We start from the raw sequence: 57671 nt of genomic DNA on the forward strand, positions 1-57671 counted from the left end.
CACCGCGTCACCCCGGCCGATCCCATGTCTGGACAGCGCCTCGGCCGACGTTGCGGCTCGCTGCACGAGTTCGCGATAGGACACCTCCACGTCCCCGGCCCGGACGGCGAGATGATCGCCCCGCTCGGTGGCACGCTGAACGAGCAGGGACGGAATCGTCATCGCCGCCGGCAGCGGCAGAGCATCGGATTCGGGCGTCACGGGTGTCACCTTCTTTCGGCGAACGAGCGATGGCGGCCGGTCACGGTACGACGACCGCGCGGCCGGCGACCTTCCCTTCACGCATCATCTGCAGCGCAAACGCGATGTCGTCGAGCGGAAACTCCTGAACCGCCATGCCGATCTCGCCGTCGACGTGGCGCCGAATGAGGTCGGGTGCGAGTTCTGCCTGTCGCGCACTCTTGCGAATCATGTTGACCGGCAGCAACTGTACATCTTTGAGCAGCCAGTTCGGCAAATCGATCGTGAGTTCGGTCCCCAGCGTGTAGCCGATCAGTGCGGCCCGCCCGCCGGGTAGGACGCGCTCGAGCAGGTACGGCAGCGAGTCGCCGCCGAGGGTGTCGACGAGCACGTCCGCCACTGGATCGGGCCCCAGCGTGTCGGCCAGTTCAGATCCACGGCCGACGACCGGTCGGACGCCGTCGGGGACGAGTGGTACCTGGTCGGCTCGCGGCACCACACCGATCACGTCGGCGCCGGCGAGGAGCGCGAACTGTGCAGCCATGGACCCGACCGCGCCGGCGGCGCCGGACACGACGACCCGCTCACCGGCGGCGACGCGGGCGATGTCGTGGACCGCGACGAAACCGGTTGTGCTCGGGAGAAAGAACGTGGCCGCGATCGCCGGTTCGAGGGCCGAATCGAACGGTGTGAAGACCTTGTCGGCGGCCACGAGGTATTCGGCCCAGCATCCGGGCTTGAAGAGGCCGACTCCGCCACCCCGGACCAGCACCCGAGTACCGGCGTCGAAAGTATCCGATTCGATCACGGTGCCGGCCCCGTCGGTGCCTCCGACGTGTGGCAGGGCCGGCTTGATGTCGAAGTTCCCGCTGCCGACGGTGAGGTCGAGGTGCCCCAGCGCCGCCGCGTCGATCCGGACGAGGGTCTGTCCGGGTTTCCGGGTCGGCACCTCGACGTCGTCGATGATCGGGTCGTGTCCGAATGTGTGAAAGCGGGCTGCACGCATGTTCTGTCCTTCGGGAGTGCTGTCGAGTGGAAAAGCCTGATCGAAGTGACCGGCTCAGGTGAGGACCGAGTCGGCTCGCAGCCGCGCAACGGTCTCCGCGGAGTAACCGGTGACCTCGCGGAGCACGGCATCGGTGTCCGCGCCCAGCACCGGCGCCGGTTGCCGGATCGTGACGGCTTTCCCGACCCGGATCGGAGCGCCCTGGTGGAGAAAGGCTCCCGCACGGGGATGGACTGCGGGCACGTAGTAACCGCGGGCACGCAGATGCGGATCGGCTTCGACGAGGTCCCGCCCGTTCTGCACGGACCCGGCGGGGACGCCCGCCTGCTGGAGTTGCTCAGCGACGAGATCGGCAGGCCGCGGCGACGTCCATGCCGTGATCGCTGCCGCGATGTCGGCTTCGTGCGCCCGTCGCGCCCCGGGCGTGCGGAAACGCTCGTCCGTGGCCCATCGCGGGCGGCCGATCACCGCGCACAATCTGGTCCAGTCCGCGTCGTCACGAACGGTGACCGCGCACCAGCGGTCGGGTCCGAGGCAGCGGAAGACACCGTGCGGTGACATGTCGGGATGAGCATTGCCGAGCGGAACGGGAAGCTGTCCGGCGCCCGTCGCCTGCACGACACTGGTGCCCATGTGTGACGCCATCGCCTCCAGTTGGGAGAGATCGACGTGCTGACCGCGGCCCGTGCGGCCTCGGTGCTCGAGGGCGGCGAGAACCGCTGCGGCGCCGTGTAATCCTGCAACGATGTCGCCATGACCGTAGATCACTCCGACGACGTCATCGGCACTCCACCCGGTGAGAGCGGTCAGTCCGGTGGCCGCGGAGACGATGTCCGCGTAGGTGACCCAATCGCGTCGCGGTCCGGTGTGGCCGGTCCCCGACATGGAGACGTACACGATGTCCGGACGTAAGGACCGCAGTCGTTCGTACCCGAAGCCCATCTTCTCCATCACCGAGGAACTGAAGTTCTCGACCACCACGTCGGACTGCGCCACGAGGTCGGCGAGCACGGCCAGTCCTGCCTCGGAACGAGTGTCCAGGGTGATGCTGCGCTTGTTCCTGTTGACGTCGTTGAAGTACCCGCTGGCGTTCGGGTCGTCGTGTGGTCCGCGGGACAGGTGCATGAACGGCGCGAACCGTGTCGGGTCGGGTCGGCCCGACGACTCGACTTTGATGACGTCGGCGCCGTGGTCCGCCAGGATCTGAGTGCAGTAGGGACCGGCGAGAACCCAGGTGAGGTCCAGGACCCGGACGCCCGACAGGGGCAGCAGGTCAGGCCCGGATGCGGTCACGGTCGGTTCGAGGACTTCGGGTTCCGGCTCGTAGAGGAGGAACTGGTGCGCACCGATCGGCGGGACCGGCAGGGCCCGGGTCCTCCCTCCTTCCGGGAAGGGGAAGGAGAAGCCCAGATCTCGTACGGTGGACCCGGGCTCGTCGACGTCGACGAAGAAGTCGCGGGCCTGGAGTTGGGGGTTGGACAACAGTTCGTCCGGTCGGACGACGGCGGACCACGGCAGCTTGCGTTGTTGCGCCGCCCGCGCGAAGTCCTCCTTCGGCCACTTGTCGAGGAAACCCTGCAGCACGGCGAAGATGTGGTCCTGGTGCTCTTTCCGCTCGACGGGGTCAGCCCATTTCGGGTCGTCCAGATCCTCCTGGGCACCCTCCTCGACCAGCCAGGAGACCAGCGCGTCCCACATTCGGGGACTTCCGCCGAGCCCGCCACCGACATAGCCGTCGGCGGCCCGGAACAGGCCGTGCGGTACCAACGGGTGCACCCGGCCGGGTCGGTCCGGGACGCGATCCTCGTGGAGATAGGCCAGGGCGCCGGCCTCGAGGCCTGCCGCCACACATTCCTGTGCGGAGACGTCGATCAGGGGGACCGGGCCCTGACGCCGCGACCGGAGTCCGAGCAACACCGCGATCGCGGCGTTCACCCCTGCCAGCTGTTCGGCTTGGCCCTGAGGTAGCGACAGCGGGGGCCCATCAGGTTCACCCACTTGAGCGAGCATTCCGCCGAGGGCCGCGAGCGTCAGGTCGGTGGCGCACCACTGGCGGCGCGGACCGTCGACGCCGAAGGATGTGACTCGTACGTGAACGACCGATCCCGGTGCCGGCTCGATCGGCTCGTCGCCGACGGCGCTGCCATCGAGGTAAACGTCCGCCCCGGCCACCAGGTGCGCCAGTTCCGCACGGCCCACGGCTGTCTCGACGTCGATCGTGACGGATTTCTTTCCGGCGTGCCAGTGCGTGAATGCGTGGCCGTCCAGTTCCCGTCGGGTCGGATCGCCCTCCGGCGGTTCGATCAGAACGACCTCGTATCCCAGTCCGACCAGGATGCGGCCGGCGAATCGGCTCAGCGGGCTGGACAACTCCACCACGCGAATTGCGCTTTCCACCAGAAGGACTCCGTTTCATTGTTCCCAGCGGGCGTCCGCCCGTTCACTGGAACCGAACCTACGTCGCGTTCTCGTACCAGTGAATCGATCTGTTCTGCTGACCGAACCGGACGGACGCGCCGTCGCCGAGGGTCATGCCGGGGGTTGGTTCACGTGGGCTGTGACCCACCCACGGAGCAGAACGCGCGAGGTATCGACTTCTCCTGTGATCTTGCCCTGGCCTCGGAAGAAGGTGACCAGTTGATTCGCCCGTGCCACGTCGTCGTCGGTGAAGTCGCGCACTCCGAAATCGATCTGGGAGACGGTCCGACGGGCCTCGGCCGGATCCATCTGGATCGAGTCGGAGATCGCCTTGGCAGCCCGGTCCGGGTCGGCATCGGTAATTGCAGCAGCCTCGGCGATCACGTCGAAGACCCGGGCCGCGACGTCCTCGTTCGCCGACAACCACGAATCGGACGCCAGGATCCACTGTGAATACTTGGCGCCGAAGTCACCGGTCGTCGCGACGACACGACCGCCTGTCCCCACGGCCTGCTCGACCCACGGATCGAACGACAGGAATCCGTCGATGTCACCGCGAGCGAGCAGCGCCGGTTGCTCGGGTGGACTGGTGTTCACGAGCTTGACCGATGCCGGATCTCGCCCGAGGCTCCGCAGATACAAGTCGGTGAAGTAGAGCCCGATACCGGGGAACACACCCATCGTCTCGATGTCCTTCGGCTCCACACCCTCGCGCAGGACCACCTGGAAGTAGCGGTCGGAATCCTCGAACACCCCGAGCGCGCGCAGCGACGGATTCGCGGCCATGACGGTGAGCGCCGTGGAGTCGGCGTTTCCGGACAATTCCGAAGTCCCTGCCACCACGTTCTGCGCGCCGGCCGCTCCGCCTTCGGTCTGCATCACCTGAACGTCCAGTCCGGCGTCGTCGAACATGCCCTCGGCGTCGGCCAGGAAAATCGGCGCGTACGACGGGTCGACGCCCACGGAGATGCGGATCAGCCCGCTCCCCTGCGCTGCTTCGGTCGCGGGCCGGGTACAGGACGTCGAGGCGACGGTGAGGGCCGCCAGTGCCGCGACGGCGAGAAACGCTCGCCGTCCGATCGAGTGTGTCATGAGCATCCTTCGGGTGAGGTGACGAGCAGGGTCAGCGACCAGTGAAATGCGGCGGTCGCTTGTCGAGGAAGGCTTGTAGACCCTCGGCGGCGTCGGCCGTGCGAATGAGGTCGAGAACACCCGCAAACTCCGCGTCCAGTGCCTGATCGAGTGGGAGTGTCCGCCCCGCTTCGACCACCCGCTTGAGGAGGCCGATTGCGGCCGTCGGTCTCGCCGCCCACTCGGCGGCGAGACGGTCTATCCGCGCGTCGAATTCGTCGTCGGGTACCACCTCGTCCACCAAGCCGATCTGCCGGGCCTCGTCGGCAGACAGGCGCCGACCCTCCATCATGAGGAGCTTCGCTCGATGCGCGCCGAGCAAGCGGGGCAAGCGCTGACTGCCGCCGGCCCCGGGAAACAGTCCGAGGCCGATTTCCGGGAACCCGATCGACGCCGACGCCGCCATCACCCGCACGTCACAGGCCAGTGACAACTCCGCTCCGCCGCCGAGTGCGTGCCCGTTGAGGGCTGCCAGCACGGGTTTCGGAGCGGTCTCGAGGACCTGCTGCACCTCGATCCAGGGCCGCATCGCGTGCTGCGTCTCCTCCGACAGTTCGCGCATCACTCGGATGTCGGCGCCGGCCACGAAGAAGCGTCCCGTTCCGCGCAGCACGATGCACCGCACGTCGGTGTTCGCCGCCAGCGGCTTCAGGGTGTCGAGCAATTCCGCTATCAGCGCAGGATCGAAAGCGTTGGCAGGCGGTCGCTCGATGCGCACGACCGCCACGGCGTCGGCCACAGCGGCATGGACCGACGCGGCGAGCGGAGGGAAGGAAGGCGTCATCTGTACTCCATGGGTCGGTCGACTGGAACTGAGAATTCGAGTATCGGTACCCGCGCGCCCCGGCACACCTCCAACGGTCCGGTAGGCGAACCCGCGACACGAAACCGGGCCGGGGACGCGAAGCATTTCGCCGAATCGCATGGACTCTACGTCTCGACGCCTGAGAAACCGGGATGTGTCGCCGGGGCGCTGGCGTCCGGTAGTCAACGCCGACTAGTTCTTTCGCAGATCTCCCGCATTCATTCAGTCAGCCTTTCGGGTCCGTCTACCGGGACGGCCTTGTTGCGCCGTATGCCTCCACCTGCAGATACTTGGCTGCCAGCGGCGAGGGCTCCAAGCCTTCCTGTACCTGCGAAGTCTCGGGGTGAGCCTGCCGCCGTGAAAAAGATCGGTACCAGCATTCCCGAGCAATCCGCCCTACTCGCCCGTGGCGACATCGGCGCCTTCATTTCGTTCGACCAGGCAATCATCTGACAATCCAAGGAGATTTGGGTGAGCGTTAGAACGCGACTGTTCGCGAAAACAACTATCGTGCTGGCATTGACGGCGGCCCTGACAGGTTGCGGCACACATGCGGGGCCCGAGCATGCAGCTTCACGCTCACAAGCAGAATCGGACAGTCATTCGTTGGTCGTCACAACGAAAACTGGTGACGTGGAGGGGATATCAGCTGGACAGGTGGACCAGTTCCTCGGCATGCCTTATGCGGCCCCACCCGTCGGCACCCTGCGGTGGGAGCCACCCGCACCGACGCCGACGTGGGACGGCATCCGTTCAGCAGCGGAATTCGGCCCGAGGTGCTATCAACCGGTGAGCAGTGGCAGCAACGATGTGTCTTATGGCGAAGATTGTCTGTATCTGAACGTATATACACCGTCCGAACGAACTGGAGGGCCCCTCCCCGTCCTGTTCTGGATTCACGGAGGTGGCTTCGTGAGTGGTTCGGGAAGCCAGTCAGATGGGTCACAAATCGCGGAAAAGTTCAACACAGTCGTTGTCACCATCAACTACCGACTCGGCGCCTTCGGCTTCCTCCAGCTACCTGGGGCCGATGACGGCACCGCAGGCAACTTCGGACTCCTGGATCAGCAAGCAGCCCTGCACTGGGTTCAAGAGAACATCGCAGGTTTTGGCGGCGACCCCAGTCAAGTCACAATTGTGGGCCAATCTGCCGGAGGACACTCGGTATGCGCCCAACTCGCGTCGCCGACAGCGAGCGGTCTGTTCCAGGGCGCGATCATCCAAAGCGGCGGATGCCCCAGCCACTCAACTGAAGAAGCCCAGGCCGACGCCGCCTCGTTCGCCGTTTCGACAGGCTGCTCCGAACCCGGCGACATGGCCCAGTGTCTACGATCCAGATCTGGTGACGAACTTCTCGCAGCGAGCACGAATTTCGGGGGAATCCTCACAGGCCCTCTGCCCATCGTTGGGGGCCCCGAACTTCCGATTGCACCAGACGCGGCGATCAAGTCTGGTTCGTTCAACAACGTCCCCATCATGATCGGAGAGACACGTGATGAAACCCGAGGCTGGGCAATCCCTTTCGCAGACGTGACCGAGGACCGATACAAGCAGGAACTGCAAGAAGAATTCGGACCACTTGCACACGCTGTCGCCGACCAGTACCCATACTCGTCATTCCCGAGTCCGTACGGTGCGGCCTACGCACTCAGTACGATATGGAATGACAGCAGTGTGTTCTACGGGCTCGGAGGATGCCAATACCTGACGCTGGCGAACGAAATGGCTGTCCACCAGCCACGAGTCTTCTTCTACAGGTTCGACGACGAGCACGCGCCCACACGCGAAACCAAACTCCCCGATTTCAACGTAGGAGCAGCGCATTCCACCCAGCTGCCGTACCTGTGGGGCGGGGAATTGGCGACGCGGTTCACTCCAGAACAGCAGCAATTGTCGCAAACGATGATGGCCTATTGGGCAGGATTCGCCGCGCACGGCAGTCCCACTGCTCCCACTCAGCCCGAATGGTCAGCGATCGGTGAGGGCAAAATCATGGTTCTGGATTCAGGCCCCAACACACGCACCGTCAGCACGGAGCAGTACGCAGCGGACCACCGGTGTGGATTCTGGAACGAGCAGAACTACAACTGGCTCCCCACCACTCCCACCGCCTGAGGTTCGTAACAACACTCTGGTTACCGTCACGCCGAGGCCCGCAGCGTTCTCACACGTACCGGGTCTTGCCAAGGAAGGACGCAGGCCAGCACCGGGAGCGTCGTCGTGGGTCACCGGCGGGTGGATCCACCTCATAGAGGCCGCTACAACCGTGCGCGGCCGGGGCGGAAACCCACATCATCCGTAGTGGACTCAGATGCAGGGTTTCCGGTTGTCAATACACCATCCGAATGATGAGTTGCGGACACCGACACGGGACACCGACATACAGTCCGACCGGACGTGTACCGATCACTTCCCTCCTCCGACGGAAGCGCGTCCTGCAGTCGATGTCGTTCCGTCACGGGACATGCGCCGCGTGCCCAACCGGTTCGCCCACGTGCGTCGCAGCGTCAGGTGATGGTGTAGCCGAGCTGATAGGCCGCGCTGTCGATCGGCCCGGACAACCCGGGATGCGACAACGGCAGCGACAACGCCGGCAGCGCAGGAAACGCGTCGGCGGCGCGTTCGGTGATCGCGATGCAGACACCGCCGGCGAACCGGCCGCGGTAGGCGATCCCATCGAGATCGTCATGGGCCCGGTGAATGGTGCGGGCCCAGTGCTGGGTTCGGCCGTGCGCGGCGGAGTCGAGGGCGTGGTTGCCGCCGACCCGGGTCACCCACGCCCCCTCCCCGATGCCGGACACATCGAGCAGTCTCAGCGGGCGGGTGAATCGCAGCCCGGTCAGATACGGGTCGCCGCGGTGCCGGTCGATCACCCGGGCGCTCTGAAACGCCTCGGCCAACCCGCCGCGAGGACTGACGGCGCCGTACCAGATGCCGTAACCGGGACTCTGCGCCCGCGGGAGCGGGTGGTGGTCGAACCGCAGGATCGGACCGAACGTACGCATCCCATTCCAGGGCAGCACATGGGTGCCGGTGGTGCGATGCACCCGCCACACCACCTCTGCCGGTTCCCAGTCGAACACTTCCTCGCCGCGCACGCCCGCATCACGAAGGTCGGCGATGGACGGCGGTGCGGGCAGCATGGACCCCATCTATGCCGATTCCCATTCGGCGGCGGTGATCACGCCTTGGGCCTGTTCGATGTCGGCGGCGGTTCCGGCGCTGCCGGTCAACCACGCCACGATCGACACCGGCCGGCCCTCCACGGTCAGGGACGGTTGCGGGCGGGTCAGCAATGCCTGCACGGTCAGCGGGTGCAGGTCTTTCGCCAGCAACGGCATCACCTGGTCGAGGTGCGGCACCGCGCCGGTGTCGGTGAACTGGGCGGGCGGCAGCAACCGGTTGCGGCCCGACTGGAACGCCCACAGGGTGCCGTCGCCGAGGCGTTGCCGGATCCGGGCCGCTGTCACCCCGAGACGGTCCGCGGCCTCCGCGATCGACAGGGAGCTGCGGGCCAGTTCCTGCATGCGAATGTCGCGGTCCACCCGTGCCGCCGTCGCCGCGGCCGGGTCGTCGACGAACCCGGCCCGATCGAGCAGGGCCGCGTCGTGGTCGGACAGCGACGGTGCCGCCGGGTTCCGGCCGGACAGGCTGTGCAGTATCTGGGCGAAGAACTGGCGTCCGACGTCGGTACCGGTCACCTCCCGCAGCGCATCCTCGAAACCGAGATCGCCGCGCAGGTAGCGGGCTTCAGTGCTGGCATCGGCGGGCTCGTTCATCACACCCACCCTCACTTTTATTAATTAACGGGCACAAATTCATGATAGCGGGAACTGGTTGGGGTCGCTACCGCGCCCCGCGGCGGAGCCCTCGGGTACGAAGTCGACCCGATGTCACCAAAACAATGCCAATCAGTCGGTTTTTCCTGCACGATGCACCCAGCACCACCCACCCGACGAACAGGACCACCACATGCGCACGACCGCCCGCACCACACTCCTCGCCGCCGCGGCCATCCCCCTCGCCATCGCAACCGCCGCACCGGCATCAGCGGCCGAAGCGACCGACGTCACCTACGCCTTCAGCGTCACCGGATCGACCGTGACCAACACAATCACCAACAACACCGGCGCCACCATCGGCTGCACCACCTCCCTTGCCGCCGCACCCGGCGGCGTACTCCCACCGCTCGACGACATCATGCGCAGCGGGCAGGCCCTATACCAGCAGGACGACATACCACCCGGCACCACAACCCAATCGGTCACCGACGTCCCCGACGGCTCCTACGTCGCCCTCGCCTCCTGCGGACGCGAAGGAACCGACCCCGCCATGTGGGTCTCCAACTACCCCGGCATCGAGCAATACCTGGTCCAGTTCCCGATGACCGCCTACACCGTGCAACAAGCCTCGACCGTCGTCACCGTGCCCAGCGTCGACCCCGCACCACCCGCCGCCGCACTCGTCCCCGACCTCAGCGAACTAGGCACCCTCTTCGGCAGTTGAGCTCACCTGCCCGAGCCGGCGGACTCGGCGGCGCCCACCCAACTGTGGGAGCCGCCGCCCCGCACCGCCAGCAGATGCGACATCGATCCTCCTGCTCGGACCATGCGTCACCGTGCGCAGCGGAACCCGCGAGCATTCCGATCACCAGCACCGTGTGGACCGTCGGGCCGACCAACTCGGCCCCAAAGGCTTGGAGCCCTACGGCGGCCGCGAGAAGCCCTAGCGACGTCCGGCTCCAGGCCAGAAACGTCCGCTCGTTCGCGAGGGTGAAACGTGGATCCGGATCTGTACCCACGCGGAAGGCTCGGGGTCGCCATCTGCCCGCACGAACCTAACTCGAGAACAGACACGGCGTCAGCAGGCCGGTGAGCGCACGCCAAAGAGGCTGATCCGTGCACGCCCGGGCATCGTCCGGACCGGCACCATGATTGCGGCGTGAAGTCGAGTCAACAGTCTGCGTGTGTCTCGAGTTCCGGCAGCCGATCCGCACCCCAACTGCGGTGGATGTGCCCCACCACGCGATCGAGCTCGCCTCGGGTGACCCCAGCTACTTCGCCTGGCTCCAGTGGATCGAAGTGGAATATGTACAGCCGGGAGGCAAACTGCTCGAACGGTAGCGAAGATTCGCCGAATCTTTCGCCTTGACCTGCGGTGCTCACGACGACGCCGTCACCCCAGTCCTGTCCGCTGTCGTTGTTGGGGTTGTAGAAGTAAACGCGCATCACCTCTTGCGGGTCCAAATTGACCCGCAGCACGGTGATCGCATGCCAGCCGATGAATCGGGCGGCGCTGTCGGTGACAGCGATACCGGCCGGTTGGGGGTGAATGAGCGGTTGGTTGCCGTTGTAGAAGGGGTGATAGCTGGCATAAAAATGACGAAGGAACTCGTCGAGTTCGGTCAGTTTGCCGGTTGGCACGTCCACGTTGATACGGAACCCGCGGCCCGACCACCAGCCGTGGAACTCCGGGTTGACCCAGCGGTGCGGGTCGCCTTCGCGGTCGGCGCACCGCCTCCCCATCTCCGCGTAGATGCGGTCGAGGTGCGGCACGACGAGCAGCGATACCGGGTCGAGGTCGACTGGCAGCACGGTCGCAACACCGGACGCACTGTCGCGAGACGAAATCGGTTGCCCTTCGAAATGCATGACGATCTCGTCGTCCCGTGCCGCCCACACCAGGGTTTGGAGCAGGTAGTCCGGATCGTTGTACGCCCACATAGACAGCGCCCTCGCCGACTGGCACGTCGGGTTGTCGCCTTGTCCCACTCCCAGCGGCAAGCCCAGGATCGACAGCATTCCGGACAACAGCCAAGCCCGAGCGTCCAGCGTCGGCCCGAAGGTCCGGGTCAGGCGTTGCCGCGAATACTCCGACAGTGGTTGCGCCAGTTGGCGCCACATGGCGGGGGCGACGGCCGGTTGATAGAGAATGCCCCGTTCCAGCATCAACGCGAGACCGTAGATGCATTGGGCGGTCTCGATATGGACCGCATTGTCGATGAGGCTGCGCACCAGGTCGTGGTAGCAGAGCAGGCAGTCGCGGCCGGTGCTGGACAGCCCCAGGGCTTCCCCGATCAGGTACTCCCCTTTTTCGAGCAGGTACCGCAGCAGTACGGCGTGGTACGGCGAGACCAGTCCGGTGTCGTGCATTGCGCGCGCGAATCCGGCCGCTTCGTACTGGAGGCCGCTGCTGTCCATTGCTTCCAGGCGACTGCGGTAGACATCGACGCCCGGGTCTTCCCGGCAGGCATCCGTTGTGCCGAAAAGACTGCTGATCAGACGATCGGCGCCGACCCCGCTGGCACCCGGTTCGATGTCCGGACTGTTCCTGTATACGGCGATCTGTGTGATCATCTGCTTGACCTGATCGACCTGTATTGGCCGCTGCCGCAGGATCCTCCAGATCTCCTCCACGAGGTGTTCGAGGATGTTGTCGTACCCGACGCCCTGTCCCAGATGACGGAACAGTGCCCGGGTCGCCTGCGCCAGGCGTCCCTGTTGTTCACGCTCCGCTTCGCTGGGGGGCGTCAACAACAGCGACATGTTGACGGCCAGGACTTGCGAAAGATGGTGCCTGGCTTGCTCGGCGGAGATCAACGGGTGCGCATACTCGCCCTTGGCGACGGCCAGCAGGCGCAATTCGTTGACGGCCTCCAGTACCACCGTGTCCGCATTGGCGCTGCTCAATGCTCCGGTGCTCAGCGCCGGGATGAGAATCTGTGGTTCGGCCCAGTCGGTGCCGACGAACAGGCCCGCTTCGTCCAGGTCCGCCGCGCGGGCCTGCACCGCTGCGGCGCCCCCCGGCTGCAATAGAACCAGACGCAGGGCGTCCAGCACCGGGCGTAGCTTGACGTGTTTACCGAAATCGCGGGTCACTGCCAACGATCGGGTGGCATCGTCGAGCCCGGCCAGACGTTTCTCCAACGTCGTGCTGTCGGTATTCGTATCGCTGCTGGTCGATTTCAACCGGGGATCCTCACGTATGAACGGACCTGCTCGACTCAAACGTAGAAGTCGAGTTCTTCCTGTTTCTTCAGTAGATCACGCATCTCGTAGGGATCGTCACCGAAGAAGTGGAGGAGTCCCCAATGCGTGCCGAATGCAGTTCGCTTGGTGACCGTCTCTTCCAATGGCGCTGTGAGCTCGTGGGATTCGAAATAGATGTGGTCCTCGGTCTCCTCTGGCATACACAGTTGGCTGACGACGCGTCGTCGTGGATAGACACCGAAACAGCCGGCATGCCCCTTGGCGTCCACCACTTCCTTCGGGAAGAAGTCCTCGATTTCTTCTTCCGTCGTCTTGGGATCGAATGCCAGCACCAGGCCCTGATATGCGTTGAACCCGTAGGCACGTTCCAGCAACTCGAACACCTTGAAGCCCGGCGGACGGTACGCGACCTCTCCGAAGTACATCTCTCCGTCGCTGGTGACGAAGTACTCGGGATGAACGAACCCGAATTCGATGTCGAAGGTCTTGATCAGTTTCTCGATCTGACGAGTGATCTCCGGACGGTACTTCTCCAACTCCGGTGTGGCCGGGACGAACACGGAGTATCCGAGGGTCACGTACTCCGAGATGTTGAGGAAGCGGATCTTTCCGTTGTGAATCCATGCCTCGACTGCGAACTCCCACCCGTCCAGATGAGACTCCATCAAGACCGGGAACTCCTCGTCCGGGATGGTGTCGACCTCATCCGGGGTGCGGATCACCCGGTGCCCGAGACTGCCGGCCTTGTCGAAGGCTTTGAGATGGATCGGATCGTTCGGGTCGCCGTCCAACTTGAGCAATGTCTGGTTGACTCGCTTGAGGAATCGGATGACGTCGTCGCGTTCGTGGGCTTCCTCGAAGATTCCCACGCGGATGCCGCCGAGTTGGGCGCGACGTTTCATCAAGGCCTTGTCGCGCAGCAGCAGAGACTGGCCGAAGAGTCGTGGATTGTCGAGAAGAACGGAGTTGATCGCGCCCGCCCACTCGACGGTCTCCTCGAACAGTGGGATCGCGACGTCGACACCTTTCGCCTTCAGCGTCTCGGCGATCTCCATGGAACGATCGTTCAATCGCTCGAAATTCCACGGCACATACGGAATTCCGTGTTCCTTGCAATAATCTTCGGCCCAATCGGGCGCGACGACGAGATATCGCCTGTCGAAACGGTCAACAGCTTCGATAGCATTCAAACTCCAACCCAGAAGGGCGACATACCCTTTCTCCGGGTTTCTGGTTTTCGATTCGGGCTTCGATACCGACAACTCTCTGCTCCTCTCGAAAGGCATTCGGAACGCATGAGCGGGCAGACGAAATTCGGGCGTGGCCGCAGCGTCGTTGACAGCGCGGTAACGCTCGATTGCGTCGATCTTCACCGCATCCATGCAGTGAAGGCTACCTGCAGGCGGTTTTCGGCCCGTTCCCACACCGGTTCAGTGCCGTCTCACACCGGCCTGACCAGCCGAGACGTCGTTTGGGTTGTTTCAGATCGATGCACGGGGTGTGCTCGGTGAGAGGGGTATCGATGCGGCGGTGTCGGTGTGTGTGGTCACTGCATGGCAGCAGGCGGTGACTACGTTGTGGTGTAAGGCACCACCTGGTTGCCGCCGATGCGTCCGTTTTCCAACGGCCGAGGACGTTTCCGCTCTCGTCGAAGACGAACACCAGGGTCCGACCACGGAAGGTTTCGACCGCGCGGTCGCCGAGCGACACGGTTCCTACTGCATTCGAGGGCAGTGTTTCGATGTTCGCATCCGTGTACTGCGGTGCGGTCCTGCAGGAGGCAGCGGCCATCATCACCGCCACCAACGCCGCGACGTGGGGCACAGAATTTTCTCTGCGTGTTTCGACGACCCATGCCGCGACCTGTGCGTGTGAAGTGAATCCCAACTTCGTAAGTAGGTGTTCGACATGCCCCTGAGCGGTGCGAGGGGAAGTTTCCAAGCGAGCAGCGATCTCCTTATTCGTCAGGCCCTCGGCAATCAGATCAGCAACCTCCAGCTCACGCTTTGTCAGGTGTGCGGCGGGACCGCAAGGGATCGACTCCGGAGGATGAAGTTGCTCACCCAATGCGTAGGCGACCGCGGCGTCGAAACCTAACGCCGCGCCGTCACGATGCGCAGATGCATAAGCCTCCGTACTCGAGGCACGCTGCGTCGCGCCTTCACAGGCTTTCTGGTACTCACTCAAATTGGGCAGTACGACAATCGCGCTTCCCACAGACCAGCTGAGCTTCTCCGATGCCAGATCCATGCCAGCGCTTGCAGACACAGGCTTGCGTTGAACCGGTCGTTCACTTTGAGGTCGATTTGCAGCGCCTGTTCGACTAGCTGGACGCCTCGTTCACGATCGCCGCGTCGCCACACGTCGACCGACACTCCGGGACGATGGGGGTCGACTGGAAGTATCCCTTCGGGGCGAATTCGAGCGTTGTCTCCAGCTCCATCGAAGGATGAGCCATCGCGCCCGTGACACGGGCGATGTCCGACCAGCGCAGCCACCGCGTATGCCCGCTGTCGTCGACCGACTGCACCGGGTGCAGCACGCGGCCATAAGCTTCGAACCGGGCGGGCACGAGTGAGACCACCGTGGTCTTCCGCATCACCTCGACTCCGTCGCGAACCCAGTACCCAGCTGGCATGTCGTTCCGAATCCTGCCATTCGCTTGCCATACAGCCAGTCTCCGCGGGCGGCCGAATCACCACACGTGTTTGCAGGAACCCGCACCGGGACGAAGTGACGTCCCAGAGCATGCTGGCGGCAGTCCGCCTTCGTTCCGTAAGCGGATCCGTTAGCGGTGAAGCGCTGTGCGCGGTTTGCGGCTGTGAGCAGGCGGCGCCGCGGCCCGCATGGCATCCTCGAGGAATGGCACGAACGTGGTGGTCGGTGACGGTGGAGCTGCTCGGCGGGCGCGGCGAGGAATTGTGGCCATGGCCCGGCCGCGTCTTCGCGGTCGGACCGTCGCATACCTTCCTGGATCTCGCGAATGCGATCAACGACGCCTTCGCCCGGTGGGACCGCTCGCACCTGTCGATGTTCACCCTTGCCGATGGACGAATGGTCACCGACACGGAGACTGGGGCCGAGATGGTGGAGTCGCTCGGCGGGCCCATCACCGAGGCGGTGAACATCGAGTCGGCCAAAGTCGCCCGGCTCCTGAAGCCCGGGGCGGAGTTCCAGTTCACCTTCGACCTGGGTGATGACTGGACCCACCGCTGTCTGATCAGCGGCGACAAGGTCGACCCCCTGGAAGTGCTGGGGATCACGCCAGGGAAGCCTCTGCCGTACTGGGGGTGGGGCGCCATCCCGGATCAGTACGGGCGCCGGTGGTCCGACGACGACGGGCAGAGCCGAGCACCGCGCAGACCGAGCCATCCGCACCCGATGCTGCTGCACGCGTGGCCCGCACAGGACCAGGTGCCCGCACTCGATGTGTCCGAGCTGCGCGCCGCTATCGCGGCAGCAGATGCCGCCCGGTTCCTCGCCGCGGTGCGGGGACATGACGTCGACGACGCGCTGCAACAGGTAGGGGCCGGAATACCGATGGCACTGAAGCAGCGACGGGAGCAGGCCGAGCCGGTGGCGGTGTCGGTCATCAACCGGCTGACCTGGCGCGCCGGCGCGGGTGACGGGGTGCTGGCCGAGGACCTGCTCGCGTGTCTGCGCGGCGAGCCGCTGGCCGGGCGGGTGGTGCCAGTCGACCTCGAGATGCTCGGTGCCGAATTGGAGGGGGATCTGGGCATGTCCACCGGTGGCTACCTCGACCTGCGCACCGGACAGGTGTACGACGCCAGCAGCACTGATCCGATGATGGTCGGCGAGGACGCCGCCGTCGACGTGGAGACCGAGCCCGACCGTTGGCTCCGGTTCGACCGCACCGGCTCGCGGGATGGCTGGCGGGACATGGCGGCCTTCGCCGAGCGGCAACACGATTCGGCGCTACGGGAGCGGCTGGAGCGGGCGATCGAGGGCAAGGGCGCGTTCGGCCTATTCCGCGACCTCGTCCACCAGGAGAGCCTCACCGACCAGTGGTACACCTTCGCCACCGACCGTCAACTGGGTCGTGCCCGCGAGTTCCTCGCCGACAACGGCATCCGCGTGGGCTGACGGGCACCACACAGGAACTGCTTGACCACCGGCTCCTCACTGGTGAGCAGCACCTCCCGCGGACCGAACATCACCAGATGACGACGGAACAGCATGCCGATGTTGTCCGGCACCGTCCGCGCGAGGTTGATGTTGTGCGAGACGATCAGGATCGTCTCGTCGATCTCGGCGGCGGTCCGCAAGATCGGGCGAGAACTCGTAGGATCTCGGGCAGGGGCGAGTTCGCTCCAGATTCTCGTGCGCTGGCGCGCAGGTATACAACGCGGACGACGTCCTGGTGATCCCGGCTGGACTGGCTCGGCTGGTCGATGCTGCATCTATAGCTGTCCTCACTCCAGGGCGGAGACGAAAGTCAGCGTCGCGCGGTGATGGTGTCGGCGGCGTCGTGCAGCGCCCGGGAGACGGCATGCATGCTCGGGGTGTACTGCCGACGCGCAAGCGAAGCGATGTAAATCGATCGTGTCGGAACCCGGTCGGTGGGAAGAAACCGCACAGCGCGGACGTCCGGGCGATGGTGTGCGACGGCCAGACGCGGAACCATGGCGATGCCCACCCCCGCGGCGACCATCGCTTCGATCTCTTGGTAGTCATGGGCCTCGTAGACGACGTTCGGGGTGAACCCTGCCGTCTCGCAGCTACGGTAGAGCACTTCGGCGGCGGGGTGGTCTGCGTTGCGGATGATCCACTTCGCCGATCGCAGCGATGCCACCGCGACATTGTCGATGTATGGCCCGTCGAGAGGGACGAGCAGGACCGTTTCGTCCTCCATCAGCGGTATGAGGGCCAGGGATTTCTCGGTCTCCTCGGTCCAGTCGTAACTCCAGAGCAACGCCATTTCGACCTCGCTCGAATGGAGCATTTCCAGCAGTCGCGGGCGGACCGCGGATTGGACCCGCACGTCGATGCCGGGCCAGTGGGCGTGATAGTCCTTCAGCGCGTCCGAGAGTAGTGAGGCGCTGACGGTCGGGAAGGAGCCGAGTCGGACGGTGCCGCGCTCGAGCCCCAGCAGAGCTTCCAAGTCACCACGGGCAGCGCGCATTTCCTGACGGAACAGCCGCGCACGCGTGACGAGAATTTCACCGGCCTCCGTCAACCGGACGCCGCGAGGCAGGCGGGTCAGTACCGGCTGCCGGATCTCCTGTTCCAACCTGGCGATGCGTTGCGACGCGGCGGATGGCGTGACGTTGGCGCGTTCGGCGCCGCCGGTGAGGGATCCGGCCTCGGCGATGTCGAGGAGCAGGAACAGTGTCACCACATCGAACGAGTTGCGCATCGATACCTCTCACAAGCCTTTAATCCTGCTAAACCCCGCCGTAGAAATACGACATTGTCATAAACATAACCCGCTCATAGTGTGATCTGGGTAATGATCAAGCGAAGGATGTGACATGCAGACGATCGCAACTCCCTCACCACCCGGGATCACGGCACCGAATCGCCCTGTCGATCCCGTCGGTCGCCCAGTGCGCTCACTGCGGCTCCCGTCGGCCGGCATCGATGAGGTACTGCAACCCGGTGCGGGGTGGGCGGCCGACGCCGTCGACAGTCACCTCGAGCGGCGTCGTGCACCGCGTACAGCGCCTGCGGGAGTGACAACTCCCGATCTACATCGCGTGACTCCGCCCCATATTCACGTCTGTCCGTCGCGACCGGCCGCCGACCAGGCGCCGTTCGATCCGCCCCGCAGCGAACCGAAAGAACGCCCATGACTTCCATCGAGATACTGCCACTGATCGCGTTGGTGGCAATGTTCGTGATAGCCACCTTCTTCCCCATCAACATCGGCATATTGGGGTTCATCGGCGCTTTCGTCGTGGGGGCGTTCCTCCTCGGCTACGACGACAAGGAAATCCTCGCCGAGTTCCCCAGTTCGATCGTGCTGACGATCATCGGCGTCACCTACTTCTTCGGTATGGCGAAGAAGAACGGGACCATCGACCTCCTGGTCAACGCCTGCATACGCGGCGTTCGCGGACGAGTGACGATCGTCCCGTGGGTGTTCTTCTTCTGCGCCTCCGTGCTCACGGCCCTGGGCACGTTCAGCCCGGCGGCCGTCGCATTGATCTCCCCGGCGGCGATGTCGTTCGCCGCCCGGACCCGGATGAGTCCGCTGGTAATGGGCATCATGACCATCAACGGCGCGCACGCCGGAGCGTTCTCCCCAATCTCGGTCTCCGGTGTCCTCGTCCGCGACATCGTCGAGTCGAGCGGCCTGACGATCGCCCCCTGGACCCTGTTCTTCGCCAGCTACGGCATCAATTTGCTGCTCTCGGTCCTCACAGTGGTCGGCTACGCCGTCCTTGCCCGGGTACGGAACCTCGAGTTCTCCGCCACCGGCTCGAGCGCCGGCATCGACTCCGACGGTGGTGGGAGCGCGCTGAGCACCCCCACCGCGGGACCCGGGGGAACGCCGGCCGGCGAATCGTCCGGTGGGGGCGGCACTCAGGTCCTCATCCGGACGCCGCGCACCGAGGTCGTCACCGACCACGACGTGCAGCCGGTCACCGGGGTCCAGAAGCTCACCCTCGTCCTGATTGCCGCGGTGTTGGTGCTGGTCCTGGTGCTGCATATGCCGATCAGCTTCGTCGCCATCGCTGCCGGTGCGATCCTCGCCTTCACCGACCTGTCCAAGCAGAGTGAGGCTATCGCCGGTATCAGCTGGTCCACCGTGCTGCTCGTCGCCGGCATGGTCACCTACATCTCGCTCATGGAAGAGATCGGCACGATCGACCACCTCGCCGAGATGGCGATCACCATCGGCGCACCGCTGCTGGTCGCCGTCGTCCTCTGCTACGTCATCGGCGTCACCTCGGCGTTCGCATCGTCGACGGCGCTACTCACCGCCGTCATCCCGCTCGCGCTTCCTCTGCTGCAGACCGGGGCGCTGCCGGTCGTCGGAGTCGTGGCAGCACTCGCCATCTCCGCCACCGTGGTCGACGTCTCCCCGTTCTCGACCAACGGCGCACTCGTCCTCGCCAACGCCCAGAACATCGAGCGGCCCCGGTTCTACCGGCAACTGCTCCTCAACGCGGGCATCGTGGTCGCGATCGCGCCGGCCCTGTGCTGGCTGGTGCTGGTGGCCGTCCCGACACTGGTCTGACGCGCAGACCGCACCCGCGAGGGTTTAACTGAAGTTAACCCTCATCGACTTATTCGCCATTGTTCTCCACCCTGATGTAGGTCAGGGTGGGCAGTGGGACACCGCTGGGAAGCACGCTCCCCATCCGATCAGAGCCTCCAGCGGTGCCTCACAAACTCTTCGAACCCGAAAGGTGGGCCGGACCGTGTTCACACTTCATGGAACCTGGATGCGGGGAGGAACCAGCAAGTGCTGGCTGTTCAACGCATTCGACGTCGATCCGCTCATTGCTCAGGCCGGCGGCCTCGATGCCATCTTGACGTCGGCATTCGGCTCGGGTGATCCGCGTCAGCTCGACGGTGTCGGCGGCGGCAGCTCGACCACCTCGAAGGCGGCGATCGTGTGCCGCTCCAGCGCGCCCGAAATCGACGTCGACTACCTGTTCGCTCAGGTCGCGATTGGTGACCGCCAGGTCGAATGGGGCAGCAACTGCGGAAACTGCGCCACGGCGATCGGGCTGTACGCGCTGCAGTCCGGGTTCGTTCCGGTGGACTCCGCGACGACGACCGTGCGGATGCGGAACCAGAACACCGGCGCGATCCTGGACGCCCAGATTGCCACTCCGGGCGGGATGATCCCCACCGAAGGCGACGCGGCCGTGCCCGGTACCAGCGCGTTGGGTGTCCCGGTGGGGCTCACCTTCACCGGTCTCGCCGCCGGTGCGGCCACCCTGCTGCCCACCGGCGCCGCCGCCGATCAGATCTCGATTGCCGACCACACGTACCGCGCCACGATGGTCGTCGCCGGAGCCCCGGCTGCGTTGTTCAACGCCGCCGATCTCGGCCTCACCGGTGCGGAGGACAACCAGACGATCGCCGAACACCTGCCGCTGCTGCTGTCGCTACGTCGGGAGTCCTCGTTGCGGATGGGGTTGAGCAAGCCGGGAGATCCTATCTCCCATGCGATTCCGAAAGTCGGTGTCGTGGGTCCGCCGGCGGACTACCGCACCAGCGCCGGCGTCGACATCCGCGCCGAGGACTACGACATCTCGGTCCGGATGCTGTCGATGCTCGCCCCGCACCCGGCGATTGGGCTCACCTCCGCGGTCGCTGTCGCCGCGGCCTCCACCGTGACCGGAGGTGTCGTCACCGACAACACACAGGTCCGGTGGCCGGGATCGCTTCGGGTGGGAACACCCGCCGGGGTACTCGATGTCGACCTCTCCGTTTCCCTCGACGGGGTACTCGAATCGGTCACCCTGCACCGGGCGGCCCGCCGCATCGCATCGGCGGAACTGTTCGTCACCGCCCCGGCGCCGGCCCCGGCACTGGTCGGCTCCGCGCGATGAGGATCCGAACACCGGAGAACGTGGCGATCGCACGTCGGGAAATCGATGCTCGGATCGCCCGATCCTGGCTCCTGGTCAACGGCACCCGCACCGACCTGTTCGACCAGGCTTACCGCTCCTGCGCGGACCAAATCGTCCTAGACGTCGAGGACGCCGTCGACCCCCAACTCAAGTCCGACGCACGGGAAGAGGTCGCCGCCTGGCTCGAGAACACCTCGGCCTGGGTGCGGATCAACGACCGCTCCTCGGCCTACTGGAGCGATGACGTCGATCGCCTCACCGGGCTTCCCGGACTGGCGGGCGTGATGCTCGCGAAAACCGAAGCCGCCGAACATATCACCGAAACTTTCGACCGACTCGGCAGATCCACCCCGGTACTCGCGTTGGTCGAATCCGCCCTCGGAATCGACCAGGCCGGTGATATCGCCCCCGCCCGCGGCGTCTTCCGGCTCGCCTTCGGCAGCGGCGACTATCGCCGCGACACCGGCACCAGCGCCGACGACCTCGCCATGGCCTACCCCCGCTCCCGGCTGGTGGTCGCCAGCCGAATCGGCAACCTGCCCGGACCGATCGACGGCCCCACCGTCAGCAACAGTCACACCGTGCTGCGCGAGCAGTCCGCCGTGTCCGTGTCCCTCGGGTTGACCGGGAAGCTGTGTCTGGACACCGAACAACTGCCGGCAATTAACGAAACCGTCAACCCCACCCCCTCGGACGTGACCTGGGCGCGGGAGTTTCTCGCTGATTTCGAAGCCCGCGGCCGGATTGTTCGCGACGGCAGCGACCTGCCCCGGCTCGGTCGCGCCGAGAAGATCACCCACCTTGCCGACTGTTTCGGAATCGGCCGAAGCTGACCGGTCCTATCCGGTTTCGAAGCCCTCCTGCAGCTGGTGGGCGGCGGCAGCGCACACCGCGATTCCTTCCTGCGCGGCCGGGCTCAGCCGCCGCTCGGTCAGATGCGCGACCAGGATCCGCCGTTGCGGCGGACGGGTAGCGAGGGGAATCGACCGGACGTCGGGCCGAAGGTTGAGCACGGCCAGTCGCGGAGCAATAGCCACGCCGAGGTCGACGGCGACCATCGCCTGCACCTCACCGTAGTCGTGCGCGAAGACACTCGTGCGTGGCGTGAAACCACCTTGCTGACAAAGTTTTTCGAGGGTTTGCGCGACCGGATGATCGTCGGCGCGGACCACCCACGACTCGTCGCGCAATTCGGCGATCCGGATCGAGTCGCGGTCGGCCAGTCGGTGCCGTTCCGACACCAGCAGCACGGTCGGATCGTTCATCACGTGGTGGTACGTCAACGTGGGGTCATCCACCCGGTTCCACTCGTAGTCCCACAGCAGCGACAGTTCGGTCTCCCGGCGGCGAAGCGCATCGACCAAATACGCAAACCGGCCACTGAGCACCTTCAGCTCGACCCCCGGGTGCCGGGTCTTGAACTCCTTGACCACGAGTGGCAGCAGTGACGACCCAGCCGTGGGGAACGTGCCGAGCGCCAGCACACCCGCGCGCAGTCCTTTGATCTCGGCGAGTTCGGCATCGGCGGCCTCGAGTTCGATCAGGATGCGTTCGGTGTGCTTGACCACCGATCGCCCCGCCTCGGTCAGCACGATGCCGCGCGCGTGCCGCTCGAGGAGTGGTTGCCCGGCCTCCTTCTCCAGCTTGGCGATTTGTTGGGAGACAGCCGAAGTGGTGTACCCAAGCGCCGCCGCTGCCGCGGTGATCGAGCCGTGCTCGGCGACCTCGCGCAGCGTGAACATCCTGGTCGTGTCCAGCACCCGACCCACCTCCTGACTTTAGAAGAAGTTAATGCCTGTCGACATACCCGCTATTGTAGTTGAACCGTGTGGGTGCCAGTCTGAAGTGGCGGAAGCGGCGCCCTGACAATTTTTCGGCCGCGCCGGGACACCTGGCACCCGCCTATCGGGCGGCACTCGTCCGCGGCGAGCGCCGCACCCATATCGCCTCCCCCCACCACGCGAGGACAGCCTATGACTGCACACCCGAGCGACATCCACTCGCCCGACGACCAGGCCGACGAGAGCACGGGCGCCGGCTCTACTCCGGCGCGCGGTCCCTTGCACGGCATCCGCGTCCTCGACATCAGTACCGTCTATGCGGCACCGATCACTGCGATGATGCTCGGTGACTACGGCGCCGACGTCATCAAGATCGAGCACCCCACCGGCGATCCCGCCCGCACACACGGAGCACGCAAGAATGGCCACGGACTGTGGTGGAAGGTCATCTCCCGGAACAAGACATGCATCACCCTCAACCTCGGCACGGCCGAGGGCCAGCAGATGCTCCGCGATCTCGTCGTCGATGCCGACGTGCTGGTGGAGAACTTCCGACCCGGCGTACTCGAGAAGTGGGGCCTCGGCCCGGACCGGCTCCGTGACCTCAACCCAGGACTGGTCATGCTGCGGGTCACCGGCTTCGGTCAGTCCGGACCCTACGCCGAACGGCGAGCATTCGGCACCCTCGCCGAGGCAATGAGCGGATTTGCCCACCAAACCGGAAGCGAGGACGGTCCGCCAACGCTGCCGCCGTTCGGTCTCGCCGACGGTGTCGCCGGACTTGCCGGCGCCTTCGGCGTGGTAACCGCGCTGCTGCACCGCAACAGTCCGGCCGGCGACGGCAAGGGTCAGGTCATCGACCTATCTCTGCTCGAACCGCTGCTGGGGATCCTCGGTCCCGGACCCACCGCGTACGACCAACTCGGCACCATCGCCGGCCGCAACGGCAACCGCTCCCCCAACAACGCCCCACGCAACACCTACCTCACCAAGGACGGGCAGTGGGTCGCCATCTCCGCGAGCGCCACCTCCGTCGCCGCGCGCGTCATGCGCCTGGTCGGCCGACCCGACATCGTCGAACAACCCTGGTTCGACTCCGCCGGCGAACGCAGCCGCAACGGTGACCTGCTCGACGAAGCGGTCGCGAAATGGATCGCCGACAGACAGCTGCACGAAGTCACGGCCGAATTCGAACGCGTCGGCGCCGCACTGGCACCGATCTACGACGTCGCGCAACTGATGAACGACCCGCACGTCCTCGACCGCCACTGCATCACCACCGTCGACGACGAGGACCTCGGCCCGATCAAGATGCAAAACCTCATGCTCCGCATGCTCGGAACACCCGGTGCGATCAACTTCGCCGGCCGCCGACTCGGCCAGGACAACGAGCAGTTCTACCAGGACACTCTCGGCATCGACCCGGACCGACTGACCGCACTCACCGAGAAGGGGGTCCTCTGATGGACCGCAGCTACCTGTTCGCGCCCGGCCACAACCGAAAACTGCTCGGCAAGGTATTCGACGCCGGCGCGGACGCCGTCATCCTCGACCTCGAAGACGCAGTGCCGCCCGCCGAGAAGGCCACAGCCCGAGACAATGTCGCATCCGCCGTCACCACCCACACCGCATGGGTGCGGATCAACGCGCCGGGGACCGAATTGGCGGACGCTGATCTAGGCGCCGTCGCCACATCCGCGCACGGCATCCGCATCCCCAAGGTCGAAACACTCGACGACATCCGCTGGGTCACGGACCGGGCCCCCGGAAAGCCCTTGATCTGCGCTATCGAGACCGCGAAAGGCGTCGCCAACGCCTTCGCGATCGCCGAGCACCCCGCAGTCACGCACATCGCCCTCGGCGGTATCGACCTGCAGAAAGACCTCGGCACCGGGGAAGGGGACGCACCCATGCAGTACGTGCGCTCCCACCTCGTCGTCGCCGCCCGCGCGGCGGGCATCGCACCACCGATCGACAGCGTCTACCCGCACATCCACGACACCGACGGACTCGTCCGCCAGGCCACCCACAGCCGTGACCTCGGTCTGTTCGGCAAGTCCGCCATCCACCCCGCTCAGCTTCCGGCCATCCACACCACCTTCAGTCCGCGACAGAACGACATCGACTGGGCTCGAAAGGTCGTCGAGGCATTCGAGCACGCTGGCGGCGCTGCGGTGCGACTACCCAGTGGCGAGTTCGTCGACCTCCCCGTCGCGGACCGGGCACGGAAGATCCTTGCTTCCGCCCACGCCTGACGAACCGGGCGGCACCCCAGCCTGCGTGCCGCCGGACTTCACGGCAGGACAAATTGTGTGCTGAGGTGAGCCCGGCGGCCGAGTCGGATCACCAGCCCCGCCGCGATGCATCGTGCACACCGACTCCCTGTACCGAACCTCGATCCCGGAGCATCGGTGACGCCGAACACCGCGACATGGACAGCTTCGTCGATTTGGCTTGGGTGGGCACTGTTCCTACAGATTGTGCAGCGCCCTCAGGCCGTCGGTGAATTACGGGCAGCCGACCTTCATCGACGGATCGGCTTCGAGTAGCCAGGCGCGTACAGCTTTCATCCGGACCTCGCGCAGATAGCCCATCGGAGTGGTGCCGTAGTACTTCCCCGTAGCCGATGCGACATCCTCGACAGTGAGCAGTTCGTCAGCGTGGTGTTCGAGTATTTCGACCGCGCGGCGAATAGTTCGAGGCGCCGCCGGCACTGGCCGCTGCAACGCCTCTGTGTAGTTATTGGGTTGGGCCACAATAAGTTGACTGAGAAGTAGTCGTTCGAATTCTTTCATCCCGGAATCGCGCGATCAGCCAGCGGATCCTCGTCCGTCGCGAAGAACGAGGAGGAATCTGCACGGCATTGCCGGTGAACAAGGAGAAGAACGTGCTTCGGAAGCCGTCGCTCGTCGACGTTCATCCGGCATGTCAAATCCGGTCACGCCTGCCCAACACGAATGCGGTTAGAAGAGGAGACAATTGTGGAAAGCAGTAGCTGGGAGGGCTTCTCCACCAAGGCCGTGCACGCAGGATTCGACCCGGACCCGCAGACGGGTGCCGTCAACGTCCCGATCTACGCGAGTTCGACGTTCGCGCAGGACGGCGTCGGCGGCATGCGTAACGGATTCGAATACGCCCGCACCGGCACCCCCACCCGACGACCGCTCGAGGCCAACCTCGCCGCCCTCGAGTCGGGCACCTACGGTCGCGCGTTCCGTCCAGAGCGAAGGTCCGTGTCACTCATGACTTGCGCGGGGTGACTGCCGTAAAACATCCACGCAGCGTCTCCAGCGAAACCCCTGTCCGACCTAGCTTTTTATTCTGTGGAGACGGTTCGGAGGACCCGATCGCCGGTTGGTGATGGATGGCGGACTTCGCGCCTGAAGCGAGACGGATCGCCGCGCAACCGTTGGGGCTGAGCGCACCCGATGGAGCGCCCCGAGAACGTTGACAATGCGTGCGCCGTCGGCGGAAAGTTGAGCAGGGAACTTGTGACCTGATCTGTCAACGTCGGTGAGTAGGTGAGAGGCGTGAGCGCAACCGATCCCCCACCGCTGGTCGTCGTGCCGCCGGGGACCGGGCAGACCGGCGACCTGGGCCCGATTGGGGTCGAATTCAAGCTCTGGGGCCGTGACACCGGTGGGGTGCTGTCGGTCGTCGAGCACCCGTTCCCGGTCGGTGCGCTGGTGCCGCCGCACCTGCATACGCGGGAGGACGAATTCTCGATAGTTACGCAGGGTGTGATCGGATTCCGCTCCGGCGACCGGGAGGCCGTTCTCGAACCCGGCGGATACATCACAAAGCCGCGGGGTGAGATGCACGCCATGTGGAACGCCGGCACCGTCCCCGCGCGCATGATCGAGATCATCAGTCCGGCCGGCTTCGAACATTGCTTCCTGGAAGTGTCCGAACTGATCGCCGCCGGCGAACCGGATGTCACCCAGATCGCCGCAGTTGCCGAGCGCTACGGTCTGCAATTCGGCGAACCCGACTGGTTGCCCGACGTGATCGCCCGATACGCCCTGACACCGCCGTGAGCCCCGCTCGAGCCTCGACGCATGCGGTGTCGTTCACAGGTCGGGGAGGCTCAGCTCGGCCAGTCGGTGAGCCGAAGACAGCTTCGGAGTAGGACCGCCACAGCCTCCTGAAGGTGCCCGGTACCGGAGAACAGTGGATTCGTTTGTGGTCGAGGCGTTCTCGTCGTGCGCAAGGAAGGGTCAACGCGCGCCCGCGGGTCGGAAGTGGTTCTGGTTTGTCTCACGGTTTGGCCACCGCATTCTGTCTGAAATTCCTGACATCTCTTCTGTCGTCACCGGCGTGACAGAGGCCGGAGAGGTAGAGGAACATGGAAGAAATGAAAGCGGTGCGGCTCCACGCCTACGGCGGACCGGAGAATCTGGTCTACGAGGAAGCGCCCCGTCCGGAGCCTGCCGGGGACGAACTCGTGGTGCGGGTGCACGGCGCGGGAGTCAACGTGTTGGACTGGTTGCTGGGCGAAGGCGGGTTTGAACACTTTCCCGATGTTCCGCTGCCGTGGATTCCGGGGTGGGACATCTCGGGAGTAGTGGAAGTGGTCGGTAACGGCGTCAGCGGGTTCCAGCAGGGCGACAGCGTCTACGGAATGGTTCGGCTGCCCGAACCCGGCAACGCCTACGCCGAGTACACGGCAGTCCCCGCCAGTCAGGTCGTCGCCAAGCCGCCCATCCTGGACCACATGCACGCGGCGGCGGTGCCGATGACCGGATTGACGGCGTGGCGTGCCCTCTTCGACGAGGCCGGTCTACAACGAGGGCAGCGCGTGTTGATCCATGCCGCCTCGGGCGGTGTCGGCCATCTGGCCGTGCAATTTGCGAAGGCCGCGGGAGCGCACGTGGTCGCAACCGCGTCCGGCTCCAACCGGGAGTACGTGAACTCGCTCGGCGCAGACGAGTTCGTCGACTACCGCGAGCAGCGGTTCGAGACGACGGTGGCTCCGGTGCATGCCGTGATCGACACGGTCGGCGGCAAAGTCCAACAGCGGTCCCTCGACGTGCTGAAGCGAGCCGGGGTTCTCGTCGCCCTGCCAGCAGAGGTCCCGGACGACGTCAAGGCCGAAGCCGAGCGACGCGGTATACGAACGCGACACTTCAGCGTCGAACCGAACACCGACACGCTCACCAAGATCTCCCGGCTCATCGATGACGGCAGGGTGCGGCCCACGGTCAGCTCGGTATATCCCCTCGCCGAGGCGCAAGCTGCCCACGAAGAGGGCCGGGCAGGACACGTCCGAGGGAAGCTGGTCCTCGACGCGACCACGGTCGCTTCCTGACCGGCGTGCTACGGGACGGGCGCCGCCTGCTGCCCGCAATGCGCTGGGCGCCTGTCTCGCCCCGGTGACGGTTCGGCGTGCGGACAACTGCGGGACGAGCAACAGACAATTGATGCGTGCCTGTCGACACGTTCGGCGCTGGAGGCGATCGCGGACCGCAGCGCGGACCTGTCACAGGCCATCGGGGCGCTGTCGGCCAGACCGTCACTTCAGCGCAGATACTCCGGGTCCGTCGAGATCACCCAACGCCGACTTGCGCCCCGATATCGCCATGAGCAGTGATAGTGCCGGGCCGCAGACTTCTGGGCCATCACCGATCGATACGTCTGCGTCGGTGGCCCGCAACTGGACCGGGGCAATGAGCTGCTTCGCACCGCCCAGGGATACCGGGGTGCGCGCCTGATACCGCAACGGTCTCACGACCGCCTCCAACGGATATACACGGATGATGCCCAGCGGCCGTCGGATGTCTTCGCCATGGACGACCTCTTCGACCAGTCTGCTGTCGAGCGGTGCCGGCGGCGTCGACGTACGTGTTGCGACCTGCTGAAGCCGGGCGAGCGTTTGGCGGGGTGTGGCGCCGCGTTCGCGTTCGACGCCTTGGGCGGTTTGGCGATCGAAGTTGAAGCGCGCCCGGGCCATGTTGCGCACGATGCCGAGGCGGGTGGTCTTCGCGTTGTTGATCAAGTGTGCGGCGACGTCGTGCACGGTCCAGTCACCACAGAGTGAGGGGTGGTCCCACTGGTCGTCGGTGAGGTCGGTGAGGTCATCGATCAGCGCCGCACGCTCCGCATGGACGATCGGCCAGACATCATTCATGAAGCCAGTGTGACAAACTCTGCCCGTCACCGACTGGATCGGGCCCGACGCCTGGCCGGGCGCAGGGCGGGACCGGACGCGGCGATGACCGGCATAGCCAGCGCCTTCACCGCAGCCGGGTTCACCGAGGTTGCCAGGCCTAAGCACGACCGCCCTGTCCTGCGCTACGAGCTGCCGCGACCACCGCCACGGCCTGGGTCGAGGACCACTTCATCGCCGGTGACGCCGCGCTCGACTTCGCCAACACCGTCTACCGCCGCACGCCCGAACTCGGCGCCGACCTATTCACCAACGCCGAAGCACTCGCCACCTGGCTCGACCGGGCCCACCTGCTACCTGCGATGGGTCCTCCGGAACGCGCCTTCGCCGACATCGCGGCCGCCCTGAAGGAGGCTCGCGCTTTGCGTGCGCTGTTCTGGACAGTCTTCGACGCGCAGAAGGACGGCCACAACATCCCCGCGGACGCCTTCGCACGGCTACTCGGCACCGCCCGTCGCGGCAGCGACACCATCACCGTTTCGTTTGACGGCTCCATGACTCCACTGGCCGCTGAGGGCGTGTTCACGATCCTGGCGCTGCGCGCCATCACCCTCGTACTCGCCCCACCACCGCAAGGAGTGCGCGCCTGCGACAGCTGCGGCTGGTTCTTCATCGACTTCTCCCGCAGCCGCCGTCACCGCTGGTGCAGCATGAAGACCTGCGGCAACCAAGCCAAAGCCGCCCGCTACCGCTCCACCCACCCGTGATGAGTATGTCCAGCATCCGGTTCTCACCGTCGCACTCGCCCGGAAGCCCAGCCGCGTCGCCAATGCTCAAACCGTCACATACTGTCCGCTGCCCCTCCGTGTCACGTCTCCGCCAATCCCAAGTTCGCAGCGAGTCCGACAGCCGGCGACTCGCGCCCCAGCGCTGGGGCGCTATCGCATCGGGCCCTGCCAGTCGGATTGAGAACCCAAATGAAAACGCGACTCGTGACGCTCAGCGCCCACCAGAGCGATCTGCAGCAACACCACCGTTCGCCAGTGGTGCGCAACGTGCCCGGGCAAATGAAATCGGGGTGGTGAGAAGCAAGCCCCTCTTACGCGTGATTACCAAAGTGGCGGCTCCCCTGCACCGCACTAGCAGCTCCACCCGAGCCCGAGCCCGTCAACCCCTGACCCACCCCACCGGAGCCCCGCGGTAAGACCCCGCCCTCCATGCGAGGCCGAACGACCTGCGCCGGAACCTGTTCCGTGGACCCGGGTGGCGTGAACGATCAGGGCTCGCCCTGCCTGCGCTCGATGACCCAGGCCGCGATCTGAGTCCGGGAGGTGAACCCCAGTTTGGACAGAATGTGCTCGACGTGGCCCTGAGCGGTGCGCTGGGAAATGACGAGTTTGTCGGCGATCGCCCTGTTGGTCAGTCCCTCGGCGACGAGCTCGGCGACCTGCCGCTCCCGCCGCGTGAGAGTCGTCGACCCCGGTCCGACCGCCGCGGCGGTCGTACCTCTCTCGTCGAGGGCGTACCCGGCGGCCTCCTCGAACCGCATCCCGAGACCGCGCCCGAACTCCGCCTCGAACGCGCGGTCACCGATCGCCCCGCGGGCCTTCTCCTCGTACCGGTCGTGGTGGACGAGCAGCCTCGGGTAGAGGATGCTGGGGCTGCAGCCGGCCCGCGCGAGGCCCTCAGCGGCACCCATCAGCGTGGCCGCCCGCCGAGGAGCACCCTCATCCACCGCGATCCACGACAGGACCTCGATGCACCCCGCGCCGCCGGTGCGGTCATCCACCGACCGGGCGAGCTGCAGCCCCTGCATGACAAGCTCTTTCGCCCCGGAATACTCGCCGCGCCGCCACGCCCCCATCCCGGCACCCCACAGCGCCCAGCCCCGGTACATGAACTCGCCGCGCGATTCGGTCAGCGCAAGCATCTCCCGCTGACACTCCTCGCTCCGCGCCCAGTCTTCGGCCGCGTCACTGGCCGCCGCGAGCCCGGACAGGGACCAGATCATGTACAGCACGTTGCCGTCGTCTCGGAATACTGCGAGCGAGGATTCGAAGTGCTCACACGCTGCCCGGGCATCCAGGGTGATCAGTGCGTGCTGGCCGGCGGCATCGTCCATCAGTGCCGCGGCGGTGCGATCGCCGAGCTGCGCCGCCAGGGCACTGCCGCGCTGAACATAGATTGCCGACGCGTCCGCGTCGCCGTGCAGCCCGGACAGCACACTGAGCACGTACAACGCCGTGATCTGTTCGAGCCCGGGTTCGTCGCCGCGCACCGCGAGAAGCTGCGCCAGCCACCGCATCCCCTCGCGCAGCTTGCCCCGCCCCCGCCAGTACGGGTACATCGCGCCCGCCATCCGAATCCCCGCGTTCGCCTCGTGCGGGCCGGTCAGGCAGAACTGCAGACCCGCAACGATGTTGGACTGCTCAGCGTCGAGGCGCAGGGTCCAGGACAGCTGCCGCGAACTGATCCAATCGGACTCCGCCCGCAGCACCAGGTGTGCGTACCAGTCCCGGTGCCGCCGCAGCAACGATGCGAATTCGCCGGTCTCCTGCAACCGTTCCACCCCGTAGTCACGCAGCGTCTCGAGCATCCGGTACCGCGCCGCACCTCCCGTCTCCTCCCGGAGCAGGATCGATTTGTCGATCAGCGACGCCACCACGTCGACAACCTGTTCCGGCGTCATACCGCCGGAACAGATCCCTTCCGCCGCGTCGAGCTCGAAGCCGCCGGCAAACACCGTCAGCCGTCCCCACATCTCCCGCTCCACCCGGGTGCACAAGTCGTAGCTCCAGTCGATACTCCCCAGGAGAGTCTGCTGGCGGGACGGCGCCCCGCGGCTACCCGTCGTCAGCAAGGTGAAGCGGTCGGTCAATCGGTGCAGGATCTGCTCGACCGACATCACCCGCAGCCGCACCGCCGCCAACTCGATCGCCAGCGGCAGACCGTCCAGACGCCGGCAGATCGCCGCGACCACGCCCTCGTTGCTCTCGGTGATCTCGAAGCCCGGCACCGCCGTCGCCGCGCGTTCGGTGAACAGGGTCATCGCCTCGTAATGGCCGAGCCCCCCGCCGGCCACCGACCGCTGCCTCGCCTCCGGCAGCGTCAGTGGCGGCACCCGCAGCACGGCCTCTCCCCCGATTCCGAACGGCTCCCGGCTGGTCGCGAGAATCCGCACGTCCGGACAACTGCGCAGAAGGGTTTCCGCGAGGTTTGCGACCGGACCGACGAGGTGCTCGCAGTTGTCCAGCACGAGCAACAGCTTCCGCTCCGTCAGATACTCGACGAGCTGCGTTTCCGGGGCGCCGGGCCCCTCGCGCAGGTTCAACGCCGACAGCACCGCGTCGACGACCGCGCCCGGGTCGTACAGTTCCCCCAACCCGACCGACCACACACCGTCGTCAAACGCACGAGACGAATCGGCGGCGACCCGCAGCGCGAGCCTGGTCTTTCCCACACCCCCCACACCGGTCAACGTCACGAGCCGCGACACGGAAAGCAGGCGGCGGATCTCGGCGATCTCATGACGGCGGCCGACGAAACTCGTCAATTCGTAGGGAAGGTTCCCCACGTTCGCCGTGCCGCCGGAAGGCATGAAACCGTCACTTTCATCTCACATCCCCTTGCCGACCACGGTACCTTCGCCGCCACGACGCGATCCGGTCCGCGACCACCCCCTCGCTACCCTCTCGTGGCTCTGCACGGGTGATCACCGTGCTGAGCGCCCCAGGGGATCCTCGCCACCGAGAGCTGGGCCTCGCCGAGTACCGGCCACCGGTGGGATAATCCACCTAGGAGGATCGTCCACCCCGAAGACGATGTCCTTGCAGAAACGTCGACCCCGGCCCAGGGCCTCAGGACCGCCCGAGTGCGCCGGGGTCGGCCCGCAGAGGACGGGTGTGGTCCGGCAACCTTCGGCGTGCGGAAACACCGGGGAACCCACAACCGACGCGCATGGTTCCGATTTTGTGTCGCTCTTCCCTGCCATGCGGTAACAAGTCGGAGCCCGTTACCGACGTACTAGATGTCGTAGTCAACGATGACGGACCCGAACAGCGGGCGCTGGACTCGAAAGGCGGGCAGGCAGATGAACGAACTGCTTGATCCACCGCCTCGTGGTCGGTACGTCAGCCGAGAAAACGGCCCCGGCTGTGGGTCGGCCCCGGCCGTGGGTAGTACCACGGGAGCTGTCCGCGCGGCTCGACACGAGCCGGCGCGGGTGACGAGGGCAGGTGAGAGGTTTGGCTAGGGGCATCAAGCGCAACGGCAATCCCGATGCCGATCTCCCAGGAGACGACGCACCGGTGGACGTCGCGGCAGTGCGCCGTGACGACGCTTTGATCGACGCGATCGCCGGCGGCGGTCCCGTCGCAACGGATTCGCCGGAGCAGTACGAGCTCGCGCTTCTGCTGACCAATTGGCGCGCCGACATCGTGGCGACGCCGATGCCGACCGGGCCGCTGCTGGACGACGTGATCGCGGCGATCGACGCCTCGGACGCCCGTTCCGCACGCAGCGCTGCCCGCAGCAAGCTCCGCTTGTTGCGACCCATCGCAGGCGCTGCCGCCGCGATCGCGGTCGTCATGGGTGGCGCCACCATCTTCTCGTACAACGCCGCACCCGGCGATCCGCTGTGGAGCGTCAAGTCGGTCGTGTTCAGCCAGCAGGCCGATTCGACCGTCGCGCAGATCGACACCGCGTCGCAGCTGCAGGAGGCCGAGCGGCTGATCGCCGCGGGCGACGCGGAGGCGGCGAAGAACCTGCTCGAGGGCGCCGCCGACCGTTCCGGCGGGGTACGCGACGCCGACATGCGCAACGAACTCGACGTGTGGCGGGCGAAGCTCGCCGCGGAACTCGAGAAGATCGCTCCCACCACGCCGCCTGCGACGACGACGCCCGGTACCACCACCACCGACACGCCGACGCAGACCATCGAACTGCCGGCCACACCCGGTTCCACGACGGCACCGGGAATCGAGCCGTTGCCGGGAACCCTGCCGCCGGATTTGCAGCTTCCGGGACTGCCGCCCACGTCACTGCCGCCGCTACCCACGACGACGCTCACGGTCCCGCCCGAGACATTGCCGTCCACCAGCCCTGACCCCACCATCACGATGGTCCCGCCTCCGCAGCCGCCCCTGCCTGTTCCGTCGGACAACCCGACCACGCAACCGCCCCCGCCCCCGCCGTCCGACATCCCGACCACACAGCCACCCCCACCTCCGCCGTCAGACGACCCGACCACGCAACCGCCCATCCAGCAGCTGCCGCAGGAGCCTTCCTTTGCGCCGCTCCCGCCGCCCGCCCCGACCAGCTGAGACGGGCAGCATCACGCTGACCCACATCCTGATCGTCTGAGGCCTGGGCGACGAGTACCAGCTGTTCGTGTACCCCACCGCCCAGGGTCGGGGACAACGGCTGTTCCCCTACCGGCGGCGGATCGATTTCCTACTTATGTCGGCTTTCGGCGATCCGCGCCTGAGCAAGCGCGGTCATCACCCGCTCGGTCATTTCCGGCCATGGCGGTCGCCGCAACACCGCGATCGTGCCGATGACGGCCGCCGCGAAACCCGTGCAGACCCCGATCAACGCGTGCAAGCTCGCATCGACGGCAGGCGTCCACGTAGCACCCTCCGCACCGACTGTGTATATACCGACCGGACGCTCACCTCGTCGGCCCCAAGCTGTCCGCGACACAGTAATGATCACCGTGCCGTTACTCGCCTCGTACGGCTCGCCGAAGACCAGCATCGAGTCCTCCTTGTCGGGGCCGTCAGTCTACTGCGCGAACCGCGGCGATCGCCCCGATCAGCGCTGTCGATATCGACGTCGATGTCGAACTAGGCTGCGACTGTTTGGTGCGTAGTGGTGTCATCCATGAGTGCAGGAATGCCAGACTGGACTACTGCCTTTGGCGGCACTGCACCATTCGGAAGCGGATCGGCCGACGGAACACGATTTTCGACGTTCGCGATGAGTCCAGCCATCTCTTCCGGTCTGTCTATTTGTATCCCGGTCCATCCGATCATTGGAGGAGGCGCCCATGCCCCGCACCCGCATCCACAACATGAACATCTCCCTCGACGGCTACGCCGCCGGCGAGCACGTGACGTTCGACGCCCCGATCGGCGGTGCGCAACGGCTATTCGACTGGTTCGACGGACGCGTCATCCACGGGGTGGACCGGGTAGACGCCCCGATCACTCTGGACCGCGCCGTGACCAGCCTGTGGGGCCAGGGCATCGGCGCGGAGATCATGGGGCGCCGCAAGTTCGGGCCCCACAGCGGCGATTGGCCCGACGACGGGTGGCGGGGCTGGTGGGGCGACGAACCGCCATTTCACACACCAGTGTTCGTCATGAGCCACTACCCACACCCGAGCATCGACTTTGCCAACGGAACCAGCTTCCACTTCGTCGACGCGCCACCCCGTGAGGTGCTGCGCAGGGCCCAGGAAGCAGCGAACGGCCAGGACGTCCGTATCGGCGGAGGACCCTCGACCGTGCGGCAGTTTCTGCAAGCCGACCTGATCGACTTCATGCACCTGGTGATCGTGCCCATCACCCTCGGGCGAGGCGTATCCCTCTGGGAGGGATTGAACGGCATCGAAGACCGCTTCACCGTCGAGACCGTCACCTCACCCAGCGGTCTCACCCATCAGCTCTGGAACAAGAACGGCCATGACTGAACCCGGTTCTTCGGCCAGTCGGGGATCCACCTACTAAGGGATCGAGGTGGAGCGGCACGGAGTCGAACACAAGGAGCACGGCAGGAGCCGTTGACGAGCAAGGTGTTCGAGGATCGCTGGATAGTTGGCGAAAACCTCACCGAAGTTGCAGGTCTGACCCTCAGCGGTCCCGGAGTGGATCGACGATGAGGACGGGGACGCGTTGGAGTAGCCGACAGCGCGCCGAGGGACGGGCGGTTCCGCAAGCGGATCCTCGGCGGGAGGCCCTCGATCGCTTGGCGTTGCGCTAGGGCCGCCGTCCGAACCAGTCGAGGAGTCGGGCCTGCTGCGAAGCGTCGGGAGGCAATGTGCCACTCGGGCCCTCGCCATACGCACCGAAGGCGAGCATGTCCTCCAGATATGGTTCCACCACGCGCGACAGCCCGGCGACCACAGGCGGATCAAGAGTTTCATCGAGACCCGCCGCGCGGAGGAGGTCCCACGCGTGGACGACCAGGTCGACGAGCCGGAAGCGTAGGAACGCCTCGGCGGGGACGTCGCCGTTCGGGCCGGGAACCGGCTGTTCCGGTGGTGCGGCGGCGAAGGCCTCGGCCTGGTGTCGTGACGATTCGGCCACCGCGGCAACCGGGTCGACTCCGAGCTGGTCATCCGAGAGCATGTTCCGGGCCTGCTCACGACCGACGCCGGCAAGCAGGAGCGCAGTGAAGCGGTTTCCCACCACGACGTGCTCGACCAGGTCGCGCACCGAAATCTGTGACGGCGTGGGCAGGTCCCATGAGTCCACCGGCAGTTGGCGCACCACGCGCTCGAATTCGGCCGAGGCAGCGAGAATGAGTTCCACCTCTCGCACGGTAGCGGTCGTGGACTGGCTCCGGACAGGTACGTCGTGGCGGATGCCCTTCTCGGGAACGGCGTACGGCGATTCTCCTCACCAGGGCGGTGACCGAGTCTCTCGCGGCGGGCATGTCGTGGGCGCAGATCGCCGAGCGTTCCCGGCCACGGCCCCCACGACATACTGAATCTGTCGACAGGCGCGCCCGTCCTGCAGCACCCGGATCACTAATCCAGACTCGTCCGTCGAGCGGAACGGGAAGCGCCGGTGGCTTCCCGCTGTCGATCGAAATTCTCTGGCTCCCGCTCACGCACGTCGTCAGGCGCGAGAGCGTCGTTCGAGCATCAGGACGCTGATACTCGCCACGACCAGAACCACCGCCAGCGCGAAGAAGACGTCGCGTGGGAGGAAGCCGGTGCCGAGGGCAGACCCGACGATCAACGGGCCTGCGATTCCACCGAGGCGCCCGATCCCGAGGGCCCAGCCGACTCCGGTGGACCGCATGCCGGGTGGATACAGCACAGTCGCCAGGGCGATGACGCTCATCTGCCCGCCCGTCACACACGTGCCCGTCCGGAATGCAGTTCCGAGAAGCGCCCAGGTGCTGCCGCCACCGATCACCCACCCCAATGCCGCGACGAAGGCCGCACCGCCGAGATAGACAATGCCGAGAGTGCGGAACGGGTTGGTCTTGTCCACCGCGGGACCGATGATGATTGCTGCCAGAATCCCGCCGATCGTGGTCAAGCCGGTCGAGGCGATAACGACGCGTGACGGTGCTCCCAGCAAGCCGACGATCGTCGGAACCCAGCTTTTGAATTGATCCCACGGACAGCGGGTCGAGCAGTGCCACCGAGCCGACTCGCTCGGGCGTTTCCAGCGCAAGCTGGAGCGCGACGAGCGTGGGTCGTACCACGAGACGAAGGCACTGGCGGGTACGAGCACGACGCGCTGACCGCCCTCGCGCAGCTGATAGGTCAGTTCGACGTCACCGAACCGGGCACTGTCCACGGCGTCCCCTACAATCCGCTCCATGAAGTCAGTTCCAGTGGAAGCGCTCACGAAGGGCCTCCGCGCAGAAGACCCGGTGGGTGGTCCCGCAGAGCCACTCACCGGGTTTCGGACTTCGAACGGCCACCGTGCACCGGTGGCCGCGTCACACCTCTAGCGAAGGGGGAATCCGAGACGGATGAGCGATTCCTTCAGCCGATCCCGCCCGTTCAACCGTGTCGCGGACGCGAGTCGGTCCAGAACCCTGTCGATCCAGGAATGTTCGAGCTGCTGCGCCGAGTAGAAGGCAGCGATCCGCCCCTCGTAGGCGTCGACGTGGTTGCGCTGGGCAGGCAGGTCGTACTTCTCGTGGTGCAATACCGCAGCTCGGGGCAGGCGCGGCTTGATCTGGGCGTCGGCGTCCGGATGTGGCTGCCCGACGACGAGCCCGAACACCGCGAACACGTGGGGCGGCAGGCCGAGTTCCGCCGCGACTTCCTCGGGCTTGTTGCGCAGCGCCCCGATGAACACCGTTCCCAGCCCGAGCGACTCCGCCGCGGTCACGGCGTTCTGCGCCGCCAGGGCGGCATCGATGAACCCGATATAGCTGCTCTCGAGATAGTCGGCGCCCTCGATCGGCGCGCCGCGGTCGCCGGCGAGCTGGCGGACACGGGCGAAGTCGGCGAGCCAGACCAGCAGGACGGGGGCCTCGATGATGTGGGCCTGGTCGCCCGCCAGTGCGGCCAGACGAGCCTTGCTGTCAGCGTTGCGGACCGCGACGACACTCCACGCCTGGAGGTTCGACGACGTGGCGGCCGACTGCGCAGCCGACACGAGCACGTCGAGTGTCTCGTCGGTCAGCGGATCGGGCACGTAGCGGCGGACCGACCGGTGCGAGTGCAGGGCTTCCAGAACCGGATTCCACTGCGCGGGTTCGGTGAGGGCGGGGTCCCAGTAGCGCTGCTGCAGCGCCGTGCGGGGTGCGATGTCTGCGATAGTCACCCGGACAGGAAAGCCGACCACCGTCCCCCACTCCAGTATTAGGCGCACCATGATTCCTGAGATCCCCCCGCGTTCTCGTCGACACCCGCGAACGGGACGCGTGAACAGCCGCAGCGACGCCGCCGATCGGCGACAATTCGGGGGCCTCCGACAGCTGTTCGGGACTAGTAATGCAAGGGAGTGGACGTGACGGAACGGGTGATCGTGGTGACGGGTGCCGGCTCGGGAATCGGTCGGTCGATCGCGACCGGACTGCTCGACGCCGGGCATCACGTGGTGCTGACAGGGCGGGCGCGGGAAAAGCTGGACGAGACAGCGCACGGTCACGAAGACGCCGTCGTGGTGCCGGCCGACGTCTCGTCGCCGCAGTCGGTGCACAGCCTCTTCGCCGCCGTGGCCGAACGATTCGGCCGCCTCGACGTACTCGTCAACAATGCGGGCACCTTCGGCCCCTCCGGCGCGGTGGACGAGATCGAACCGGCGGACTGGGACCGGACGGTCGCCACAAATCTGACCGGGGTCTTCCTCTGCTCCCGGGAGGCCGTGCGGATGATGAAAGCCCAGACACCGCGCGGCGGACGCATCATCAACAACGGCTCACTGTCCGCCCACACACCACGACCCGCGAGCGTCGCCTACACGGCAACCAAACACGGGGTGTCGGGGTTGACCAAGTCGATCGCGCTCGACGGACGCGACCACGACATCTGCTGCACCCAGATCGACATCGGGAACGCCGCAACCGCCATGACCGAAGGCATCGGTCACTCCGCCCGCCAACCGGACGGATCAATGCGAGCGGAACCCACCTTCGACCCGCGGTACGTCGCGGACGCAGTGACCCGACTGGTCGAACTCCCCTTGGACGTCACCGTGCCGACGATGACCATCATGGCCACCGGCATGCCGTACATCGGCCGCGGCTGACCGCGCGGCCGATCAGCGACGCGGGTCTGCCCAGTCGACCCGGGCGGCCAGTGCGTGCAGCGACCGTTTCCTGCTCGCGTTGGATTCCCCGACCCAGGCGATGCGTCCGTAGACGTATTCACGGAAATGCGGTCTGCCGTCACGATTCTGCGAATCGGGTCCGTAGCGAGCGCAATTGAAGAGCAGCGCTCTCAGGTCGTCGTAGTCGGCTCGCGCCGCCTGCGGACGGGTGTTGACCACCAGACCGGCCAGGTGCTGGCGTCGGTGCGCCCGCATGATCCGGGTCTTGGCCGGGTGCACCGAGAAGCCTTCGTCCGCAACGATCCGGCCGACGGCGTGGATAAGTCGGTCCACCGCCAGTTCCGTGCCGGAGAACGCAAGGTCGTCGGCATATCTCGTGTAGCAGGCCCGATGGGTTCTTGCGAGGCCGGTCAGTCTGCGGTCGAGTCGGTAGGCGACGAGATTGGCGAGCGCCGGCGAGGTCGGTGCGCCCTGCGGCAGGTGCGCACCCCGGAGTCGACTGGCCGCATCGAAGGGAAGCTGCGCGAGGACACCCGGCGGGGTGGCCGTGGTGCAGAGTCCGGCGAGCACGCGTGACACCGGGGTCGGGTAGCCGAGGGCATCGAAGACCGCCCTCACCCGCGTCTGGGAGACGGAGGGAAAGAAGGCACGGAGGTCGATGCGCACCACGACGTCGTGCCCGGCATGGGGAGCGGCGAAGGTGTGGACGCTGCGACCTCGGACGAATCCGTGCGCCGCGGCGTGGGGTGGGACGCGGTCGAGGACCGAACGCAGAATCCGGCGCTGCACCTCTCGAAGGCGTTCCTTGGGTGCCTCGAGCAGCCGGTGGTCCGATCGGATCCGATAGCGGTAGTGCTGCAGCGGAGTCGCTTTCGTGCGCAACCATCCGCCGGGGTCTGCGAACCAGTCGAGTTCGGCAGGGGTGAGACCGACCGCCTCGGCGACCCCCGTCGTGCGCGACCACCGTGGGACGTCGAACTTCCAGTCACTGCCGGACACCTCGACGACCGTGTCCGGTTGCTCGATCTGCGGGAGATCCGACAGCAGCCGATAGACGCTGTCGACGCCGTCGACCGGCGGCGTGGGCATCAGGTCGTGGAGCCGTGACGCGATTCGTCCGGCATCCGGTGCACCGGCTTCCTCGAAGCGGAGCATCAGGCCGGCCCTGGTCCACGCTCCGGCGGTCGCCACTTCCGCGAGGCGACGGGCAATTTCAGGCCGCAGGGCCCGGCCGGTTGTCACGTGTGCGACGGTGCGAGGTGACCGATATCTGTCGTCTGCGGCGCGCCGAAGCACGCGGAGCATACGGTCGCGCGTCGAACGGTGTCTCCGATGAACACTGTCGAGCCAGGGGTTACCCCTGACGTGGTCGAGGCCGGCGAACCGGCCACACCACTCTCACCTCTGCACCGTCGCACCTCGTGAGAATGCCACATGATCTCTGCCGTGCGGGGCCCTATCGGTCGCGAGGTCGAATCGAGCGACTCCGCTGGGCGGAGTACGCAATCGACCCAGTCAGCGAGACCGCCGCCGTGATCGTCAAAGCACGAGGAACACCGATCGAGGGCCTGCGGGCCGCGTCCAGTCGTCACGACGTTCCCGTGCTCGTCGTCGGCGACGACGCGGATTAAACACGACTGATCGCGATGGCACGCACAGCGGTCGCGGGTGCTGCGGTCGATTCGGTATCGGGCGTGCGTCTCGGCGATCTGTTCGCCTTCGCCAACGCCGTAGCCTCGATAGCCAACGGAGCCGCCAGCATCGTCGATCCTTCGGGCCGCATCCTCGGATACTCCACGGTGCCGGGCCAGCCGATCGACGACCTACGGCGCGAGATGACTCTGACCCTGCAGGAGCGGACACCCCGGCAGCGGCTGTCTTCGAGGACTATTGGACCGAACTCAACCTACTGGAGATCGGTAAGTACATCGCCGAGAAGCATCTCGACAAGTTCGACGTCATCGATGCGATCCGGGCGTACGACGCCACCCATCACACCGACTTTCTGATCACCCTGCGTGCGTACTTCGATTCCAACGCGAACGTGTCCAAAGCGGCGGACCGAATGCATGTCCACGGCAATACCATTCGGTACCGAATCACCCGCGCCTCGCCGAAGAATTCCAGATCGACTTCGACAATCCGACCACGCGGCTATGGCTGTGGCTCCGACTCGTTTCGACAGACCTGATGTGAGTGGACGCATGCGGGCCGCGTCCCCGCCTCGCACAACTGCTTTCGACGCCCTGCTCATTCGACCGTCGCTCGCTGACGAAACCGGGTGGTCAGTAACGCGGCGGCGAGTGCTGCCGCCAGGACGATGCCCGAAGCGACGAGCAATGCCAGGTGGTAGCCATCGGAAAGCAGTGGCGCGACGATGAGCGGGCCCGCGATCTGACCAAGGCTGTATCCGGTTGTCAGGATCGCGACCGCGCGTGGGAACTGGAGGTGAGCGCCGATCGTCAGCGACATCTGACTGATGCCGAGGAATGTTCCCCCGAACAGAAATGCGGAGATCAGGGCGGGCCAGAGGCCGTCTGCCACCGCGGGCAACGCGATGCCGGCGGCCTGAACGACGAGGGCGATCACCAGCAGGATCGGGCGAGACCATCGTCGGCCGAGAGACGCCCAGAGTGGAGCGGACGGTAGCGCCGCCAGCCCGACGATCACCCAGGCGCCACTGCCGGCGAAGCTGCCTGCAGTGTGGTCGATCGCTGCGACGAGAAAGGTGCCGGCGATGATGTATCCGACACCCTCGAGGGAATAGCTGATGAAGAGCGCACTGAACCGGCGGTGCCCCTGCGTGCGCGACCGTCTGCGCTCGGCCGCCGGCGCCGTCGGAGCGCGTTCCGGTGTGAGAGTCCACGCCGCGAGGGTGCAGATCAGGGTCAGCAGTGCGGCCGCCCACCACACGGATCCCCACGTGCTCATCGATCGCAAGAGAAGGACGACGAGCCCGGAGAGGGCAATACCTGCTCCGATTCCGCCGAACGCCCAACCCGACAGGTGTGCCGCCTGCCCACTCAGAGTGGAGTGCATGGCGCTGACAGCGATGACAAAGACCATCGCACTGGTAGCACCCGCAACACAGCGCAGTGCGGCCCAGGCGGTTTCGTTCGATGTCACCGGCATGAGCGCCAGCGTGGCGGTCAGGATCAGCAGCGAGACACGCATGGCTGCCGCCGAGCGCACCAAGGCGGGTAGGACGATTCCGGCCAGTGCCCCGACGAGGTATCCGAGATAGTTCGCCGTCGCCAGAGCGGCGCCCGCCGACGGTGTCAATCCTGCCTGGGCCTCCATCAGTGGGAGCACAGGTGTGTAGACGAACCGTCCGATGCCCATGCTGGCCGCCAATGCGGCCCCGACCTGACCGACCGTGACCCACGGCGATGTCGGCGTGCGGTATGCGGTCAGCTCGCCGGCGCTGTCTATTGCGTTCATGCATTCTCTTTCAACAACATTCGGTTGGCGCACAGGCCCCCGCTAACGAGCCACGGATTTCAGGGAGGCCGGGCGGCTGGACTCGTGAGTATGGAACAGGAATCGCGACATGGCAGGGGTCATGGTGGAGTCCGTGCGGCGGATGAACAGGGTTTCTGCGCGCGAGTCGGCCGGCGCGAGGTGATGCACCTTCAAGGCCGCCGCCAACGGCGACGTGGTCACCACGCCCAGCGGCAGCAGGGTCACGCCCATCCCCGCAGCCGCACACCCGAGGATGCCCTCGAGAGTTCCGAACTCGAGGACATCCGGGCTCGGCACTCCGTGCTGCTCGAAGAGCCGCTCCCGGCGGGCCCGGTAGGCGCAGCCGGCCCGGAAGACGAGAAACCCTGTGCCGCCGGCCATCGGTCATGACGGAGTCCAGATCGGCCACGCGAACGCCGCTCACCAGCACGAGTTGCTCGATGAAGACCTGCTCGGACACCAGGTCCGGGTGCCGCACCGGCCCGCAGACGAACGCACCGTCGAGTCGATGCTCGATCACCTGGGTGGTCAGCGCGTCCGTGGTGTCGGTCGCCAGGGTGAAGTCGACTCGGGGACACTCTTCGCCGAACGCTGCCAGCACACCGGGCAGCCGCGATCCCGCGGTGGTCTCCATGGAGCCGATCGCCAATCGTCCGCCCGGATCTCGATCGTCGCTGACGACCTGCCTCACTTCCCGCACGAGCTGAGTGATCTGCTCGGCATAGGGCAGGAGACGTTCGCCGGAGTTCGTCAGGGTCACGCCACGGGCATCGCGGCGGAACAGTTCCACTCCCAGTTCGTCTTCGAGCGCGCGGATCCGTGAGCTGATGTTCGACTGAACCGTCAGAAGCTCCTTCGATGCCCGGGAGATTCCGCCTGCGCGGGCCACGGCCAGGAAGAAGTTCAGATCGCCGATATCCACGGGAATTACCGTGCTTCACTCCACAGGTCCCGAACGATCTCCCCTGCGGGGGCCGAACGGGCACTGCGATAGCCGACACCGGCCCACAGGGCGAGGCCGTGCGGGTCACCGGCTGCGCCTGCTGCGGCACGCAACCCACTGGTCAGCAGGTGTACCTGCGGATATGCCGCCACCGCGTGAGCATCGAAGTCGGTGATGAAATCATTGACCAGGCCACGCGCGGGACGACCGGAGAACGCGCGAGTGACGACGGTGTCGGTGAAGCGGGCGTCGTGCAACGCGGCGCGGTGCGCGGGTTTGGTCCCTGCCTCGTCGGCGTCGAGGAGAGCGGTACCGATCTGGACGGCGGTGGCACCGGCCGCGAGTGCCATCGCGACGTCGGATCCGGTGGCTATCCCACCCGCCGCGATGATCGGAAGGTCGATCGCTGAGCGGGCCGCCTCGACCAAGTCCCTCGTCGAACGTGGGTCCGGCTCGGCGTCGGGGTCGAGCGTCGCTCGGTGCCCGCCCGCGTCCACTCCTTGCAGACCTATCGCGTCGACGCCCACCCGAGCGGCAGAGCGCGCCTCGTCGACATCGGACACCGTGGCCACCACGGCGCTGCCGGCGTCGTGTAACCGATCGACGACGTCGCGCGGCGGAAGGCCGAAGGTGAACGACACCACGGGAACGGCACGCTCGACCGCGAGGTCGACCTTGGCGTCGAAGGCGTCGTCGTCGAAGTCGACGACCGCCGGCAGCGACACCTGCCTGCGCTCCGCGAGCGGCTGCAGCAACGACCGGTAGGCCTCCACCGCGGCACGGTCGGCCAGGGGGCGACCGGGGACGAAAATATTGAGTCCGAACGGTGCGCTCGTCAGCGCGCGGACCGCGTCGACCTCACGCCGAACCGCGTCGACGGTCTTGTACCCGGCCGCAAGGAAACCGAGGCCACCGGCGGACGAGACCGCGGCAACGAGCTCGGGCGTGCTCGGTCCTCCTGCCATGGGCGCCCCGACGATGGGAATTCGGAGGCCGTCCTCGAGATCGAACACCAGGATCCTTTCGGTCGATGTGTACGTGGTCTTTCCGTTCTCATCGTGCACCGCCGCATTGCGGAGCGGAAATGCCTCTTCGGCCGGATCTATGCTTGGGAGTTATGTCCATCGAACTGCGGCATCTGCGGGCGGCCGTTGCGATCGCCGAGGCAGGCTCGTTCACCGCGGCGGCGAACGCACTCCACATCACCCAGCCGGCGCTCACCCGGACGGTGCAGCAACTCGAGACCTCGCTCGGCGTGCGATTGTTCGACCGGACCTCGCGGGCACTTGCCCTCACCGAGGACGGTGCCGGGTTCGTCGAGAAGGTGCGCGTCATCCTCGGCGATCTCGATTCCGCGGTTGCGCTGTACACCAACCGATCCCTCGTCCTCGGCTTCAGTTGGCTCCTGCCCGATCCGTGGGCGCAGCAGGTGATCGACGACGTCGAGAAGAATTCCCGCGCCACCGTCGTTCCGCGTCGCTACGACGACCCCATCGCCGCACTGAACAACGCCACCGTGGACGCCGCCGTCGTCCGCCGGGATGTTCCCGGCGACGAGTTCGTGCAGCATCCGCTGTTCGAGGAGCAGCGGATTGCGGCGGTCTCGACGGCGTCGCCGCTCGCGACCCGAGAATCGATCGACTGGGCCGAGTTCGGAACGCTTCCCCTGGTCATCAATACCCTCAGCGGCACCACATCCGAAGATCTGTGGCCGAACCACGACGGCCCGGTGGTGACGTGCTCGAACTTCGACGACTGGCTCGAGTTGATCGCCGCCGATCGGGGTGTCGGCACGGTTCCCGAAGTTGCCCGCAGGCGGGTAACCCATCGGAACGTCCAGTTCATCCCGCTGGTCGGTGCGCCGCCCGCGGTCGTGAGGTTCGTGTACCGCCGCAACCGGGTGACACCGCTGCTGCGGGCACTGCGGGACGCCGCGATCCGGCACTCTCCGCCACCCGGCAGTGCCGCCGTCGGTCAACACGACTGACCGTCGCCGGTGAGCAGGCGAAGCCGGGCGACTCCCCGCTCCAGTTCTGCATTGCGGGATCGCAGGACATCGAGCTCCTTTCGTAAACCATTGCGGGCCACGCGAGCGACTCCTGCATCCGCGTACGTAGACGAGCATGGCGAGTTCACGTTCGAGGTCTGCTGCGGTTCGATCGCCCACTGTCTCATCCTGCCCGAGTGGGCGGGAATCAGAGCGCGCCGCACGACAGACGCGAGAGGCACCGTCAGTCCGGCTTCCGTCGCTCGTCAAGGAAATCGGCATCGCCGGGTCGTTGTTCACGTTCGTCGTCGGCGTGGCGGCGCTTGTGTGTGGACGAAGGTGCCGAAACCCGGGGCCGTTCCCTCGAGGTGCTCGAAGACGGCGTCACGACCGGCGAGATCTGCATCGGGATGCGCTGAGAGTGCCTTCGCCAACACCAACGAGTTGTGCGGGCTGAGGCTGTGGGGTGGTGGCCGCCCCGCCGGCCGCATCCCGTTCCGGGCCAACAGTTTCACGCGCACGCCTGACGCTTTCGTGGAGACAGTCGCGCCCCCGCAGACTCCGCCCCTCCAGGCAGCGCGCGCCCGGAACTCTGGCTCGCCCCGGCGTGGAGGTGATCGCACTGCAGGCCGCCAAGCCACTTCGGCGTGTTGTTTTGATCTGCTTATTGGTGTCCGAATGTATGTGTTTAGGCCCGTATATGTTGACATGAGAGCCACGTCACAGCTATAACTGTCCGCAGGCTCATCGATACAGCGACGGAGGATCAGGCAGGGCCGCCTCGATCGGTCGCCGCCTCGGCTACGACAGCGAACCGCTAGGAAAGGCGCGTGACATGAAGTTCGTAGCCACAACCTCGTGCCCTACGGGCATCGCACACACATACCTGGCGGCGGAATCGCTGGAGCAGGGTGCCGCCCGCAGCGGTCACGACATCCGTCGAGACGCAGGGCGCTTCTGGCTCCGAGCCACTCGACCCCGCGCGTGGGTGCCCAACCCATCGCACTGTGCGCGGAAATCCTTCTTTTCCACGATATTTCAACCGCAAGAGGAAGTAGACATCTCGTGAAACCCATAGTTGTTCGCAGTGCCATAGTCGCCGCGACCGGCGGGCTGCTCTTCGGATTCGACACCGCCGTCATCTCCGGTGCGGAGGAACAGATCCAGCAGGTGTTCGCGCTCAGCGATGCCAAGCTGGGCTTCACCGTCACCACCGCACTCATCGGGACGATCCTCGGCGCTCTGGTCGCCGGCCGGCCGGCAGACCGGTACGGCCGCAAGAAGGCGCTCTACGTGATCGGCGTCCTCTTCGTTCTTGGCGCCCTCGGGTCTGCCCTGGCCCCGAACGTCGAAATTCTGATGCTGTTCCGGTTCATCGGTGGCATCGGCGTGGGTGGTGCCAGCGTCTGTGCACCGATCTACACCGCCGAGATCGCCCCCGCGGCCAACCGAGGACGCCTGGTCGGGTTGGTGCAATTCAACATCGTGCTCGGCATCCTCATCGCCTATGCATCCAACGCCGTCATCCGCGCGGCGGTCCCCGGCGACAATGCTTGGCGCTGGATGCTCGGCGTCATGATCGTTCCGGCACTGGTATTCGTCCTCATGCTGCCGACCGTTCCCGAAACGCCACGCTGGCTGGCCGCCAACGGTCGATGGGACGACGCGACCGCAACGAGCAAGCGCCTGTGCGCCACCCAAGCCGACGTCGACTTCCAGATGAGTGAGATCCGGGAGTCGCTGGCGGCCACCGCGAACATGACGAAGGTGCCGTTCTTCACGCGCGGGCACCGCAAGGTGATCCTGCTCGCCGTCGCGATCGCCGTCTTCAACCAGTTGTCGGGCATCAACGCGGTCCTGTACTACGCGCCACGGGTCATGCAGGAGGCCGGCGCCAGCACGAACGCCGCGTTCCTGATGAGCGTCGGGGTGGGCGCGATGAACTTGGTCGCCACCATGGTCGGGCTGAGCCTGATCGACCGGCTCGGCCGGCGCAAGCTGATGATCGTCGGCTCGATCGGCTACCTGATGTCCCTGGGATTCCTTGCCGCCGTGATGTTCTACTACGAAAATGCGCGCGGTGGCGAGTTCACCTCTACGTCGTCGATACTGGTGCTGATCGGGCTGATGGGATTCATCGCCGCCCACGCCGTCGGCCAGGGCTCGGTGATCTGGGTATTCCTCTCGGAGATCTTCCCGAATCGGATCCGTGGTCAGGGGCAGTCGCTGGGCAGCCTGACCCACTGGGTGTTCGCCGCGATCACCTCGTTCGCCTTCCCGCCGATCATCGGTGCCCTCGGTGCCGGCGCCGCGTTCAGCATCTTCTTCCTCGCCATGGTCGGTCAGCTGATCTGGGTGCTGAAGGCGATGCCCGAGACCAAGGGTGTGCCGCTCGAGGAGATGCAGGCCAAGCTCGGCGTCGCACTCGACCACGGCCCGGACCAGCCGACCGCGGTACGGGCGCACTGATGACCAGCCGCGTACTCAGCCTCGGCGAAGCACTGATCGACGTCGTCACCAGGCCCGGGTCCACTCAGGAACACGTCGGCGGCAGCCTGCTCAACGTCGCGGTCGGACTCGGCGCACTCGGCCACCCGGCCAGCATCTGCTCCCACTGGGGCAAAGACCCCCGGGGAAATCTGCTCAGACAGTGGGCAGAGTCCGCCGGCGTGCAGATCACGCCCGGAACCGACTCCGCACACAAGACGTCGGTCGCGTTCGCCCGGATCGACGCGGACGGACACGCAAACTATGAGTTCGACCTGAACTGGGCGGTCCCGCAACTACCGGACCTGGAACCGTTCGGGCATCTGCACACCGGCAGCATCGCCGCCACCGTCGAACCAGGCGGCTCGACGGTGGTCGTCGCCGCCGAACGGATGCGGCTCCTCGGTACCGTGTCATACGACCCGAACATCCGTCCCGCACTGATGCATTCGCCCGACACCGTCGTCGACCGCGTCGAGCACCTGGTCTCACTGTCCGACGTGGTAAAGACCAGCGACGAGGACCTCGACTGGCTCTACCCGGGCGTGCCGGTCGAGAACATCATGCGGCGGTGGGTGAAGACAGGACCAGCAATGGTGGTCGTCACCCGCGGATCCTGTGGCGCCTACGCGCGACTGGCTCACCACCGGGACATGCTCCACATCGACCAGACACCGGTCACCGTGGGCGACACCGTCGGTGCCGGGGACTCCTTCATGGCCGGACTACTCTCCGGACTACTCGACGCGGGCCTGCTCGGCTCACCCCAAGCACGGGATCGACTCGCGGCTGTGGACTGGCCCGATGTCCAACCCGCACTGCTCCGCGCGATACACACGAGTGCGTTGACGGTCAGCCGATCCGGCGCGTACGCGCCCTCCCGGGCGGAAGTGCACGCCCTTCATACGCTCGACCCGGCCCTCACCTGAACGATTGTCGCGGGCACCGAGGACACCATGCGTGGCCACCGGCGTTGATGCACAACCCTATTCACGAGAGGAATCACCCGACGTGCAACGGCTGTTTATCCGGCACAGCCACACCCCCGCCACCATCCGCGGCGAACTCGGCACCCACGTTCCCGGCCTGGGGCCGCAGTCAAGGCGAAGCTCGGCGTCGACCCCGAAGCTGACCTTGCAGGTCGAATCTGAGGTGATCGCCCACACCCGCAACGCGTGCGAGCGCGGCGCCGTCGCACGGGCGCAGTGGCAACTCGCATTCGACTCATGGGCAGCGGCCAACCCGCAACGCAAGGCCCTCTACGACCGGGTCACCGCCCGAGAACTGCGAACGATATCGCCCATGGCCTCTGCGGTTCAGGCAAGAACTTCGATTGCGAGTGCGGTGCAGATTCTGTCTTCGACGGCGAGTTGGATACTGAGCGAGGACTTCGCGACTTCGAGCGCGAACTCCGTGCGCCGAGGTGAAGGTACACGATGCCCGACACCCACAGGGCATAGGCTTTGTTCCACCGCTCCTGGTTGAGTGTCGGCGAGTCGAACCAGGTCAGCGCAACCCGTCGATCCGCCGCCTCGTACGGGTTTGAGCGTCGCGCCACGTGAGGTGCCGGGCGAGTTCGCCGCCCGGAACCTGACGCCGCGAGCTACCTAGACGGTCGAGCGTGCGGTGCCGACGAACTCGCCGATCCACGGAACCACCGCGTCGCGCACCTGAATCGGTCGTGCGAGCAACCCGTTCGACAGCAGCAGGTCGGCGGCGCGTTGCTGTTCATCCAGGAATTCGTCGGTGACCGGGTTGATGCCGAACGGCCGTCCGCGCAGCGCCGCCTCCCACGCGTCGAGACTTGCTGTGCCACCTCGCCGCTCCACGTCGTCGACGAAGTACTGCGCGGCAGCGCGGGGATTCCGCTCGATCCGTTCGTCCGATTCCTGCAGCGCCTCGATGATCGCGCGCAGTTGTTCCGGGTTGTTCTCCGCGAAATCTCGGCGCGTGAACCACAGCGATGGATGGCTGAACAGTCCCTCGGTCTCGACGAGAGTGCGCAGCTCGGTATCCGCTTCGATCTCCGTCAGTCCCGGGTAGGCGCCGACCCAGGCATCGATGGCGCCGCCGACGAGTTCGGCTCCGCCTTCGCGCACGTCCGTGTCGACGGGCACGATGTCGGACCAGGTCAGTCCCACCCGGTCGAGCGCGAACAGCAGCAGCGTGGTCTGCCAGGACCCATGGGCGATCCCGACCCGTTTCCCCCGCAGATCGGCTGCGGACTCGATGCCCGAGTCCGCCTTCACGACGAGTCGGCCGTTCTCGACGCGGGGACCGGAGATGCCGATGTAGACGACGTCACGACCGTGGGCCAGGCCGGTGATCGGCGGGGTGAAACCGGTGCCGATCACGTCGTATCCGCCGTCGTCGAACAGCCAGTCCGAATGCAGGGTCGGAAGGGCATTGACGGGATCGACGGACGGCTTCGACGGGAGTTCACGAAGGTCGACCCATTCGATGTCCGGTAGCCGGCGTTCGAGTATTCCGGTGTGCCGGAGCACGAAGAGCGAATTGTTGTGCGGGAAGTATCCGACGCGCACTGTCATGATCTCTACCTGTTCTGTTTTGGTTGCCTATGGGGACGGGGGACGATGGTGTTAGATGAGACCGCGGCGGCGTGCCTCGTCGGCCAGACCCGAGCGCCCCCACTGCACCGCGAGATTCGACGGATCGAATTCGACGGATCCGCCGAGCGACTCCGCGATCGCCTGGAACTGGGCGCCTTCCTCGAGCAGTACGACGAACTTCGCGAGGTCCAGCAGTCCGCTCCGGCCGATCACGTTGACCCCGCCGTTCGCTTCGAAGATGGCAACCAGATCCGGGTCGTGTTGCAGGCGTTCGAGAATGAACTCGCCCGCCGACCGGGACCGGTCGATATGGGGGTGTATCTCGCGGGAGAGCGTCAGGCGCTGCGAGGCCGCGTACCGGATCGGCAGAGTGCGGTGGGTCTGCGCCCACCCGCCCAGCCACGGGGTGTGAATGTGCACGACGCTGGTGATCTCGGGGTGCTGCCGGAAGACGGCGGCGTAACCGGTGACGAATCCCGCAGAGCCGTTGCCCGAGAGCACCTCACCGTCGAACGTCGCGACCACTGGTGACACACCCGGATCGTCTGCCCACGGGCCGGGGTCGTTGAGCGCGACCGCGATCTCGGTGCCCGGCACGCGTTCGACGAAGTTGACCGTGCCGTTGGCCGACACGGTGCCGGTGCTCCGGAAGACGGTGAACGCCTTGTCGGCGTCGCGGCGCGCGGCGTCGACGAACGTGGCGATCTGCGGGTCCAGTCGGTTCTCGGTGGTAGTCACAGCGTGTCCTGTCCGGAGGTGATGGGTGATGTGCGTTGCAGCAGGGGAAGTACTTCTTCGCCGACGCGGTACGCCTCCTCGAGGTGGGGATTGCCGGCGAGGACGAAGGCGTCCACGCCGAGTGCGCGTAGTTCGTCGAGACGTTCGGCGACCTGCTCGTAATTGCCGACCAGGCCGAATGCGGGGCCGCCTCGGATCAGGCTGAAGCCGCACCAGACATTGGGCTGAACTTCGAGGTCCCGGTAGCCGGTGATGTGTTCGGGTACCCAGCCCTTGATGCGGGCCGCCCCGACGGAATCGCCCTGCGCCGCCCGGTTTGCGGCATCCTTGTCGACGAAGGCCCAGCCCTTCTCGATCTCCGCCCAGGCCGCTTCTTCGGTGTGGCGGGCGACGATGTCGATCCGCACAGCGAACTTGGGGGTGCGCCCGATTTTCGCGGACTGCTCTCGTACGCCGTCGAATTTTTTCCGCAGGTCTGCGTACGGCTCGAGCCAGGACAGGTAGTAGTCCGAGTGCGTGCCCGCGGCGGCGACGGCTGCCGCGGACGAGCCGGAGAAGTACACCTCGGGGAACGGTTGTCCGGCCAGACCGGGAGCCAGGGCCGCACCGGCGGTGCGGAAGAACCGGCCGTCGAAGTCGAATGGCTCTCCGTCCCAGACCCCTCGGAGGACGTCGAGGAACTCGGACGTGCGGGCGTAGCGGTCGTCGTGATCGACTTTGTCTCCCCACCACAGCTGAGGGGCACCGCCGCCGCCGCTGATGATGTTGTAGACCAGCCGGCCTCCGGTGGCGCGTTGCAGGCTCGCGGACATCCTGGCCGCCTGCACCGGGTGCAGGAACCCGGGCTGGAAGGCGACCATGAATCGGTACGTGGTGGTCTCGGCGGCCAGCGCGGCCGCGGTTGCCCAGGGGTCTTCCGTCATCGGGAAGGACGGCAGCAGACCGCCCAGGAAGCCGGCCGACTCGGACGCCTTCGCCACCGCGGCCATGTGATCGATGTACCCGTAGCCGTCGAGTTCCCCGCCCCGGATCGCCGGAGCGATATTGCCGGGTCGGTGGCCACCCGCGTCGCCGCGGTTGTAGCGCCGCGGCGTGCGCAACGAAGCGTGATCACCTTCCATCCCGATGCGCCAGTAGAAGTCGATGCTCATGAGTGCGCCTCCTGTGTGGCGAGGGTGCGTCCGGCGGGATCGACCAGGTGCAGAAGGTGCTCACCCGCGCGGTGGAGTTCCTCGATGTGCGGGCGTCCGAGAAGGACGAAGCCGTCGGCGCCGCGCTCGCGCAGCGACGACAGTTGCCGTGCGACGTCCTCGTAGCTGCCGACGAGTCCGATGCTCTGCGGGTGGCCGAGGCGGTCGAAGCCCGCCCACCGGGACTCGCCCCGGTCGAGCGCGCGGGGATCGTCGATGCCTGGGCCGGGGTGGACTTCCCGCCACAGGCGCTCGACGCGTGCCCACGCCTCGCCGGATGTCTCCCGCGCAATGACCGGTACCCGCAGCAGCGTCCGCACCGATCGCCCGTGCTCACGTGCCAGGGCCGCCAGGGTCCGCGCGGGACCCTCGAAGCCGGATTCGGTCAGCGCGAACTGATGCACGTCACCGTGGCGGGCCGACAACGCGAGGGCGTCCTCGGAGTCCCCGGTGAGATGAACGACGGGGAACGGCAGTCCGGACAGGATCCCCCGGAAGCCGCCGTCGATCACGTCGTAGTAGTCGCCTGCGAACTCGTACCCGGTGCCTCCGAACCCACCAGGAAGGATCTCCTCGTCGTTCCACACCCCGCGGGCGACCGTGAGGAATTCGGCGGCGCGGGCGTAGCGGTCGCGGCCGGTGACCCGATCGCCGCGCGAGCGCGCGTCTGCGGGATCCGTCTCCACCGCGAGGCGCCACTCCAGCCGTCCACCCGAGAGCCGTTGCAGAGTGGCCGACATCTTCGACGCGTAGACCGGGGTTCCGAAGGCGGGGTGGAATTCCACGGCGACCCGTGCGTGACGTGTCTGCCGGAGTGCGGCCGCGGCCACGATCCAGGATTCCTCGCCCGAGGGGTCGTATCCCGCGACCACACCGTCGACGCCCGACAGTTCCGCGGCGTGGATCACCTGGGCGAGTTCGTCGAAGGGGCCGAATCTGCCGGGACGCAGATCGGTGGCGACGCTGTGCGCGGTCCCGACCCCGAAACCACCGCGGGTGCCGAGTTCGGTGGCGACCCTGCGTCCGTCACCGCGAGTCGGAAGTTCCCAGTAGAAGTCGGTCACTGCGCTGCCGCCGTCTCGGCGTGGAGTTGCGCGCGCGCCTGCCGGAGCGGTTCGTGCGCAACCCACGAGGCGAGGTCGAAATCGTGGGCGAGGAAGCCGTGGGCGTAGAGGAACTGCTTCTGCACACCCAGCAGATCCACCCGCTCATCGGACAGGCTCAAGTGAAGGCCGGTGTGAAAGTTCTCGCCGTATGCGGCGACGACGCCTTCGGGTCCGGACTGGGTTTCGGTCTGGAACACCGCACGGACCTGTTCGACATTCGCGGCCGCCCAGTCGGCGGCGCGCAGACTCTCGGCGAGAAACCCGATCACGATGTCCGGCCGCTGCTGAAGAAGGTCTTCGTGCACGGTGACCGGTCGCGGGGTTCCATTGTTGACCCGGTCGCGAAGGGCGTCGGTGGAATCGAGGTCCACCGCCACCGCCAGTCCATGCTGTCGTGCCACCTCCTGCGCCCGGGCGCCCTTGACGTAGATCGCGTCGACGTCACCGGCCAGCAACGGCTCGACGCCCCAGGTGGTGTTGCGGTCGGGATTGGCGGTGCGTACCTGCGGGGCCGGCGTCGTCGGGACCTCGACGAGGCGCACGTCGGCGAACGTGAGACCGCCGAGTCGCAGAGCGGAGGCAAGACCGTGCAGCGCCATGGCGCGCGGGAAGCTGCGTGCACGATCGGCGGCCCAGGCGGGGATCCCGATGCGGAGTCCTCGCAGCCCGGTGGCGTCGCGGACCTCCGAATCGCCGCGCACCAGGATGGCCTGGGCCTCGTCGATCCAGGTGAGACCTATCAGCCGGGTCGGGGATCCTTCCGCCCGCGCGGCGAGAGCGGGGACGTTGCCGCCTTCACGGATCAGGCCCGGCAGCTGGTGATCGAAATGCCGCGCTGCCAGTTCGGGGCCCGCGTCCTGCAGCACACCGAATTGCACTCCGGCCGTCTCCGCGGTGCGCCCCAGCCACCCGAGGTTGTTCGCGAGGCCGCTCGCGGTGGGCACCGGGCAGCGGGTGTACCAGAGCGTGTCGATGGCACTGCCAGTTGTCACCGTCATGAAATGTCCTGTCTGGTAGAGGAATGGCGACCTACGCCCAGCTGGGCGAGGAAGGTCGCTCGGTAGCGCAGCGCCTCGGGGTCGTTGCGGTCCCGCGGGCGCGGGAGGTCGATGTCGACATCCACCGCGAAGCCGCCGTTGTCGAGGATCAGGACGCGGTCGGCCAGCCGGACGGCTTCGTCCACGTCGTGGGTGACGAGCAGAACGGCGGGGCGGTGGCGGGCGACGAGGTCGCCGACGAGATCTTGCATCTGCAGCCGCGTGAGGGCGTCCAGCGCCGCGAACGGCTCGTCCAGCAGCAGCAGTTCCGGTTCACGAACGAGCGCACGGGCGAGCGCGACCCGCTGCGCTTCGCCACCGGAGAGGGTGGCGGGCCACGCACGTTCCTTGTCCGCGAGGTTCACCTCGGCCAGCGCGCGCCGCGCGTTGTCGCGGGTCAGCTGTGCACGCTTCTGCCCCACCGACACATTCGCCAGAACACGCTTGGACGGGATCAGCCTCGGCTCCTGGTACACGACCGTGCGTTGTCTCGGGACCAGGACGTCGCCGCCGTCCGGCGGTTCGAGTCCCGAGAGCAGTCGCAGCAGGGTCGTCTTTCCGGTGCCGCTCGGGCCGAGCAGGACGACGAACTCGCCGCGAGTGATCTCCAGGTCGATTCCGGAGAGTACGGTCTTGTCGCCGAACGACTTCCGCACTCCCGACAGCGACACCGCGAGGGGCGACCCGGTTCGTCGTTCCGCCGCGGTCGTCGCGGTGCGTTCGCGCGGCGCCAACGGTGGCAACGGTGCCTCTGCGGCGCTCATCGGGTCACCGACAGCTGCCGCCACGGCATCGCGAACTTCTCGATCACGCGAACCACCGCGTCGAAGACCAGGCCGAGGATCGCGTACATGACGATGCACAGGACCATGTAGTCGGTGCGGTTGTACTCCTGCGCGAGCGTCACGAGGTAACCGATCCCTTCCCGGGTACCCACCTGCTCTGCCGCGATCAGGCCGGTGATGCTCAGCGACAGGCAGATTCGCAGACCCATCAACACCCCCGGTAGTGCGGTCGGCAGGATCGCGCCGAAGACCAGTCGCCAGCCGATGAGCCCGAACCCGCGGGCGGCCTCGACCATCTTGCGGTCGACTCCCCGCACTCCGAGGTAGGTGTACGCGTACATCGGGGCGAGGGTGGCGACCGTGATGAGGACAACCTTGAACGTTTCGTCGATACCGAACCAGGCGATGAACAGCGGAACGAGCGCCAGGAAGGGTACGGCGCGGTTGATCTGCATCGTCGAGTCGATCAACTCCTCCCCGAGTGCGGAGAGGCCGGACAACACACCGAGGACGAGCCCGATCAGGACACCGCATCCCACGCCCAGTGCGGCCCGCTGCAGCGAAGCGAGGCCGAAGTCGAGCAACTGACCCGACTGATACAGCTCCACGAACGCCTGCCACACCGCGGGCGGCCCGGCGAGGATCTCCGGGCTCAACAGCCCCGACGACGACCCGACCGACCAGGCGGCGACGAGCAAGGCAGGTACGAGGAACCGCAGGGGAATCGAGATCCATCGAGGCCGCTCACGGGTTCGGCGATAGCGGGGCGTCTCCAGCTTCGGAGCCGCGGGCGCGTCGCTGCGCACCGAACTCGACAGGGTCACCACCGCAGTCACTTGCCCTCGGCCGAGGTGGTGTCGAGCGCCGCCGGGAGATCGAAGATCACGTCACTGCCCTTCAGCGGCTGTTGAATCACACCGTTCTCGGCGAACAGCGCCGAGATGGACTCCAGGTCGAGGGCATCGGCTGCGGTCGGGTACCGAAAGTTCGTGATCTGGCCACCGAGCGCAATCGCGTCGTCGAGTCGCTGACCCGACAGTGCCCTGGGGCCGGTCTTCTCGAAGACGTTCTCGAATGCGGCCGGATCCTGCTGCTGCTTTTCCGTGAGCTGCTGCGTCACTTCGAGGAACTTCTCGACCACGTCAGGATGCTCCTCGAGGACCTTCGTTCGGCCGGCGATGATGGTGCTGTCCACCGAACCGATGCTCGCTTCGGTGGCGATCTCGACCGCGCCCTTCGCCTTCGCCTCCTGGTACGGGATCAAAAATGACGCCCAGGCGTCGACCTGACCGGTGGAGAACGCCGAGGCGGCATCCGCCTGCTGCAGTGGCACACGCTCGACGGAGTCCACAGGAATTCCGGCCTGGGTCAAGGCCTTCAGGGTGATGTACTCACCCTTACCGGCCGGGTTGACCGCGATCCGCTTGCCGGGCAGATCCGCCACCGACGTGATCCCGGACTCCGGTCTGGCGATGATGCCTGCCTGATCCTTGTTGTAGGGGTCGGACGTGGCGAAGATGCGGACACCGACATCCTTGGAGAGGGCACCGACCACAGGACTGTAGGCGCCGGTCTGGATGTCGAGTTCACCGGTGTTGAATAGTTTGAGGTTGGAACTGAATCCCGGTGTGGTCTTTACCCATTCGATCTTGGCACCCAGCGGAGCCAACGCCTCGTCATAGGTTCCGTCACGCTTACCGACGGCGATCGCACCGGAGTTGCCCGGATCGAAAACCTTCAGCGTGAATTCGGCGCCGGAACTGGCGCCTCCCGAGGAATCGGAGGATCCACACGCCACCGCCAACCCGGCAAGCGGGATCAGGGCGAGCGCTGCGGCGGCTCGTGGCAATCGGCGAATGCGGGACATGTGGGTAGCTCCTTCAACGGATGAATCGTCAGCTGTGACGACCGTTGACGCTATGTTCTCCGCGTCCG

General features: G+C 66.2%; 52 protein-coding genes and 4 pseudogenes (1 of these 56 only partly in view). 20 read left to right on the forward strand and 36 right to left on the reverse strand.

Annotated features, from left to right (window positions below; genetic code table 11):
• The 5 genes from QM841_RS31590 to QM841_RS31610 all read right to left on the reverse strand — a co-directional run.
• Window positions 1–201, reverse strand: partial view of an AMP-binding protein gene (locus QM841_RS31590; RefSeq protein WP_283335012.1) — the start only. The gene continues 1344 nt to the left of window position 1, outside the view; only the first 201 of its 1545 coding nucleotides appear in the window; it begins with the start codon at window positions 199–201; its stop codon lies beyond the left edge, outside the window.
• Window positions 202–241: 40 nt separating this feature from the next.
• Window positions 242–1186, reverse strand: a complete 945-nt coding sequence (locus tag QM841_RS31595) for a quinone oxidoreductase family protein (RefSeq protein ID WP_283335013.1) — start codon at window positions 1184–1186, stop codon at window positions 242–244.
• A 54-nt stretch (window positions 1187–1240) separates the two neighbouring features.
• Window positions 1241–3583, reverse strand: coding sequence for a CaiB/BaiF CoA-transferase family protein (locus QM841_RS31600; RefSeq protein WP_283335014.1), 2343 nt, complete (start codon window positions 3581–3583; stop codon window positions 1241–1243).
• 132 nt (window positions 3584–3715) lie between these two features.
• A complete protein-coding gene (locus QM841_RS31605) occupies window positions 3716–4696 on the reverse strand; it encodes an ABC transporter substrate-binding protein (RefSeq protein WP_280780152.1) in 981 nt (326 codons plus the stop codon).
• Window positions 4697–4727: 31 nt separating this feature from the next.
• Entirely contained in the window at window positions 4728–5519 is a 792-nt protein-coding gene (locus QM841_RS31610; RefSeq protein ID WP_283335015.1) for an enoyl-CoA hydratase/isomerase family protein, read from the reverse strand.
• A gap of 492 nt (window positions 5520–6011) precedes the next feature.
• Between QM841_RS31610 and QM841_RS31615 the strand changes: the two genes are divergently transcribed.
• Window positions 6012–7655: a carboxylesterase/lipase family protein gene (locus QM841_RS31615; RefSeq protein WP_283335016.1), complete on the forward strand. Its 1644-nt coding sequence runs from the start codon at window positions 6012–6014 to the stop codon at window positions 7653–7655.
• A gap of 392 nt (window positions 7656–8047) precedes the next feature.
• Here QM841_RS31615 and QM841_RS31620 read toward each other — a convergent pair whose 3' ends face one another.
• Both QM841_RS31620 and QM841_RS31625 read right to left on the reverse strand, forming a co-directional pair.
• On the reverse strand, window positions 8048–8692 hold the full coding sequence (locus tag QM841_RS31620) for an RES family NAD+ phosphorylase (RefSeq protein ID WP_283335017.1): 645 nt from the start codon (window positions 8690–8692) through the stop codon (window positions 8048–8050).
• The gene (locus QM841_RS31625) at window positions 8693–9319 is read right to left on the reverse strand and encodes a MerR family transcriptional regulator (RefSeq protein ID WP_283335018.1); all 627 of its coding nucleotides are present in this window, start codon (window positions 9317–9319) and stop codon (window positions 8693–8695) included. It lies immediately after the preceding gene.
• A gap of 193 nt (window positions 9320–9512) precedes the next feature.
• Between QM841_RS31625 and QM841_RS31630 the strand changes: the two genes are divergently transcribed.
• On the forward strand, window positions 9513–10046 hold the full coding sequence (locus QM841_RS31630) for a hypothetical protein (protein WP_283335019.1): 534 nt from the start codon (window positions 9513–9515) through the stop codon (window positions 10044–10046).
• Between the two features lie 121 nt (window positions 10047–10167).
• Here QM841_RS31630 and QM841_RS31635 read toward each other — a convergent pair.
• From QM841_RS31635 to QM841_RS31655, 5 genes and pseudogenes are all read right to left on the reverse strand, one after another.
• A pseudogene (locus QM841_RS31635) lies at window positions 10168–10341 on the reverse strand (YidH family protein); the annotation flags it as partial.
• A gap of 151 nt (window positions 10342–10492) precedes the next feature.
• Entirely contained in the window at window positions 10493–12508 is a 2016-nt protein-coding gene (locus tag QM841_RS31640) for a hypothetical protein (RefSeq protein ID WP_283335020.1), read from the reverse strand.
• Between the two features lie 35 nt (window positions 12509–12543).
• Complete coding sequence (locus QM841_RS31645) at window positions 12544–13815, reverse strand: ATP-grasp domain-containing protein (protein WP_164061463.1); 1272 nt, start codon at window positions 13813–13815, stop codon at window positions 12544–12546.
• Between the two features lie 106 nt (window positions 13816–13921).
• Window positions 13922–14779, reverse strand: a complete 858-nt coding sequence (locus QM841_RS31650) for a response regulator transcription factor (protein WP_283335021.1) — start codon at window positions 14777–14779, stop codon at window positions 13922–13924.
• Between the two features lie 73 nt (window positions 14780–14852).
• Complete coding sequence (locus tag QM841_RS31655) at window positions 14853–15167, reverse strand: hypothetical protein (RefSeq protein WP_283335022.1); 315 nt, start codon at window positions 15165–15167, stop codon at window positions 14853–14855.
• A gap of 224 nt (window positions 15168–15391) precedes the next feature.
• Between QM841_RS31655 and QM841_RS31660 the strand changes: the two genes are divergently transcribed.
• On the forward strand, window positions 15392–16633 hold the full coding sequence (locus QM841_RS31660; RefSeq protein WP_283335023.1) for a UPF0158 family protein: 1242 nt from the start codon (window positions 15392–15394) through the stop codon (window positions 16631–16633).
• 5 nt (window positions 16634–16638) lie between these two features.
• Here QM841_RS31660 and QM841_RS31665 read toward each other — a convergent pair.
• A pseudogene (locus QM841_RS31665) lies at window positions 16639–16806 on the reverse strand (ABC transporter ATP-binding protein); the annotation flags it as partial.
• Between the two features lie 179 nt (window positions 16807–16985).
• Window positions 16986–17906 (reverse strand): LysR family transcriptional regulator, encoded by a 921-nt coding sequence (locus QM841_RS31670; RefSeq protein ID WP_283335024.1) that lies wholly within the window; start codon window positions 17904–17906, stop codon window positions 16986–16988.
• A gap of 432 nt (window positions 17907–18338) precedes the next feature.
• Here QM841_RS31670 and QM841_RS31675 point away from each other — a divergent pair, with 432 nt between their 5' ends.
• From QM841_RS31675 to QM841_RS31685, 3 genes are all read left to right on the forward strand, one after another.
• On the forward strand, window positions 18339–19733 hold the full coding sequence (locus QM841_RS31675) for an SLC13 family permease (RefSeq protein ID WP_283335025.1): 1395 nt from the start codon (window positions 18339–18341) through the stop codon (window positions 19731–19733).
• 208 nt (window positions 19734–19941) lie between these two features.
• The gene (locus QM841_RS31680) at window positions 19942–21060 is read left to right on the forward strand and encodes a PrpF domain-containing protein (RefSeq protein WP_283335085.1); all 1119 of its coding nucleotides are present in this window, start codon (window positions 19942–19944) and stop codon (window positions 21058–21060) included.
• Window positions 21057–21914 carry an HpcH/HpaI aldolase/citrate lyase family protein gene (locus QM841_RS31685; protein WP_283335026.1) on the forward strand — a complete coding sequence of 286 codons (858 nt, stop codon included), beginning with the start codon at window positions 21057–21059 and terminating at the stop codon, window positions 21912–21914. The genes QM841_RS31680 and QM841_RS31685 overlap by 4 nt, the downstream gene beginning before the upstream one ends.
• Before the next feature lie 6 nt (window positions 21915–21920).
• On the opposite strand, the gene QM841_RS31690 is transcribed toward QM841_RS31685, so the two are convergent.
• Complete coding sequence (locus tag QM841_RS31690) at window positions 21921–22841, reverse strand: LysR family transcriptional regulator (protein WP_283335027.1); 921 nt, start codon at window positions 22839–22841, stop codon at window positions 21921–21923.
• Window positions 22842–23054: 213 nt separating this feature from the next.
• On the opposite strand from QM841_RS31690, the gene QM841_RS31695 reads away from it, so the two are divergent.
• On the forward strand, window positions 23055–24326 hold the full coding sequence (locus QM841_RS31695; RefSeq protein WP_283335028.1) for a CaiB/BaiF CoA transferase family protein: 1272 nt from the start codon (window positions 23055–23057) through the stop codon (window positions 24324–24326).
• Window positions 24326–25117 carry an HpcH/HpaI aldolase/citrate lyase family protein gene (locus QM841_RS31700; RefSeq protein WP_283335029.1) on the forward strand — a complete coding sequence of 264 codons (792 nt, stop codon included), beginning with the start codon at window positions 24326–24328 and terminating at the stop codon, window positions 25115–25117. The genes QM841_RS31695 and QM841_RS31700 overlap by 1 nt, the downstream gene beginning before the upstream one ends.
• 252 nt (window positions 25118–25369) lie before the next feature.
• Here the strand turns inward: QM841_RS31700 and QM841_RS31705 are convergent, their stop codons facing one another.
• Window positions 25370–25657, reverse strand: coding sequence for an AraC family transcriptional regulator (locus QM841_RS31705; RefSeq protein WP_283335030.1), 288 nt, complete (start codon window positions 25655–25657; stop codon window positions 25370–25372).
• A gap of 162 nt (window positions 25658–25819) precedes the next feature.
• On the opposite strand from QM841_RS31705, the pseudogene QM841_RS31710 reads away from it, so the two are divergent.
• The 3 genes and pseudogenes from QM841_RS31710 to QM841_RS31720 form a co-directional block, all read left to right on the forward strand.
• A pseudogene (locus QM841_RS31710) lies at window positions 25820–26077 on the forward strand (PLP-dependent transferase); the annotation flags it as partial.
• 315 nt (window positions 26078–26392) lie between these two features.
• Window positions 26393–26899 carry a cupin domain-containing protein gene (locus QM841_RS31715; protein ID WP_283335031.1) on the forward strand — a complete coding sequence of 169 codons (507 nt, stop codon included), beginning with the start codon at window positions 26393–26395 and terminating at the stop codon, window positions 26897–26899.
• Window positions 26900–27207: 308 nt separating this feature from the next.
• Window positions 27208–28170: an NADP-dependent oxidoreductase gene (locus QM841_RS31720; protein WP_283335032.1), complete on the forward strand. Its 963-nt coding sequence runs from the start codon at window positions 27208–27210 to the stop codon at window positions 28168–28170.
• Between the two features lie 204 nt (window positions 28171–28374).
• On the opposite strand, the gene QM841_RS31725 is transcribed toward QM841_RS31720, so the two are convergent.
• A complete protein-coding gene (locus QM841_RS31725; RefSeq protein ID WP_283335086.1) occupies window positions 28375–28989 on the reverse strand; it encodes a maleylpyruvate isomerase family mycothiol-dependent enzyme in 615 nt (204 codons plus the stop codon).
• Window positions 28990–29201: 212 nt separating this feature from the next.
• Between QM841_RS31725 and QM841_RS31730 the strand changes: the two genes are divergently transcribed.
• Complete coding sequence (locus QM841_RS31730; protein ID WP_283335087.1) at window positions 29202–29735, forward strand: CGNR zinc finger domain-containing protein; 534 nt, start codon at window positions 29202–29204, stop codon at window positions 29733–29735.
• 509 nt (window positions 29736–30244) lie between these two features.
• Here the strand turns inward: QM841_RS31730 and QM841_RS31735 are convergent.
• Entirely contained in the window at window positions 30245–32566 is a 2322-nt protein-coding gene (locus QM841_RS31735) for an ATP-binding protein (protein ID WP_283335033.1), read from the reverse strand.
• A gap of 637 nt (window positions 32567–33203) precedes the next feature.
• Here QM841_RS31735 and QM841_RS31740 point away from each other — a divergent pair.
• Complete coding sequence (locus QM841_RS31740; protein WP_283335034.1) at window positions 33204–34289, forward strand: anti-sigma-D factor RsdA; 1086 nt, start codon at window positions 33204–33206, stop codon at window positions 34287–34289.
• A 130-nt stretch (window positions 34290–34419) separates the two neighbouring features.
• Here QM841_RS31740 and QM841_RS31750 read toward each other — a convergent pair whose 3' ends face one another.
• A complete protein-coding gene (locus QM841_RS31750) occupies window positions 34420–34722 on the reverse strand; it encodes a hypothetical protein (protein ID WP_283335035.1) in 303 nt (100 codons plus the stop codon).
• A gap of 292 nt (window positions 34723–35014) precedes the next feature.
• Between QM841_RS31750 and QM841_RS31755 the strand changes: the two genes are divergently transcribed.
• Entirely contained in the window at window positions 35015–35659 is a 645-nt protein-coding gene (locus QM841_RS31755) for a dihydrofolate reductase family protein (protein ID WP_283335036.1), read from the forward strand.
• Window positions 35660–35945: 286 nt separating this feature from the next.
• Here QM841_RS31755 and QM841_RS31760 read toward each other — a convergent pair whose 3' ends face one another.
• The 3 genes from QM841_RS31760 to QM841_RS31770 all read right to left on the reverse strand — a co-directional run bounded on the left by QM841_RS31760 (window position 35946) and on the right by QM841_RS31770 (window position 38483).
• Complete coding sequence (locus tag QM841_RS31760) at window positions 35946–36500, reverse strand: TIGR03086 family metal-binding protein (RefSeq protein ID WP_283335037.1); 555 nt, start codon at window positions 36498–36500, stop codon at window positions 35946–35948.
• A 309-nt stretch (window positions 36501–36809) separates the two neighbouring features.
• Window positions 36810–37553: an MFS transporter gene (locus QM841_RS31765; protein ID WP_283335038.1), complete on the reverse strand. Its 744-nt coding sequence runs from the start codon at window positions 37551–37553 to the stop codon at window positions 36810–36812.
• A 102-nt stretch (window positions 37554–37655) separates the two neighbouring features.
• Window positions 37656–38483, reverse strand: coding sequence for an NADPH-dependent oxidoreductase (locus tag QM841_RS31770; RefSeq protein ID WP_283335039.1), 828 nt, complete (start codon window positions 38481–38483; stop codon window positions 37656–37658).
• Between the two features lie 180 nt (window positions 38484–38663).
• On the opposite strand from QM841_RS31770, the gene QM841_RS31775 reads away from it, so the two are divergent.
• Window positions 38664–39410: an SDR family oxidoreductase gene (locus QM841_RS31775; protein ID WP_283335040.1), complete on the forward strand. Its 747-nt coding sequence runs from the start codon at window positions 38664–38666 to the stop codon at window positions 39408–39410.
• Between the two features lie 12 nt (window positions 39411–39422).
• On the opposite strand, the gene QM841_RS31780 is transcribed toward QM841_RS31775, so the two are convergent.
• Together QM841_RS31780 and QM841_RS31785 are read right to left on the reverse strand one after the other, a co-directional pair.
• Window positions 39423–40673: a reverse transcriptase family protein gene (locus QM841_RS31780; RefSeq protein WP_283335041.1), complete on the reverse strand. Its 1251-nt coding sequence runs from the start codon at window positions 40671–40673 to the stop codon at window positions 39423–39425.
• A gap of 664 nt (window positions 40674–41337) precedes the next feature.
• Entirely contained in the window at window positions 41338–41508 is a 171-nt protein-coding gene (locus QM841_RS31785; protein WP_283335090.1) for a hypothetical protein, read from the reverse strand.
• Between QM841_RS31785 and QM841_RS31790 the strand changes: the two genes are divergently transcribed.
• Window positions 41476–41622 (forward strand): helix-turn-helix domain-containing protein, encoded by a 147-nt coding sequence (locus QM841_RS31790; protein WP_283335042.1) that lies wholly within the window; start codon window positions 41476–41478, stop codon window positions 41620–41622. The genes QM841_RS31785 and QM841_RS31790 overlap by 33 nt on opposite strands.
• Window positions 41623–41681: 59 nt before the next feature.
• On the opposite strand, the gene QM841_RS31795 is transcribed toward QM841_RS31790, so the two are convergent.
• From QM841_RS31795 to QM841_RS31805, 4 genes and pseudogenes are all read right to left on the reverse strand, one after another.
• Window positions 41682–42872, reverse strand: a complete 1191-nt coding sequence (locus QM841_RS31795) for a YbfB/YjiJ family MFS transporter (RefSeq protein WP_283335043.1) — start codon at window positions 42870–42872, stop codon at window positions 41682–41684.
• 42 nt (window positions 42873–42914) lie between these two features.
• The gene (locus QM841_RS43525; protein WP_411194593.1) at window positions 42915–43274 is read right to left on the reverse strand and encodes a LysR substrate-binding domain-containing protein; all 360 of its coding nucleotides are present in this window, start codon (window positions 43272–43274) and stop codon (window positions 42915–42917) included.
• 97 nt (window positions 43275–43371) lie between these two features.
• Window positions 43372–43815, reverse strand: a pseudogene (locus tag QM841_RS43530) (LysR family transcriptional regulator); the annotation flags it as partial.
• A 5-nt stretch (window positions 43816–43820) separates the two neighbouring features.
• The gene (locus QM841_RS31805; RefSeq protein WP_283335044.1) at window positions 43821–44849 is read right to left on the reverse strand and encodes an NAD(P)H-dependent flavin oxidoreductase; all 1029 of its coding nucleotides are present in this window, start codon (window positions 44847–44849) and stop codon (window positions 43821–43823) included.
• 104 nt (window positions 44850–44953) lie between these two features.
• Between QM841_RS31805 and QM841_RS31810 the strand changes: the two genes are divergently transcribed.
• The 4 genes from QM841_RS31810 (at window position 44954) to QM841_RS31825 (ending at window position 49239) form a co-directional block, all read left to right on the forward strand.
• A complete protein-coding gene (locus QM841_RS31810; RefSeq protein ID WP_283335045.1) occupies window positions 44954–45823 on the forward strand; it encodes a LysR family transcriptional regulator in 870 nt (289 codons plus the stop codon).
• An 835-nt stretch (window positions 45824–46658) separates the two neighbouring features.
• A complete protein-coding gene (locus QM841_RS43215) occupies window positions 46659–46892 on the forward strand; it encodes a hypothetical protein (protein ID WP_349307435.1) in 234 nt (77 codons plus the stop codon).
• The gene (locus QM841_RS31820) at window positions 46889–48292 is read left to right on the forward strand and encodes a sugar porter family MFS transporter (protein WP_247251708.1); all 1404 of its coding nucleotides are present in this window, start codon (window positions 46889–46891) and stop codon (window positions 48290–48292) included. Before QM841_RS43215 ends, QM841_RS31820 begins: the two co-directional genes overlap by 4 nt.
• Complete coding sequence (locus tag QM841_RS31825; protein WP_283335046.1) at window positions 48292–49239, forward strand: carbohydrate kinase family protein; 948 nt, start codon at window positions 48292–48294, stop codon at window positions 49237–49239. The genes QM841_RS31820 and QM841_RS31825 overlap by 1 nt, the downstream gene beginning before the upstream one ends.
• Before the next feature lie 678 nt (window positions 49240–49917).
• Here the strand turns inward: QM841_RS31825 and QM841_RS31830 are convergent.
• Genes QM841_RS31830 through QM841_RS31865 form a run of 8 tightly spaced genes read right to left on the reverse strand, consistent with a single transcriptional unit; the run spans window position 49918 to window position 57603 of the window.
• Entirely contained in the window at window positions 49918–50859 is a 942-nt protein-coding gene (locus QM841_RS31830) for an ABC transporter substrate-binding protein (protein WP_283335047.1), read from the reverse strand.
• A gap of 51 nt (window positions 50860–50910) precedes the next feature.
• Entirely contained in the window at window positions 50911–51618 is a 708-nt protein-coding gene (locus tag QM841_RS31835) for a class II aldolase/adducin family protein (protein WP_283335048.1), read from the reverse strand.
• Complete coding sequence (locus QM841_RS31840) at window positions 51615–52769, reverse strand: LLM class flavin-dependent oxidoreductase (RefSeq protein ID WP_283335049.1); 1155 nt, start codon at window positions 52767–52769, stop codon at window positions 51615–51617. The genes QM841_RS31835 and QM841_RS31840 overlap by 4 nt, the downstream gene beginning before the upstream one ends.
• Window positions 52766–53872 carry an LLM class flavin-dependent oxidoreductase gene (locus tag QM841_RS31845; protein ID WP_283335050.1) on the reverse strand — a complete coding sequence of 369 codons (1107 nt, stop codon included), beginning with the start codon at window positions 53870–53872 and terminating at the stop codon, window positions 52766–52768. The genes QM841_RS31840 and QM841_RS31845 overlap by 4 nt, the downstream gene beginning before the upstream one ends.
• The gene (locus QM841_RS31850; protein WP_283335051.1) at window positions 53869–54912 is read right to left on the reverse strand and encodes an ABC transporter substrate-binding protein; all 1044 of its coding nucleotides are present in this window, start codon (window positions 54910–54912) and stop codon (window positions 53869–53871) included. The genes QM841_RS31845 and QM841_RS31850 overlap by 4 nt, the downstream gene beginning before the upstream one ends.
• A complete protein-coding gene (locus QM841_RS31855) occupies window positions 54909–55715 on the reverse strand; it encodes an ABC transporter ATP-binding protein (RefSeq protein ID WP_283335052.1) in 807 nt (268 codons plus the stop codon). Before QM841_RS31855 ends, QM841_RS31850 begins: the two co-directional genes overlap by 4 nt.
• Window positions 55712–56572, reverse strand: a complete 861-nt coding sequence (locus QM841_RS31860) for an ABC transporter permease (protein WP_411194594.1) — start codon at window positions 56570–56572, stop codon at window positions 55712–55714. Before QM841_RS31860 ends, QM841_RS31855 begins: the two co-directional genes overlap by 4 nt.
• Window positions 56569–57603, reverse strand: a complete 1035-nt coding sequence (locus QM841_RS31865) for an NrtA/SsuA/CpmA family ABC transporter substrate-binding protein (RefSeq protein ID WP_280780093.1) — start codon at window positions 57601–57603, stop codon at window positions 56569–56571. The genes QM841_RS31860 and QM841_RS31865 overlap by 4 nt, the downstream gene beginning before the upstream one ends.
• Window positions 57604–57671 lie beyond the last annotated feature (68 nt).

This window comes from Rhodococcus sp. IEGM 1307 (assembly GCF_030056915.1).
Taxonomy (GTDB): Bacteria; Actinomycetota; Actinomycetes; order Mycobacteriales; family Mycobacteriaceae; genus Rhodococcus_F; species Rhodococcus_F opacus_D.

What these genes read in the sequence shown, in the direction of transcription:
- QM841_RS31595 (WP_283335013.1), bottom strand. Translation starts at nt 1,186, where the DNA reads ATGCGTGCAGCCCGCTTTCACACATTCGGACACGACCCGATCATCGAC.
- QM841_RS31605 (WP_280780152.1), bottom strand. Translation starts at nt 4,696, where the DNA reads ATGACACACTCGATCGGACGGCGAGCGTTTCTCGCCGTCGCGGCACTG.
- QM841_RS31610 (WP_283335015.1), bottom strand. Translation starts at nt 5,519, where the DNA reads ATGACGCCTTCCTTCCCTCCGCTCGCCGCGTCGGTCCATGCCGCTGTG.
- QM841_RS31620 (WP_283335017.1), bottom strand. Translation starts at nt 8,692, where the DNA reads ATGGGGTCCATGCTGCCCGCACCGCCGTCCATCGCCGACCTTCGTGAT.
- QM841_RS31625 (WP_283335018.1), bottom strand. Translation starts at nt 9,319, where the DNA reads ATGAACGAGCCCGCCGATGCCAGCACTGAAGCCCGCTACCTGCGCGGC.
- QM841_RS31630 (WP_283335019.1), top strand. Translation starts at nt 9,513, where the DNA reads ATGCGCACGACCGCCCGCACCACACTCCTCGCCGCCGCGGCCATCCCC.
- QM841_RS31645 (WP_164061463.1), bottom strand. Translation starts at nt 13,815, where the DNA reads ATGCCTTTCGAGAGGAGCAGAGAGTTGTCGGTATCGAAGCCCGAATCG.
- QM841_RS31650 (WP_283335021.1), bottom strand. Translation starts at nt 14,779, where the DNA reads ATGGATCTGGCATCGGAGAAGCTCAGCTGGTCTGTGGGAAGCGCGATT.
- QM841_RS31655 (WP_283335022.1), bottom strand. Translation starts at nt 15,167, where the DNA reads ATGCCAGCTGGGTACTGGGTTCGCGACGGAGTCGAGGTGATGCGGAAG.
- QM841_RS31660 (WP_283335023.1), top strand. Translation starts at nt 15,392, where the DNA reads ATGGCACGAACGTGGTGGTCGGTGACGGTGGAGCTGCTCGGCGGGCGC.
- QM841_RS31670 (WP_283335024.1), bottom strand. Translation starts at nt 17,906, where the DNA reads ATGCGCAACTCGTTCGATGTGGTGACACTGTTCCTGCTCCTCGACATC.
- QM841_RS31675 (WP_283335025.1), top strand. Translation starts at nt 18,339, where the DNA reads ATGACTTCCATCGAGATACTGCCACTGATCGCGTTGGTGGCAATGTTC.
- QM841_RS31680 (WP_283335085.1), top strand. Translation starts at nt 19,942, where the DNA reads ATGCGGGGAGGAACCAGCAAGTGCTGGCTGTTCAACGCATTCGACGTC.
- QM841_RS31685 (WP_283335026.1), top strand. Translation starts at nt 21,057, where the DNA reads ATGAGGATCCGAACACCGGAGAACGTGGCGATCGCACGTCGGGAAATC.
- QM841_RS31695 (WP_283335028.1), top strand. Translation starts at nt 23,055, where the DNA reads ATGACTGCACACCCGAGCGACATCCACTCGCCCGACGACCAGGCCGAC.
- QM841_RS31700 (WP_283335029.1), top strand. Translation starts at nt 24,326, where the DNA reads ATGGACCGCAGCTACCTGTTCGCGCCCGGCCACAACCGAAAACTGCTC.
- QM841_RS31705 (WP_283335030.1), bottom strand. Translation starts at nt 25,657, where the DNA reads ATGAAAGAATTCGAACGACTACTTCTCAGTCAACTTATTGTGGCCCAA.
- QM841_RS31720 (WP_283335032.1), top strand. Translation starts at nt 27,208, where the DNA reads ATGGAAGAAATGAAAGCGGTGCGGCTCCACGCCTACGGCGGACCGGAG.
- QM841_RS31725 (WP_283335086.1), bottom strand. Translation starts at nt 28,989, where the DNA reads ATGAATGATGTCTGGCCGATCGTCCATGCGGAGCGTGCGGCGCTGATC.
- QM841_RS31735 (WP_283335033.1), bottom strand. Translation starts at nt 32,566, where the DNA reads ATGCCTTCCGGCGGCACGGCGAACGTGGGGAACCTTCCCTACGAATTG.
- QM841_RS31750 (WP_283335035.1), bottom strand. Translation starts at nt 34,722, where the DNA reads ATGCTGGTCTTCGGCGAGCCGTACGAGGCGAGTAACGGCACGGTGATC.
- QM841_RS31755 (WP_283335036.1), top strand. Translation starts at nt 35,015, where the DNA reads ATGCCCCGCACCCGCATCCACAACATGAACATCTCCCTCGACGGCTAC.
- QM841_RS31795 (WP_283335043.1), bottom strand. Translation starts at nt 42,872, where the DNA reads ATGAACGCAATAGACAGCGCCGGCGAGCTGACCGCATACCGCACGCCG.
- QM841_RS43525 (WP_411194593.1), bottom strand. Translation starts at nt 43,274, where the DNA reads ATGGCCGGCGGCACAGGGTTTCTCGTCTTCCGGGCCGGCTGCGCCTAC.
- QM841_RS31810 (WP_283335045.1), top strand. Translation starts at nt 44,954, where the DNA reads ATGTCCATCGAACTGCGGCATCTGCGGGCGGCCGTTGCGATCGCCGAG.
- QM841_RS43215 (WP_349307435.1), top strand. Translation starts at nt 46,659, where the DNA reads ATGAAGTTCGTAGCCACAACCTCGTGCCCTACGGGCATCGCACACACA.
- QM841_RS31825 (WP_283335046.1), top strand. Translation starts at nt 48,292, where the DNA reads ATGACCAGCCGCGTACTCAGCCTCGGCGAAGCACTGATCGACGTCGTC.
- QM841_RS31830 (WP_283335047.1), bottom strand. Translation starts at nt 50,859, where the DNA reads ATGACAGTGCGCGTCGGATACTTCCCGCACAACAATTCGCTCTTCGTG.
- QM841_RS31840 (WP_283335049.1), bottom strand. Translation starts at nt 52,769, where the DNA reads ATGAGCATCGACTTCTACTGGCGCATCGGGATGGAAGGTGATCACGCT.
- QM841_RS31850 (WP_283335051.1), bottom strand. Translation starts at nt 54,912, where the DNA reads ATGACGGTGACAACTGGCAGTGCCATCGACACGCTCTGGTACACCCGC.
- QM841_RS31855 (WP_283335052.1), bottom strand. Translation starts at nt 55,715, where the DNA reads ATGAGCGCCGCAGAGGCACCGTTGCCACCGTTGGCGCCGCGCGAACGC.
- QM841_RS31865 (WP_280780093.1), bottom strand. Translation starts at nt 57,603, where the DNA reads ATGTCCCGCATTCGCCGATTGCCACGAGCCGCCGCAGCGCTCGCCCTG.